Genomic DNA, 57,671 nt, shown 5'->3' with positions numbered 1-57,671 from the left:
GGAGACTCAAACTCTGCACCATACGTCAACTATTTTACTAGCATGAATGACGATGGAACATTTAAATTTGGTGTATCTAAAGAAGACCTTGTGAATACTTCTGATGACCCTTATAAAGAAAACTATGGTGTACAGTTCAGAATTTACCCTGAAGATTACTCTTTTGCAGGTAATCTTGAAACTCAAGGTAAATATTATTACTTTGTTAAAAAAGGTAACGAGTATGTAGTCAATCGATTTGCACGTCTTGATACACCAGGATCAACAACATTAAATGGGGTTGACCCAGCGTTCCTTACTGATAAGACATTGGTCGCTAAAGGTGATAATTTTAAATCAACATTATCTGTTAAATATCCTAAAAACCTTGTTGGAGCAAAGTTCTATGTAGATGAGCTTCCATTTGCAGCCGTTCAGGATATTGACTTTAGTGATGAATACAAAGCATTCTTAACATCAAAAGGAATTACAACTGATAAAAATTGGATTCATAAAGATACTGATATTAATGATGACTATATTTTCAGTTTCAATTTACCAGAAAATGTTCAAGCTCATGGAGTATTAAACGCTTCAGATACGATGAGTAATGGTGTTGCTCAAGAAATGCCTATCTTTACAATTAAATACAAAGTAACAAATGACGCTGGATTGGATACAATGTGGCTGCAAGGATCTGCTGTAATTCCGGAAATCACGACATACAGTGGTGGTAAACTTGGATCAGACCGAGTACCAACTTTCCTAGATAAACACCTATTCGTTAAAGGTGGGGCATATATTAGCGGAAGTATTAGACCAGAAGGCTTCCAAAATTATGCTACAGGGGGCGTATATGGTAGATCAACGCCTATAACGACAGATGGATCTGGTGTAGAGATTAAATTTGAGGATCCTAATAGTGGTGGAGTTACTTCTAAATTACAGAATGTTCAAGATACAACAATTAGTCCTTCGAGTACAAATCCAGGTATTAACCAGGTTGGCTTATTCGGAACTGACTTACCAATACAGGCTGGGACAAAACCGTACAACTTTACAATGAAAATGCCAGGTCATTTAACTTATTATGGCACATTAGGTGTAAACGCAGCAGGTCAGTATGGTTATGCAGCAGGAGGAAATTATTCGGTCCCTAATGCGATTATGCTAGCTGGTGACGTAAATGGCGATGATGTGATTGATATGAAGGACATTGAAGCAGAAAGCACCGCTTACAATGCTTATATTGCGACACCATCGACTTATACAAGGTCAGCGGACTTTAATTTTGATGGTTCAATTGATTATTCGGATTTTGAATATATCGTCAAAAACTTTGGCAAATACAATACAACTGCTCCAAATGCAACAGATTTAGCAGGAAAAATAGCAACAACTACTAGTAAAGATATTACTTTAACAGGATTTAGTAAGATACCAAGTGGTTCTGATTTAACAGCTTTTAACATGGTTGTAAAACCAGTACCATATATCAAAACAAGCGATAGTACTGCTTTTGTATATTACGGTAAAGTAAATCCGTTCCAATTGTTCTCCGTTAGTTATAAAACTCCAGAACTTACAACTGGGGCTACTACAATTACACAAATAGATGATACAGCTTGGAGAGCAGCATTAGACGGTGACGGAGGAAAAGTCTTAATTGATGGCGTTGACCGTAAAACAGCAACGAATACTTATAATGGTGTTTCCACAAAATCAATTTTTGAAAATGTTGTCTCAAACAAGGGACAATATGAATTTGATCCATCGTTATTTGCAAAATCGGGGATTCACACAGTCGTGTTTAAGGCTCCGGGTTATATGGATCGAGTAATGAAATTCAAAATGCAAGATGGTACAGGTAATAGCTTTACATTAACTGCACCAAATAATGTTAATACAATTGGAAAAGCATTAACGTTTAGCCGTGCAGATGGTACAGGTTCAACAGCAGCTCATTACCGCGATAGTTGGCAACCTAACATTACTTCAATCACATTGACTAATCCAAATGGTAATGTTGCTAAAGTTTATAAGGGAACTGAACTTGCTGGACTATTTAATCAGGTGACACCAGCAAATGCGACAACATTTAACTTTACAATTCCAGCAGGCGTTTTCTCATCACCATCAATTGTGAATCCAAGTGGAGGATTCACTGATTGGAAGATTGAAGTCGCAGCAGATAATTACGGAACGTATTCATTTTCACAAAGAATTAATGCGTTCGCAGCTCCAACATTAACAGCTGATCCAAATCGATACTTTAATGATAGTAATTTAAACCCGATTTCGATTGGAGTTGGCGCTACAAACGATACACAAGCATGGAGAGACGCAATTTCAGCTATTCAAGTTGGTAGCACTACGATTAATAAAGCAGACTTTGAAGCTAGTCATATTACAGTGGGTGCACCTGGAACGCCAATAAAGATTGATAAATCACTAATTACGGCACCAGGAAGCATTACTATAAGTGTTATAGCTACAAATTATACTACAATGTCAGTTGCTCAGCCTTTTTATAAACAAGGTGTAACACTTACAAGTCCTACAGGTACAATTTATGCAGGTAAAGACTTAGTAATGAAATTTAATCCAGGGACAGTTGCATCCGATTGGATCGCTGCAGTGAAGTCCGGTGGTACGATCAAATTTGGTAGTTCATCAACACCGTCGATTAAAACAAGTGTTGTCATCGATGAGACTGCGGGAACATTAACGATTCCGTATGATTTAGTAAGAACAAATGGTGGATCTGCAGTTTCAAGGAGTTTAATTATTTCAGCTCCAGGTTATGCAGATAATAATTCAAATGTAACTGTTACGCCTCAAACTGCACCTGCACTTACGCTTTCGGCACCTGCAGGAACACCACAGTTTGGTGATAGCATTTCTTACTCAATTACTGGTGATGATAATCCCTTATGGAGAAGTTCAATTTTACTTGCACCAACATCTGATCAATCAATTGATAATGGTGACGTTACTGTTCAAATGTCATCAGTTACATCAGTAAAACCTTATGTAACATCTACTGTAAAAAATGGTACTGGGACAGTAACAATTGACGGATATGCTACTCAGTCGAATACAGCTGCAGGTAATAAGAACGTTAAATTCGTATCGCCTTACTTTGCACCAATTACAATTGCACAACCATTTGTTCAAAGAACGGCTCCTACGCCTAATTTGACACCAAGTGGAGTTGGCAAGTCAGTCATTATGACTGTACCTAACAACGCTGAAAACATGAGATGGGCAAATGCTACAAAAACAGCAACAGGTGATATTTCTGTAGGCGGAGTTTCAGTTAAAGCGGATTCGACGATTTCTTCAGATGATAAGAATATTACGATTACACTTCCAGGTAGTGCATTCCCGGCAACTGGAAATAAAGAAATTAAGTTTACAGCATTCTGCTACCCAGATACGACAGTAACGCAAGTAGTTAAGAACAATCCGCCAGCGTTTGCTTCAAAAATTGCTTATATTCAAGAAGATACACCGATTACAATTAGTCATGGTCAAGATTCAGATTGGCTTGCGGCATCACCAGTTGTTTCATTAAATGGAAAAGTGGTTGATTCTAGTAAGTACACTCTTACTGCTAATGAATTGACATTTGCTGACAGATCTTTATTTAAGGATCTAGGTGATTATAAGTTTACAATTTCAGCGAATGGTTATGTTGACGCTTCATTTACAATTATCATTAGTGATGATTTATCACACTTGATTTCGGCAACAACAGACAGTAATGGAACAATCGATCCGAACGGCTTCGTTGCGGTAAAACATGGTAAGGATCAAACGTTTAAAATCACACCGAATACCGGTTTTGAGATTGGAAGCGTTAAAGTAGATGGACAAGAAGTAAAATTAACAAATAACGAGTTCACATTTACGAATGTAACGAAGAATCATTCAATTAATGTAACGTTCAAGCAAATCGTTCATATCATCACAGCAACAGCTGGAAGCCATGGAACAATTAGTCCAAATGGCAGAATTACAGCGAATTATGGAACAGATCAAGCGTTTTATATTACGCCTAACGAAGGCTATGAAGTTGCAACATTTAAAGTAGATGGCGAAGATGCTAAATTAATCAACAATACGTACACATTTACGAAAGTAACTACGGAACATTCAATTAGCGTAACATTTAAACAAATTGTACACACGATCAAAGCATCAACAGGAAGCAATGGCACAATCAGTCCTAACGGAAATGTTTCTGTGAATTATGGAGCGGCTCAAACATTCACAGTTACACCGAAAAAAGGCTACCAAGTGGCTACGTTTACTGTAGATGGTACAAACGCAAAATTATCAAACAATACGTACACATTTATGAATGTAACGAAGGATCATACAATCAGTGTAACGTTCAAGCAAATCCTACACTCAATTACAGCGTCTGCAGGAAGTAATGGATCAATTAGTCCGAATGGTAGACTTGCAGTTGGTGAAGGAACAGCTAAAACATTCAAAATCACACCGAAAACAGGATATGAGGTAGCTACATTTAAAGTTGACGGAGTGAATACAAAACTAACAAACAACACATACACTTTCAATAACGTGACGAAAGATCATACAATTAGTGTAACGTTCAAGAAGAAAGTCCATACTATTAAAGTCACTTCAGGTGAGCACGGAACGATTAGCCCAATCGGAAAAGTTTCAATAACTGATGGATCAAGCAAAACGTTCAAAATTACACCGAAGAAAGGTTATGTAATTTCTTCATTAAAAGTAGACGGTGTTAAAGTAAAAGTAACGAATAACACGTATACGATTAAAAATGTAACAAAAGACCATTCAATCTACGTAACATTTAAGAAAAAATAAGAGTATAATTTGAAAAAAATTTTCAAGTGAAGAACAAAAAAGGCTCTTTTGAGTCGAATAAGGCTGTCGGGACCTTCTCGGCAGTCTATTTTTTTATACAGTTTAATTCATAATCGGCACGAAATTAAACTGAATTTAAGGTTCATTAAATGATTCTGAAATAATAAGCAACACATTTATGGGATAATTGAAACCGTATGCAAGTCATATGATGGATATGCGATACTATTTATATACTCGAGGAAATAAACTGTAGGACTTTAGAATTTATTTTTGTAAGATAAGACCTTAATAATAGATATTTAACTTTTGTACATTCTTTAAATAGTTTATAATTATCAGATAAAGATAAAAAAATTTTTTTTAGCAAATAGTAATAGAAATATACTATTAATGCGATATAATTAAATAGTGATATACTATAATTAAAATTCCAATTAAATGTGTTATACTATTACTAAAATATGATTCAGACAGAATAGGTATGTTCCTAGGTGGTGCCTTGCTTTTTGTGACACCTAAGCAGGAAAACCTACTTTTTTGCAAATAAAGGGGAAAAGGAAGGTTATTATGAGCAACAGACAAACTAGAACAGACATTATCTTAATTGGTGCCGGAGTCATGAGCGCGACTTTGGGATCATTACTAAAAGAATTAGCACCGGAATGGGAAATCAAAGTATTTGAGAAATTAGACAAAGCAGGCGAAGAAAGCTCTAATGAATGGAATAATGCGGGTACGGGACATGCTGCATTATGTGAACTTAACTATACATCTGAGAAAGCAGACGGATCTGTAGATATTAGTAAGGCAATAAATATAAATGAACAGTTTCAACTATCAAGACAGTTTTGGTCTTATCTTGTAAATAGCAATTTGATTCGTAATCCACAAGACTTCATCATGCCAATCCCTCATATGAGTTTAGTACAAGGTGAAGAAAATGTGGAATTTTTAAAGAAACGATTTGAAGCGCTTTCTAAAAATCCTTTATTTAAAGGGATGGAATACTCAGAAGACGCTGGAAAGCTAAAAGAATGGATCCCGCTAATCATGGAAGGACGCACATCTAATGAAGCAATAGCGGCAACAAAAATAGACTCTGGAACAGACGTTAACTTTGGAGCTTTAACACGTATGATGTTTGAGCACTTAGAAAGCAATAATGTTGAGATCAATTATAAACATAGTGTTGAGGACATTAAACGTACTAGCGATGACTCTTGGGGTGTAAAAGTTCAAAATCTTAACACTGGTAAAACAGAATACCACACTGCAAAATTCGTTTTTATCGGAAGTGGAGGAGCAAGTCTACCTTTACTACAAAAAACTGGTATTCCTGAGTCAAAACATATCGGAGGATTCCCAGTTAGTGGACTTTTCTTAGTATGTAACAACCCAGAAATTGCTGAACAACACCATGCAAAAGTCTATGGTAAAGCCAAAGTTGGTGCTCCACCGATGTCTGTACCACATCTTGATACAAGATATATTGATAATAAAAAGTCATTATTATTTGGACCGTTTGCTGGGTTCTCACCAAAGTTCTTAAAGACTGGTTCAAATTTAGATTTAATTAGTTCTGTTAAACCGAATAATGTGATGACGATGCTAGCAGCTGGCGTTAAAGAAATGGCATTAACGAAGTATTTAATTCAACAAGTATTACTATCAAATGAAAAGCGCATCGAAGAATTACGTGAGTTTATTCCGAACGCTAAGAGCGAAGATTGGGATATCGTAGTTGCTGGTCAACGTGTACAAGTTATTAAAGACACAGCGGCTGGAAAAGGCACGCTCCAATTTGGTACTGAAGTTGTTAGTGCACAAGATGGAACAATTGCTGCATTGCTTGGAGCTTCACCTGGTGCTTCAACTGCTGTTCATGTAATGCTTGAAGTATTAGAAAAATGCTTCCCGCAGCATATGATGGAGTGGGTACCTAAAATTAAAGAAATGATTCCTTCATTCGGTATTTCACTAGCAGACAACCAAGAGCTTTTTGAAGAAATTCAGGCTTCAACATCAAAAACGCTTGGACTAATCCAAAAAGAATTAGTTTATAGCTAATTGTTAAAACAACTAGGAACCTCTGATCGACTTTGATTAGAGGTTCTTTTTTTGGTTATTTCAGAAGCCTATTAGTAGAAAAATGATGAAATATGTCGATTTAAATTTTCGGAAAATTTCTAAAAAAGGGTTCAGGATTTAAAAAAGAGGTGATATACTACATACAACTGGTAATGACATCATTACTAATAAGTTGTTTTGAAGGATAACAGGGGGTGTTAGAAATTTTATGTGAGGGGCAAACAAAATATTTGTAAGCCTTTACATAACAACTGGTAATAACATCATGACAACGTTTGTATTCCAAGGGACGTCTTTTGAAAGAAATTTTTAGTTTAAAAGGCTACTAAATTTTTAAGAAAGAGAAGGGGAACGGGATGAAAAAATGGCTTATTATGCTTTTAACTTTAGCTTTAGGACTACTAGGTTTAGCTGGATGTGGCAGTGATAGTACATCTGGAGATGCGAAGGATGGAAAAGTTGAAATTACTTATGGATTTTGGGATAAAAAACAAGTACCTGCAATTAATGAAATTATAAAATTATTTCAAGAGAAAAATCCTGATATTAAAGTAAAAACTGAACTTACACCATATGCACAATACTTTCAAAAGCTAGAAACAGCAGCAACTGGCGGAGCATTACCTGATGTTTTATGGATGAATGGGCCGCATGTGGTTCAATATGCGGAAGGTAAAGTAATTGTTCCACTTAGCGACTTAGCTTCAAAAGATAACTACAGCTTGGATAATTATCCTAAGTCACTAATCAATCTTTACACTGTTGATGGTAGCCTATATGGGATCCCAAAAGATTTTGATACAACGGGATTATGGTATAACAAAAAGATTTTTGACGAAGCAGGCGTTCCATATCCAGACGATACTTGGGACTGGAATAAATTAAAAGAGGTTGCCAAGAAGCTTACGAATAAAGATAAAGGAATTTATGGATTTGCTGCCTTAATGGGTAACCAAGGTGGATACTATGATTTCATTTGGCAAAATGGTGGACATATTATTTCTGATGACGGCAAGTCTGTCGGATTTAATCAACCTGAGGCAATTGAAGCACTTAAATATAATATTAGTTTCATTAAAGATGGTTTATCTCCAACTCAAGCTCAAATGACAGAAACAGCACCATCGGAGTTATTCTCTTCTGGAAAGATTGCAATGATGTTTGATGGTCCATGGATGGTACCAGAATATAAGAAAAACCCTGATCTAAATGTAGCTGTTGTACCTAAAGGAAAACAGCGCGCAGTTTCTATACATGGTTTAGCTAACGTGATTGCAGCAAACACGAAGCATAAAGATGCTGCTTGGAAATTTGTTCAATTCTTAGGCTCTAAAGAAGCAGCAGAAGTATACGCAAAAACAGGCACAGTAATTCCTGCTTATAATGGTACGCAAGAAGCTTGGTTAAAGGCTGTACCGACAATGAATCTTCAAGCGTTTATTGATGGAGTGAACTATTCAGTTCCATTACCAAGTGTAAAAAACACAGGAGAAATCTGGCAGTATGAAACAGATATCTTGAAAAAGGCTTGGAGTAATGAAGAGAGTGTTGAAGATGCTGCGAAAGAGTTAACAAAAAAAGCAGACGAGGCTCTATCTAAGAACTAGAAAAAATGAAGAGAAGAAGCTCTAGTCATACGAAACTTACTTCTTCTCTTTATTTCCTTAAAAGGAGTGAATACAGTGAAGGAAATGCCTCTACAAGTTGAAGTTGAAATGAAATCAAAAAGTAAGTTAAGGGCACCTAACTTAACAAAGACAAAGAAACGTTCAGACTATTTTTGGGCTTATTTAATGATCGCTCCTACGATGATTGGTTTAGCAATTTTCTACTTATGGCCAATCATTCAAACGGTTTACTTTAGCTTTACTGAGTGGGGAGCATTTGGGCAATATGAGTGGACTGGATTAGCTAATTATAAACAAATGCTACATGATTTTAACCTGTTACAGTCCTTTAAGAATACGGGAATCTATATTCTATTTACAGTACCAATCGGTATTTTCTTATCGATTCTAATAGCCGTTCTCTTGAACCAAAAAATTAAAGGAAAATCTGTTTATCGCACATTGTATTTTTTACCTGTTATTACGATGCCAGCAGCAATCGCTATGGTTTGGAGATGGCTATATAATTCCGACTATGGACTTTTAAATTATCTCTTATCCATCTTTGGAATTAAAGGTCCGCACTGGGTCAGTGATCCAAAGATTGCATTATATTCTATAATTGTTGTAGCAATTTGGAGCGGACTTGGCTATAACATGGTTATTTTTCTTTCTGGACTCCAAGGAATTCCAAAAACATATTACGAAGCAGCGGAGATTGATGGTGCTGGGCCAATCAGGGTCTTCTTTAAAATAACACTACCGTTACTTTCCCCAGTTATATTCTTCGTAACAATCATGTCCTTTATTGGGGCATTCCAAGTGTTTGATTTAATTTTTATGATGATTGGAAAAAGCAGTACAGCTTTGGAAAGTACTCAATCAATTGTGTACTTATTTTACCAGCATGCATTCGTGTTAAATGATAAAGGCTATGCGGCCGCAATCGCAGTTTTATTATTAATTATTATTTTATTCATTACAGCGATTCAAATGGTTTTACAAAAGAAATGGGTTCATTATGATTGAAGGAGGAGTAACCATTGGAAAAAACGAGACAACTTGTTTCTAGTAAAACAATTCTAATCCATTTAATTCTAATTATCGGCTCATTGGCGATGGTCTTCCCTTTCATATGGATGATCCTTACTTCATTAAAAACTTATGCTGAGTCGATTCATGTTCCACCTGTTTTCATTCCAAAGAATTTTCAATGGGTGAATTATAAAGATGTATTTGATTTACTACCATTTTTTAAATTCATGTTTAACACACTAATTATCACTGTCATTCGTACTGGTGGACAATTACTTTTATGTTCTTTAGCTGCTTACGCTTTTGCAAGAATTGAATTTCCAGGGAGAAATTTTCTTTTCTTAATCGCTTTATCGGTTTTAATGGTACCAGGACAGGTGTTTTTATTACCACAATATATGATCATGGTTAAATTAGGATGGTTAAATACATTACAAGCAGTAATAGTTCCAGGTTTATTTAGCGCTTTTGGTACATTTTTACTACGTCAATTCTTTATGGGCTTACCTAAGGAATTGGAAGAAGCAGCTAGACTAGACGGTTGTAATCATTTTCAAATTTATTGGAGAATTATGCTTCCTTTAGCTAAGCCAGGTTTAGTTGCTTTAGGTATTTTTACGACACTGTGGAGCTGGAATGAATTAATGTGGCCTATGATTGTTAATAGCTCTCCAGATACAATGACATTATCAGTCGGTTTATCTTCTTTACAAGGTCAATACTTAACGAATTATCCAGTTTTAATGGCAGGATCATTTTTAGCAATTTTACCTATGCTTATTTTATTTATGATTTTGCAAAAACAGTTTATTGAAGGAATTGCAGTTACAGGAAGTAAATAAAAACTTTAAGAGGGTTGGAGGAAACTAATTATGAAAGCAGCGTTAATAGGTGCAGGAAGTAGAGGATTTTATGCATATGGGTCATATGCCCTACAGTATCCACACGAAGTTCAATTTATTGCTGTAGCTGAACCTAATAAAGAAAAAAGAGAAAAATTTGCTGAAGCACATAATATTCCTGAGAACATGAGATTCGAGGATTGGACTGAGCTGTTAGAAAAAGAACAATTATGTGAAGCTCTTTTAATTTGTAGTCCAGACCGTGACCATTACAAGCCAGTCATGAAAGCAATTGAAAAAGGATATAGTATTTTGTTAGAAAAACCAATGTCACCAAAACCAATTGAGACATTGGAAATAGCTGAAGCAGCAAAAAAACATAATACATTATTAACAGTTTGCCATGTTATGAGATATGCACCATTTTATCAAGCATTAAAGGAAGTAGTTGAGCGAAAGGTGATTGGAGACATCGTTTCGATCCAATGGAATGAGAATGTTGGATACTTCCACCAAGCCCACAGTTTTGTACGTGGTAATTGGAGAAATTCAGCTGAATCTAGCTCGATGCTTTTACAAAAAAGCTGTCATGATATGGATATGCTTGCATGGTTAATTGGAACAGAGTGTAAGAGTGTTTCTTCATACGGAAGCTTAACTTACTTTAAAAAGGAAAATGCGCCAGAAGGTTCAACATACCGTTGTTTGGATGGTTGCAAGGTTGAAAAAGAATGCGCGTACTCTGCGGCAAAATGGTATTTACATGATCGAGATGTTTGGCCAGCAAACGTTATTTCGGCAAATTCTAGTCTTGAAAGTAGATTAAAAGCCATCCAAGACGGTCCATACGGACGTTGTGTATATCATTGTGATAATGATGTTGTAGACCATCAAGTAGTTAATTTATTATTTGAAAATGATGTAACAGTTGCATTCACAATGACTGCTTTTACAAATGAAACCTTCCGTAACTTTAAAATTATGGGAACAAAAGGCGAAATTATTGGAAATGATACTAAAAATGAAATCGAAATTAACTATTTTTCAGGTAAAAAAGAATTAATCAGACCTTCGACAGTCGATGGTGGTCATATGGGGGCTGATACAAGTATCATGGCTGATTTCATACAATGCGTAAAGGACAAAGATCATGGAAGCTTAACTTCTGCCATCGTATCAGCTAAAAGCCATATGATCGCTTATGCTGCAGAGGAGTCAAGAGTTTCTGGAACAATGATTTCTTTAAAAGAATATATGCAAAATATAAAAATGACAAAAGAGGAAGTTTTGTAGAAAAATCTATTGCGACATATGTGGTAACTTTTTCAATATTATGTATAATATATGTATATTTAACTGGTTATGACAAAGATACCACCTAAAGGAGCTAATCATGGTTGAAAAAGATTCACGACTTCCTCTTTATTATCAATTAATGGATATTTTATTAGAAAAAATCGAATCAGGTGAGTTGGCAGAAAATGACCAGCTACCATCTGAACGAGAATTATGTGATACGTATCAAGTTAGCCGCACAACTGTAAGACAGACAATGCAGGAGCTTGAAAAACAAGGTTATATTTATAAACTTCATGGCAAGGGGACATTTGTTTCGCAAAGGACGTATAACCAAAGTCTTGTAAAATTTTATAGTTTTACAGAGGAAATGAAAAAAGCAGGGAAGACTCCTACTACAGCTGTCGTTTCTTTTGAAAAAGTCAACTGTAGTAGTAAAGTTGCAAAGGTCATGAATATACCGGTCGAAGAAGAAGTATTTAAGATCGTTCGGTTAAGGCTTGCAGACGAGGAACCAATGTTATATGAAACCTCTTATCTACCAGTACAGGATTTTAAAAATCTTTCAAGTGAAGAATTGCAACATACGCCAATGTATGAAATCTTTCGAACTCAGTACAATGTGAACATTTCTAGTGCTTTAGAAAGCTTTATGGCAGTAAGTGCAAATAAAGTAGAATCCGATATGTTGAAGATGAGTGAGGGTGCACCATGCCTAAAGCTAAAGCGAATTACTTATGATCAAAACAAAGTAATTGAGTATACGATTTCGATTGCTAGAGGAGATAAATTCACTTACACGGTAGAGTTAAAATAGATACTTGAGTATCTATTTTTAACTCTACTGGTAATGATGACATTAACAGTATGGTAGGAGGAAAAAGGATGGAGCTTTTAAAAGCAAGTGAATATGAAAGAATGAATGTTGGTGCAAGTAACACAGCAAAAGAAATTGCCCAGCAACCTAGATTATGGAATGAAACAAAAGAACTCATTTTATTTAATAGAGATAAAATTTTTTCTTTTTTAAAGAGTATTGAAAATAAACACGATCAATTTCGCATTATTTTAACCGGTGCCGGAACATCTGCATTTGTCGGTGACACCGTTCTTCCTTATTTAAAACAAATTGTTAACAGCAAAAAAACAATAGTTGAAAGTATTGCTACAACAAATATTGTTTCCAATCCCTATTCTTATTTAGATAAGAGCCTTCCAACAATTATGATTTCCTTTGCACGTTCGGGAAATAGCCCAGAAAGTTTAGCAGCTATTAACTTAGGTGAACAAGTTATTGACGATTTTTATGGCATTATTTTTACTTGTAATCAAGATGGACTGTTAGCCCAAAAGAAGAAAAATGATAAAAATCACTTAGTTATTTATATGCCGGAGGAAGCGAATGATCAAGCTTTCGCGATGACGAGCAGCTTTACGACTATGCTCCTTTCATCGATTCTACTTTTCAATCTCGATCAGATTCATACATGGGAGAATACGCTTGATGAATTGATTCGCACAGGTCATTCAATTATTAGCGATAGTGAAGAAAGTATTAAACAACTAGCTAATTCATCCTTTCAAAAAGTTGTCTATTTAGGATCGGGAGTATTTGAAGGATTAGCGAGAGAAGCATCTTTAAAATTATTAGAGTTAACTGGAGGGTCAATCCCGATTACCTTTGATACTTCATTAGGTTTTAGACATGGACCTAAGTCAATTTTGGATAAGGATACAGTCGTCATTATCTTTCTATCTAGCAACCCATATACAAGGCAATATGATGTAGACATTTTAGAAGAAATCTATAAGGAAACAAATCGTGGAAAAGTCATAGCAATTTCATCGTCATCGGATCATGTAGCCGAATCCTATAGTGACATTTTCTATAATGTAGGACTCCCAAAAATTAATGAAGATATTCTTCTTACCTTCCCATTTATTTTATATGCGCAAACTTTTGCTATGTACAAATCTATTAATCTCGGTTTTTCACCAGATAATCCATCTCCATTAGGAGTAGTAAACAGAGTTGTTAAAGGTGTAAAAATTCATGCCTATGCGAATGAACTAAAAAATGGAGGAGATTTTTCATGATAACTTCAAGAAGTACGATTCTCTCAGATGCCCAGTCTAAAGGCTATGCTGTACCGGCATTCAATATTCATAACCTGGAAACGATGAAAACCGTTTTAGAAACAGCACAAGAGCTAAGGTCACCGGTTATGATTGCAGCGACTCCTAGTACGGTTAGTTATATGGGACAGGAATTTTTTATTAATATGATGGAGGCTGCAAAAAAAAGCTATGATATTCCAATTTGCTTTCATTTAGACCATCATGAAAAAGTGGGAGATATTAAAGTTTTAATAGAAAGTGGAGTTCCTTCAGTTATGATTGATGCATCGCATCATAATTTTGAGGAAAATATTCGAATCGTACGTGAGGTAGTAGATTATGCTTCATCATTTGGAGTCGCAGTGGAGGCAGAGCTAGGGCGTCTTAGCGGGATAGAAGATGACTTAGAAATAGATGAAAAGGACCAAATTTATACGAATCCAGCACAGGCTAAGGAGTTTGTTTTTAGAACAGGCATTGATTCATTAGCCGTTGCTATTGGTACTGCACATGGTCTATATAAAGGTGAGCCTAAATTAGATATTGAACGTCTAGGTGCAATACAAAGAGAAGTCGATATTCCTTTAGTTCTTCACGGGGCATCAGGTTTATCTGATGAATTAGTACAAACAACGATAAAAAATGGAATTTGCAAAGTTAATATCGCTACTGAATTAAAGATGGCGTTTGTGAAAGGATTGCGTCAATATTTGAATGAACATCCGGATGCCAATGATCCTAGATATTATTTTAAATATGCTGTGCAAGAAATGAAAATAGTAGTAGCTGATAAGATTAAAATGTGCGGTAGCATGAATCGAGGATAGGAAAATGATTGCTACGATAACAATAAATCCAGCAATTGATATTCGTTATAATCTTCCTGCCTTTCAGTTGGATGAAGTAAACCGTGTTCAATCCGTAGATAAAACTGCTGGCGGAAAAGGACTAAATGTTTCACGCGTCTTGTGTCAGCTAGAGGCTACAGTCACTTGTACCGGATTTTTGGGTGGGAAAAGTGGCGAGTGGATCGCCGAACAGCTTTCAATTTTGAGTTTAGAAAATCAATTTGTAAACATAAAAGGTGAGACAAGATTTTGTCTAGCAATTGAATCAAAAGAAGGGCATACGGAAATTCTTGAACAAGGACCTGAAATATTGGAGAATGAAAGAGAAGAATTTTTGAAAAATTTCGATATTATTTTGGATTCGAATCAATATATAGTAGCTTCTGGTAGTTTACCAACTGGAATTGAATCTAACTTCTATAGGCAACTAATAGAAAAAACAAATCAAAAAGGCAAATACTTTCTATTAGATTCAAGTGGAGAGTCATTAGCAAATGGCATTAAAGGGAAACCATTTTTAATAAAGCCAAATAAAGAAGAGTTATGCAAGTTAATAGGGTTAAATGACGTTTCGCTAGAGGATATGATTAATTACAGTTTAGACATTTGCCGAAAGGGTACTAATTACGTCTTACTTTCTCTAGGAAAAGAAGGTGCCCTTTTAATAAGCAAAAACAAAATACTAAAAGCTATCATTCCCACTTTGACAAATGTTCATCAAGTTGGATCGGGTGATAGCATGCTTGCTGGCTTTACTTTTGCACATTCTAAAGGTTATCTAATTGAAGATGTTTTCAAGTGGTCATGTGCTTGCGGAATGTCAAATGCTGCATCAGAGCAGACCGGTTCGATTGAATTATCACAAGTTCAGGATTTCTTTAATCAAATAAAGGTGGAGGAATTAGTAGGGGGGAAGGAATGGAATATGTAGTTTGCTTTGATATTGGGGGTACATTCATCAAATATGGATTAATAAATCGTAATGGTCAATTAGCTTTCAAAGATAAAGTACCGACTCCTATAAGTAATATAAAAAGGCTGCTTCCTGATCTTTTAGCCGAGAAAATAAAAAGTCTCCAAAATGACTTTTCAATTGTAGGGATTGGAATCTCATCATGCGGACTCGTTAATCATGAAACTGGTGAAATTTTATTCTCTAATAATATACCTGGCTACTCAGGAATGAAGCTAGCTGAAATACTTTCCGATTTATTTAATTTACCGGTTAGTGTCGAGAATGATGTAAAGAGTGCTTGCTTAGGAGAAATGTGGAAGGGTGCCATTCAAGGGAAACAGAATGTAGTGTTTTTAACATTAGGAACCGGAATTGGAAGTACGATTATCGTAGATGGGAAGATTGTGAGTGGTACACGTCATTTAGCTGGAGAATTAGGTCATACTGTAATCGTTAGCGGTGGCCGTTCTTGCGGGTGTGGTCGTAGGGGCTGTTTTGAACGATATGCCGCTACATCAGCCTTCGTAAACGACTTTATTGAGGAAAAAAAGAAAGAAGGCATAACTGTAGAGAATATCTCAGGAGAAGAAATACTAGCTTTAGTGGAGGAAGGGGACTCGGTTGCATCAACCGTTTATCAAAAATTTATATGCCACATTAGTGTGGGTTTATCAAATATTGTCCATCTTCTAAACCCGGAAGCCATTATAATCGGTGGAGGAATTGTTGAGCAAGGAGACAAGTTTATACAAGACATTAACTCTGAGATTAAAAAAGAAATCATGCCGATTTATAATCAAGATACCATCGTATATGCTTCAATTCTTGGAAACGATGCTGGATTGTATGGAGCATGTTATACGACTTTAAAAAAATTAAACTACTTAAAGGTATAATAGAACGAGTTGACAGGCAACATTCTACATAGTGTTGCCTTTTGGTCTTACTTAACGTAATGACATGGGGGGAGCTAAGTGAAGGCAATCAAGGTTGGAAAAATTTATACACCTGAGAAAGTATTTGATAACGGATATATAGTAATTGAAAATGGAAAGATTAGTAAAGTTACCGAGAACAGACCTTCTTGTGAGATTTTAGATTTTTCAAGCTTCGAGGCTATTCCTGGCATGATTGATCTACATATTCACGGACTTGCAGGACATGACACGATGGATTGTAGTGTCCATGCTTTGCAAGAAGTGTCTTTGTCACTTGCACGCCATGGCGTTACAAGCTTTTTACCGACTACACTGACAGATGATTTTGAAAAAGTTAAAAAAGCAGTCGTGAATGTAAGTGAAGTAATAGGTCATACAGACGGTGCAGAAATAATTGGCTCTTATGTTGAGGGTCCGTATATTACGAGCGAGCACCGCGGTGCGCATCCTGTAAAGTATATGCGTGAGCTAAATATGGATGAGCTAACTGAGCTAATAAAAATTTCAAAACGTACAATTAAAGTCATTACAATTGCTCCAGAAAAGGAACATGCCCAAGAAGCTATTAAATATTTAACGGAAAATGGTATTCATGTATCAATGGGGCATACAAATGCAGATTACGATACTACAAATAATGCTATCGAAAATGGAGCGATGATCTCAGTTCATACGTTTAACGGTATGAGGGGATTTAATCACCGTGATCCGGGATGTCTAGGTGCCGTTTTAACAAATGATCATTGCTATTGTGAATGTATAGCTGACTTACAGCATGTCCATCCTGGAGCAATCAAACTCCTATACAAAACAAAAGGGAAAGATCGGATCATTTTAATAAGCGATTCAATGGCAGCTGCAGATTTACCAGATGGAGATTATACGCTTGGCTCATTAGAAGTTATAGTGGAAAATAAAATTGCCAGAACGGTGGAAACCGGTTCATTAGCAGGTAGTACAACTAATTTAATGGAATGTTTAAGAAATATTAAAAAGGTACTAGAGTTACCTTTAGAAGATCTTTTGCCAATGGTTAGCCTAAACCAAGCAAAACTACTTAAAATTGACACCGAGGTCGGAAGCATAGAGCCAGGAAAAAAAGCAAATATCGTTTTAATTGATCGCAAATTCAACGTTAAAGCGACGATCGTAAACGGAAATTTTGTCTATGAAAATGATGAACAAGAATGAAAAGAAAAAGTGGATTTGAATAAAGTTTTGAAGAAGTAGTAAATTAAAGGATGTATTGAAGAAGTTAATATAAAAATTAATTGACCTTACTATAAGTGGACATAACGTCATTTTTAGAGGGTCTTTTTAGTGAATATGGGCAATGTAACTGATTAGTTGAGACGAAATAATGATGATTTTAAATGAGGAGTATTGCTTAAAGTAAAAAAACGTGGTAGATTAATACAGTATATATAATTAAATTTAAGGTGTAGATCATATTTTCCCTATCTTAATTTTACTATACAAATCCTCTTAAGTCAACCCCCATTTTTATCTTTTAAAAGGAGCGTATGATATGAATACCGAACTTCAAAAAGAACAAGAAAGAGTAAATGATGTATTAGAAGTTATTACTGATCGAATCAGCAGTGTAACAGACGAAACAACTCAACGTAAAAACGAAGTAATTAACGTTCGTAAAAACTTTTGGGATGAAGTTAAAATTAATACAGATAGTTTTGATGACTATCTAGAAACAATTATTAGTTTAAGACAACAGGCACAATACTTAGCAATTGGTCAAATTAACCATAAGCAAGCTTCCAATCGCTTATCTGCTCTACGCCGAATGAAAGACGTACCGTACTTTGGTCGAATTGATTTCAAAGAAGATGGTGTTCCTGAAACGGAAAAAGTTTATGTCGGCGTTTCAACCTTAATGGATGATACTGGTGAAAATATTTTAATATACGATTGGAGAGCACCAGTTTCGAGTGTTTATTATGATTATCCACCAGGTCCGGCTGAATATGATACACCAGGTGGTAAAATAAGTGGCGTATTAGACCAAAAATGGCAGTACATTATTCGTAATGGTGTCATTGAATCAATGTTTGATACTAGTCTTACAATAGGGGACGAAATTTTGCAGCATGTGCTTGGCAAAGGAACAAACAAGCATATGAGAAGTATAGTAGCCAGTATTCAAAAAGAGCAAAATCAGATTATACGTTATGACAAAGGTCGATTGCTAATTGTTCAAGGTGCAGCGGGCAGTGGAAAGACATCTGCAGCTTTACAGAGGATTGCTTATTTACTTTATAAATATAGAAATTGGATAAAGGCCGATCAAATAATTTTATTTTCACCTAATGCAATGTTTAATAATTATGTATCAAGAGTTTTGCCAGAACTAGGCGAAGAAAACATGCAACAAGTCACATTCCAAGAATACTTAGTGCATAGGCTCAGCGATGCTTTCCAAGTTGAGGATAATTATGAACAATTAGAATACGTTTTAACAGCTATGGATGATCCTTCTTATAAGACAAGAACTGCGAGTATTCGATTTAAAGCTTCAACTCATTTTTTTGAGACTATTAAAGCATATAGACAATCTTTAGAATCGTCTGGAATGGTTTTTCGAGGGTTTAAATTCAGAGGAAAATCAGTCGTTACAGCTAAGCAAATTTCTGAAAGATTTTATAGCACCGATACGACTTTTAAATTTAACAACAGACTTGAGAAATTAACTGAGTGGTTAAACAAAATAATAAATGATACAGAAAAAGCTGAATTGAAAAAAACATGGGTACAAGATGAAATTGAATTGCTTAGTAAAGATGATTATCAAAAAGCATATAAATTTTTACAGAAAAAGCGTGGCTCCACAGAGGACTCATTTGATGATTATGAACAAGAAACTAGGATCTTAAGTAAAATGATTGTACGTAAAAAGCTAAAGCCACTTCGTGAGTGGGTTAAAGCATTACGTTTCATTGACATAAAGGGAGTTTATAAACAGTTATTTTCTGAACCAGCTCAAATTGAGCAATGGATTAAAGGGGATACGCCAAAAGAGTGGGAAGATATTTGTCAGTTAACATTAAAGATGTTAGATGAAGGTAAATTGCTTTATGAAGATGCTACACCGTATTTACTTTTGAAAGAATTGATTCAAGGTTTTCAATCGAATGTTTCAATTAAATTTGTGCTTGTAGATGAAGCGCAAGATTATTCTCCGTTTCAATTCGAGTTTTTGAAGCGCTTGTTCCCAGCAGCAAAAATGACAGTACTTGGTGACTTCAATCAAGCTATTTTTGCACATGCCAGCGAAATGGGAGATTTCAATGTGCTGAAAGATTTATACGGGCCGGATGAAACGAATGTCATAAATCTGACTCGTAGTTATAGATCAACCGAACCGATTGTAGAGTTTACTCGAAAACTCATACCAGCAGGAAATCTAATTAATGCATTTGAACGTTCTGGTGAAAAGCCAGTATTAACACAGCTATCAAATCGAGAGGATCTGCACAGTCAAATTGCTTCTAAAATTGAGGAATTAAAAAACAGTGACTTTAATACAATCGCAGTTATTTGTAAATCGACTGAAGAAAGCATAGATGCATATGAAGCGTTAAAAGAAATAGAAGGAATTAAGCTTGTGAAGAGAAACTCAGTTGAATATGAACAAGGTGTAGTCATTATTCCTGCATATTTGGCAAAAGGAATTGAATTCGATGCCGTTATAATATATGATGCATCGGCTCAAGTTTATGGAGATGAGAGTCTGAGAAGATTATTCTACACTGCATGTACAAGAGCAATGCATCAATTACATTTATATAGCTTAGGTGAAGCGACCACTTTTTTAAGTGGGGTTTCTTCTGATTTACTACTAAATCAAACGATTGTACATGATTAACTAAAATAGGGCTACCCCATCAGTCAGGCTATTTGACAGATGGGTGCTCCTTTTTTAATTGAACAGTTATACCCCTAAATCTCATCCTTATTTGCAATTGTCCTACACACACTAACAGCCCAGCTAAAGACCCACAACTAAAATTTTCTACCACCTTTACTTTTAATTGAATCGATTTTAAATCGACTCTATTTTAGGACTTCTTTATTAAAATTCAAAAACACTCTTAAAGAAACTTTTACATTATAGTTCATACTTAATTCACAATTTATGGATATATTCATTGTGTAATCAGTCAAAAACAATCAAAAAATCGTAAAGTAAGAATTTGAGAAGGAGGAACTACATTGGAATTTATAAACAAAAAAATAATTACCCCAAATAATGGAGATTTGGCAGTAGAAGCACGCGGATTAGTTAAAACATTTGGTGAAAATCGTGCAGTCGACGGAGTAGATTTAAATGTTCGTGCAGGTAGTATTTATGGTGTATTAGGACCAAATGGAGCAGGAAAAACAACAACGATTAGAATGCTAGCTACGTTACTTCGACAGGACGCAGGTACTGCACAAATATTTGGATATGATGTATTAAAAGAGGCTCAAATTGTACGTCAATTAATTGGAGTTACTGGTCAGTATGCATCAGTTGATGAGTCTTTAAGTGCAACGGAGAATCTTATTATTTTCTCAAGATTATTAGGCTTAGGAAGAGCGGAGGCACGTAAGAAAGCAGATGATTTATTAGAGGAGTTTGATTTAACGGAAGCTGCAAAACGTCCACTGAAAAATTTCTCAGGTGGGATGCGCCGTAGACTAGACTTGGCAGCAAGTTTAATTGCTCAGCCACCACTTATCTTCTTAGATGAACCAACAACTGGATTGGATCCTCGTACACGTAATCAAATGTGGGACACAATTCGTCGTTTAGTGAAAAGCGGTTCAACGGTGTTACTTACTACACAGTACCTTCAAGAAGCGGATGAACTAGCAGACCGAGTTGCTGTTATTGACCGTGGTCATGTAGTAGCAGAAGGTACCGTTGATGAATTGAAAGCTTCAGTTGGAACTTCTTCATTGCAATTAAAAATCCAAGATGTTAGGGATATTCAAGAAGCACGTCAAACTGTAGAGCGAGTTCTAAAAGTAAAGTCAAATGTAAAACCAGAAGAAGGAAAGCTTACGGCTCCTATGGCGGACGCTGACCTAGTAACTGATCTGCTAATTGCTTTACGTGATGCCGGTATCCAATTAGTAGAAATGAGCGTACAAAAGCCTACGCTTGATGAAGTATTCCTTACTATTACTGGAAATGGATTAGAAAATGATGGTTCAAAGGAGTTTGATAAATCAAAGGAAATGGAGGGAGTTAGAGCATGAGTACTTCAACTGCGTATCGTGAGCTAAAAAATAGAACGAGTTTCAAGCAAACTGTAAAAAACTCGTTTACAATGGCCTATCGTGGAGTTCTAAAGATAAAGCGTACACCTGAACAACTGTTTGATGTTACACTACAACCAATTATTTTCACACTGATGTTTACTTATATATTTGGCGGAGCAATCTCAGGAGATGTTAAGAGCTACTTGCCAGTAATCATACCAGGGATTTTAGTGCAGACTGTAATTACTACATCAATCGTTACGGGTGTACAATTGCGGGAAGATATGGACAAAGGCGTATTCGACCGATTTAAGTCACTTCCAATAGCACGTATTGCCCCACTAGCAGGAGCTCTATTAGCAGATACTATTCGTTATACGATTGCAACTGTACTTACTTTTAGTATGGGATATATTATGGGCTATCGTCCAGAAGGCGGATTAGGTTACGTAGCATTAGCCGGACTTCTTGTCATTGTATGCTCTTGGGCAATTAGCTGGATTTTTGCCTTTTTTGGAGTAATTGCACGTACGGCTTCAAGTGTACAAGGGATATCAATGCTTGCACTATTCCCATTAACTTTCCTTTCAAATGCTTTTGTACCAGTAGATACAATGCCAAATTGGCTTCAGTGGTTTGTAAAAATAAACCCAGTTTCTCATCTAATAACTGCAGTAAGAAATCTTACGAACGCAGGAACTGCTGGATCAGATTTAGTGATTTCTCTGATTGGTGCTGCTGCAATCGTAGCAATATTTGCACCGTTAACTGTAAAAGCATATATGCGTAGAACATAAGAGAAGGTGTTCCGATTAGGTGTTTCCAAATGGAACACCTCTTTTTGTATAGTAAGAAAGTAAAAATTGGTAGCAGTGAAGAAAAATCGACTTAGATTCCAAATTTAGGTATAAGTGTAATTGCTTATCTGACTAAGGTTTGTTAAACATCGAGTTTTCTTTATCATTTCTACTTGAAAATATTGAAAAGCTTGTGTAACATAATTTAGGTACAAATAGATAAATAACTCATATAATCATGGGGATATGGCCCATAAGTTTCTACCGGACGACCACTATAATCGACCGACTATGAGTGAAAGCGCATCTAGGGTTCCGCATACTTGTCTATGACATATGGCTGGTCCGAGCGATGTGGGCACATTAGTGCTACACCATTAGGGATAAAAACCCAGAAGGACAGGTTTCACTTGAGAGAAACAGACTCAAGTGGAGCCTGTCTTTTTTTGTTTTATAAAAGAGTAAGAGTTGTACGCCAATAAATATAAATAGGTTTAGCAAGGAAAAGGGAGAGAATCAGATTGTTAAGTAAACAAAAAGCATTTACATTAGGTTTTCAGCACGTAATGGCCATGTACGCAGGTGCAGTCGTTGTACCGCTTATTATTGGTGGAGCACTTAAACTGAGCCCTGCTCAGATTGCTTATCTGATTGCAGCCGATTTATTTACTTGCGGAATCGCAACAATCCTACAAAGTATGGGGACAAAATACTTTGGTAGCAAATTACCAGTTGTTTTAGGTTGTACCTTTACTGCAGTAGGACCTATTATAGCTATTGCATCTACTTCAAACTTACCAACAGCTTATGGGGCAATTATTATTTCTGGGATATTTGTTATAGTAGCTGCGCCTTTTTACGGAAAGCTTTTAAAGTTTTTCCCTACAATAGTAACAGGATCAGTTGTAACGATTATTGGACTTTCTCTTATACCAGTAGCTATGAATAATGCAGCGGGCGGTCAAGGAAGTGCAGACTTTGGTCAAAAACACAATTTATTATTAGCACTTCTTACACTTGTAGTCATTTTAGTCATTAATCGATGGGCTAAAGGATTTTTACGCACAATTTCAGTACTTGTTGGTTTAGTAGTTGGAACAATCGCAGGATACGCAATGGGGATTGTTCATTTTTCGAGCGTATCGGAGGCATCATGGTTTAGTATTGCTCAGCCATTTTACTTTGGAGCTCCAAAAATCAGTTTTACAGCCGTTATTACAATGATTATTGTGTGCATTGTTAGTATGGTGGAATCGACTGGAGTATATCTTGCAGTTGGGAAAGCGACTAACCAAAAAGTAAAACAGGATCAGATCGTAAATGGCTTACGCTCAGAAGGACTTGCGATTATGCTCGGTGGAATTTTTAATGCATTTCCATACACGGCTTTTTCTCAAAACGTTGGCCTAATCTCACTTACAAAAGTTAAGTCTCGCGAAGTGATCTATGCCGCGGGAAGTATCATGGTAATTTTAGGATTATTACCTAAACTAGCAGCATTAACGACAGTTATTCCAAATGCCGTTCTTGGTGGAGCAATGATTGTTATGTTTGGTTCTGTAGCAGCTGCTGGAATATCAATTCTTTCAGAAGTTGATCTAGGAAAAGGCGATAACTTACTAATCGCAGCTTGTAGCATAGCAGTTGGATTAGGTTCGGCAACGCTACCTCAAATGTTTGATCAACTACCGGACTTCTTAAAAATGTTAATGCAAAACGGCATCGTAACCGGTTCATTAACGGCAATTATTTTAAATCTATTCTTAACAAAACGAGATATAGTAGTAGAAGTGCAAGCTACGAAAAAAATATCATAATTCATCTAAAAAGACCCCTAAACTAAACAGTTTTGGGTCAGTCTGAAAATCAAATTTTGTGGACGATGTCTATACTACTAAGACCCCAAACGAAACAAGTTTGGGGTCTTTTGAACTTTCATTTCAATTAAATCATCATTATTTCTTATAAATTATTATATTTATTGCTAATAATTTTTGATTTTAAATAATGAAATATCGTGTAAGAACTGACGACGATCCTAGCTGTGCTACCGTAAATACTTCTATGGAGTGACGAAATTTCTATATTATATTGAATCCGTTTTGAATAATGATCCCAGCATCCGAGGAAGACGACCGTTAAAAAGCCAATTTGTGGAGAGAATATTGGCTCATCAAAAATCCCCGTAAACAAAATAATGGGCAATCCAAGTATAAAGCTGTTCACTAAACTCTTCTTATTAAGTTTAAAAAAGAATAAATGAATGCATTTTGCAATATTTACACTAGCAAGTATTAGGAAAGCTAGCCCACCTAATGTTCCATATTCTGCAAACATACCAAGTAATATATTATGGGCATGTGGTGTGTATTGATTATATTGCATGAAATATTCTTGACCAAAGCCGATTGGCGTCACACCAAAGAATGGGTGGTTTTCCCAAATGCTATATGAGTTTTTCCAAATATCTACTCTTTTTTGGCTTGCCTGAATAACAGAATCTGCTCTTGGCATTATATAAATCAAAAATTTATAAAAGATAAGGCCAATGAAAGAGCAAGTAAAGAAAAGTACTCGATTTAGTCTGAAGATAAATAGCAAGTAAATTGAAAGCATCGTTGCAAAGCCGGCTCTAGAGCCAGTTAGAAAAACTCCGTAACTAAGTAAGAGCTGAATTGGAAGTTGCCAAGCTAAACAATTGTAATGTTTCTTTCGAATGCTAGCGAGTAAGCTACCGAATAGAAAAGAAATAGCAATTAATAAAATATACACATTAAAATTTGGATTGTAAGCACAACCAATCAGACGGTTAAAATGTATTGGTCTAGCATCCCAAAATAATACAGTACCTAATAAATAGTCAATGGCCTTAGGAAATACTAACCATTTGGATATCCATCCTATTACACAACTATAAACGCCCCCGAAGATTATGATTAAACGAAACCTTTGAAATAATTGACTTCTTTCCGACCCTAAAATCCTACAATATAAGCCCCAGTAGCCAAGAATTAGGATACTGACTAGTAAATATAAACCATTTCTACCTAAAAGAGCAGCACCAAGTGTAGAAATAAGAAGGCATAAGAAAAAATACGAACTAATTGAATAAATGAAACGCTTATTAATAAACCAATGAGTATAAAGTGTTTGTAGCCCAATCACCAGTAGTAACAACATACCTAATGGAGGTAAGAGAAAACAAAAAAGTATGCTTTTCTCTAATATAGACAAACTTTTGTAAACATGTATAAACTTTTTCATTGTGTACCTCTTTTGTTAAGTGACATAAATATCCTTAATCATTGGGAGGATGATGTTTTTTAGTGGCTTGTTTTTATTTGTGAAGTGAATGTATTTATAAATTGGATGTGATTAAAATTACAATCATATTTAAAATACTTAGGTTTAAAATACCACATTAGTTTATTAATTATGTTTTGAAAATGTAAATTGAATTTAAACTTTTATGTTCAGCCTAATAAATGTAAAACGATTAAATTTATGCATCTTTTTAATAAAAATTAACAGAATAAATTTTGGTAAATGTGTATTTTATGTTAACAAAACGTGAACATAAAATAAGAAAATTTTCCCTTATAAATATTTAATGTTGAAATTTTATTTCAAAGATAGTTATAATAAGTATGAAATTAAATTTACTTTCAAATAATTACTTGAGGTGAAATACACATGCTTGAGAATTTAACAACTGAATCAAGAAATGAAAAAACAATGAATTTAGATGAAATGTCTATAGAAGAATTTTTAACAGTAATGAACGAAGAAGATGCAAAAGTTGCCGCTGCTGTTCGAAATGAAATTCCTAATATCTCAAAAGCTGTTGAAAAAATTGTAACGGCTTTCAAGAGTGGTGGTCGTTTAATTTATATTGGTGCAGGTACAAGTGGCCGTATCGGATTATTAGACGCGGTAGAGTGTCCTCCTACATTTGGAACAAGTCCAGAAGAGGTAGTTGGATTGATTGCAGGTGGAGAAAAAGCTTTTATAAAAGCCGTTGAAGGTGCTGAGGATAGCGAAGAACTTGCCATCCAAGATTTAAAGGATATTAAGCTAAGTAAAAATGACATAGTCGTAGGAATCGCAGCAAGTGGTCGTACACCTTACGTGATCGGAGGTTTAAAATACGCTAAAGAAATTGGTGCAGCTACTGTGGCAGTTAGCTGTAATAAAGATTCAAAGATTGGTCAAGAAGCAGAAACTGCAATTGAAGTAGTGAATGGACCTGAAGTATTAACTGGTTCAACAAGATTAAAAGCAGGTACTTCTCAAAAGTTAATTTGCAACATGTTATCGACAGCATCAATGGTTGGTATTGGAAAAGTATACGGTAATTTAATGGTAGATGTTCAATCTACAAATGAGAAGCTGGTTGAGCGTTCAAAACGAATTGTAATGGAAGCAACATCTTGTACGTATGAAATTGCCGAAGAATTTTTAACGAAGTCAAATCAAAGTCCTAAAGTAGCAATTGTAATGATTCTTACTGGATTCACTTATGAACAAGCAATTGAACAATTGAAAAAGTCAGAAGGATTTGTCCGAAAAGCGATACAAAAATAAATCTTTTGGGGGATAAAAAGATGGATAAATATCAAAGAATGGCTTCTGAAATAGCAGACGCTATTGGTGGTACTGATAATGTAGTTTCGTATACGAACTGTATGACAAGACTTCGTGTCAATGTTGCAGATCGTAGTTTGATCAATGAAGAACAAGTTAAAAAGATTAACGGAGTTCTAGGAACTGTTGATGATGAGACTTATCAAATCATTTTAGGACCTGGTACGGTAACAAAAGTAGCTGAACAGTTTGGTCTTTTAGACAACAATTCAACAGGAAAGACTAAAGCTACTTCATCAGAAGCCTTAAAAGATAAGGGCTCAGATATGAAAGCCGATTTAAAAAAGAAAAATAACACTCCATTTAAAAATTTCTTACGTAAAGTCGGTAATATCTTTATTCCACTAATCCCAGCATTCGTTGGGGCAGGTTTAATTGCAGGTATTGCATCGATTTTATCAAACAATATAACTGCACATAATTTGGATGCAGGAACTTGGTCACAATATGTAACAGTATTAAATGTAATTAAAAATGCAATTTTTTCATATTTAGTAATTTACGTAGGTATTAATGCTGCGAAGGAATTTGGAGCTACACCATCCCTTGGGGGAGTAATTGGTGGTGTAACACTTTTAACGGGTATGGTTCCTGAACAACCAATTAAAAACATCTTTAATGGTGATCCATTGGCTCCAGGTCAAGGTGGTATTATTGGTGTTTTACTAGCAGTGTATTTATTATCAGTTTTAGAAAAACAATTACGCAAAATTGTTCCAGACTCTTTAGATATTATCATTACACCTATGATTGCTTTACTAGTAGTAGGTTTGCTTACAATTTTCTTCATCATGCCATTTGCAGGATTTATTTCTGACAACTTAATTGGCGCAATTAACTGGATTATTGCAAAAGGCGGTATTTTTGCAGGATTTATACTAGGTATGGGATTCTTACCATTAGTAATGTTAGGCTTACATCAAGTTTTAACACCAATTCATATCGAGTTAATCAATACAACTGGTGCTACAGAATTATTACCAATACTTGCAATGGCAGGTGCTGGTCAAGTTGGGGCAGCTTTAGCACTATGGTTACGTTGTAAAAAGAATAAATCTTTATCAAATATGATTAAAGGTGCTCTCCCGGTAGGTATTTTAGGTATTGGTGAACCATTAATTTACGGTGTTACTCTACCTCTTGGTCGACCTTTTATTACTGCTTGTATCGGTGGTGGTATTGGCGGAGCTGTAATTGGAATGTTTGGTAACGTTGGAGCAATTGCAATTGGTCCTTCAGGTGTGGCATTAGTTCCACTAATTGCACACGGAATGTGGCTTAAATATTTAATTGGATTACTTGCAGGTTACGCAGGTGGATTCGTCCTTACGTATTTATTTGGAACTCCAAAAGACGCAATGGCTGAACAAGAATAAATAACATAAATATAACCCGAATAACTAGACATAAAGTCTATTATTCGGGTTTTTTATTTAGTTTATATTGGAATCGATATACTGAACGATTTTTTCACAAATTTCATGAGTGAATAAGGAATCGTCTATTGAAGGATCTGGTGTTTTATTCTGTTCTATACAGTCAAGAAAGTGATCTACGATTTGATAAAAACCGCGCTTAAATAGAGTTGGCTCCCAATCACCAAATTTAGTAAAACTAATTTCTCCATTATGATAACGAGTAGTCTCGACTAAACCACTTACAACAAATTTACTTTCAGGTGTCATATATTCAATAATTTCTTCCGTGACACCATTGTTCCTGTTCATTATTCCAATAGCTGTGCAACCATCACCAATTAGCTGGATGACTAGATGTTCAAGTAAGCCATCTTTTTTTAAGAAGTTTATGTTTAAATCAACCACTTTAGTCGACATTAAAAACCTTAGCGTATCTATCACATGAATAAAATCTTCTACAACAAACCTCCTAGAATAGCCAGGAAAGTTAAATCTATTTTTTTGCATGATAATTAAGTTGGCTTTTCCATGTAAAGAGAGCTCTTTTACTCTAGGGATAAAACGTCTATTAAATCCAACCATAGCTATTTTTCCACTTTCTTCAGCTAACCTTACAATTTCTTTTGTTTCATGAAAATTTACCGATATAGGTTTATCAATATAGACATTAATGCCATTTAATAATAATTTTTTAGTTACTTCGAAATGGGCATCAGTGGCCGTACTTACGAATGCCGCATCAATATTCTTCTTTAGTAGTTCTTCAACTGAATTAGCGGTTTCTACAATTCGATATTTTTGGGATAGACTGTCTAATGTTTCTTGATTTCTCGTACAAAGCACTAATTCTATATTTTCTTTCTCTGAAAGAACAGGTAAATAAGCTTTTTTAGCGATATCACCTAAACCGATTATGCCGATTCTCATATAAAAACACCTCATTGCATTTTATAAATTGAAAAATAATAGTCCATAAAATAGATATATGTATGTAATTTTACTAAAAAATAGGTAAATCTGTTAAGTATTGTACTATATTAAATTTTTTTGAAAAGTTTTCTAAAAACTATTTATTTACTGCAGCTTTTCTCTTAATACCTACTGCGCTCGTTTTTTACAATATAGGCGTTTTTAATATTCAGACTAATACTAAATATAGTATGATAACTTTAAGGAAAGCCCTTACAACAATTTATTACTGAAAAGGTGATTACAATCGTCAACATTAGACTACGGTTGAAAAAACTAAATACTTTACGCAATCAAATATTGGCCGTTTTCTTGATTGTTATGATGATTGTTTTATCCATTGTATCAATTATGGTGTATAACCAAGTTGGAACTTTGATGAAAGATACAACAAAGAAACAAATCAAAGAAACGGCTGTTGAAGCAAACGGAAGAATGGAAACCTTGTATAAACAGATTGATACGTTATCAAATCAATTAATGACAAATGAGACAGTTCAACAAATATTACTCGGCTTGAAGAATGGAGAGAGTGTTGATTTTAATAAAAGACAGTCATTAATTAGAGTAATAAATAACTCTTTAGCTTACTCAAATGGGATCTCCTCATTTGAGTTATATTCTTCAGATGGAAAACGTATTTATCCTTTTGGCGAAAAGGACATATCTAGTGTGATTGATGAAAAGTGGGTAAAAGAAGCGGAAGCAGAAAAAGGAAGATTAGTGTGGGTAGGTAAAGATCCTAAAAATAGTAATTACTCTTATGCAATTAGAAGGGTTAGCTTAATGGATCGATGGTTTTCAAATGGCGGCTATTTAGTAGTTAGGATATTAAATAGTTATTTTCAAGTTGAAGAAAGCAATTTAGCCCCTGGAGAGAAGGATTATATGATGCTTCTTGATAGGGATTTAACACCAATAACAGACAATTACGGTATTAATATTCAAAAGTTTTTACTAGACGGATATGAAACGATAGAAGTAAATAAAAAGCAATATATGATTGTTAAACAGCCATCTACAAAAACGGGCTGGACACTTGTCATCTTAAAGCCTACAAGCTTTTTAAATGAACGGGTAACGCCAGTAAGAAAAGCCACTCTTTTCTCTGGAGCCATTGGATTCATTATCTTTGTAGTATCTTCAATTATACTAGCGACAATGATCACTAGACCGATTAAAAAACTGACGAATACAATGAAAAATGCAAAGATGGACGAGCTAAAAATTAACAAGGAAAGCCCAGCTTCATTAGAAATTATTGAGCTAAATAGGACTTATAACCAAATGGTTGAAAATACGAATCATTTAATTCAAGTCGTTTATGAAAAAGAATTACTTCGTAGCCAAACTGAGTTGAAAGCTTTGCAGGCTCAAATAGATCCACATTTTCTTTATAATACGTTAAATGCGCTTTATTGGTCTTTGGATGAAAAGGGTGAGGATGATTTAGCGGAAATAGTCATCGCAATGTCAGGGCTATTCCGCTATACAATTGGAAATGAGAATAGTAGCGAATGGGTGACGATTCAAGCTGCCTTAGAACAAATTGAACGTTATTTACAAATCATGAAAATGAGATTAGGAGAACGATTATCATGGGAGATTTCAGTTGAGCCTGATCTATTAAACATTAATATACCGAAGCTCCTAATTCAGCCATTAGTTGAAAATGCAATTATGCACGGAATAGAAAGTAATCGAGAACAAGGGATTATTTTAGTAGGGATTAAAAAGATAAATCATTCAGCTAATATTTTAGTTACAGTGAAGGATAATGGTCCAGGAATTGATAAAGAGACACTAAGAGACCTTAATTTAGCAATTAAAAACAATAATGTGTCATCCTTTAAAGGCATGGGAATGGCGCTCACTAATATTAATAAAAGAATTAAATTATATTACGAGGGGTATGAATTAAACGGTCTTCGTTTAGAAAGCGAGATTGGCAAAGGTACAACTGTATTATTCGAGGTTCCAGACAAAGGTGGGGAATAATAGTGGATGCAAAAACAATACTAATTGTCGATGATGAACAAACAACAAGGCAAGGTCTGAAAAAAACACTAGAGAAATGGTCAAATGGAAGGTTTGAAATTCTTAGTGCCGCTAATGGTCAAGAGACATTTGAACAAATGAGCAAGACAAAAATTCATCTACTAGTCACAGATATTTGTATGCCTGAGATGAATGGGTTAGATCTATTAAAAAGTCTTAAGGATAAAGGGTATAAATTTGTTTCTATTATTATTTCAGGTCACCCGGATTTTGAATATGCCCAGGAGGCAATCCGACTAGGGGTTGTAAACTATTTACTAAAACCGGTAAGTAAACAAAAGTTAATTGAGGCTATTGAACAAGCGCTAGAAAAAGAAGCGAGCATTGAACGCATTGAATATATAGAAAAAGTCGCTGATAAAAAATTATTAAAAGTAGAGCAAGTGAGTAGCCAGTCTAATACAATTAAGGAAGCAAAAAAATTTATTAATAAAAATATAAGCAACCAGATTTCATTAAAAGAAGTCGCGGAAGCAGTGCATTTAAACGCAAGTTATTTTAGTGTGTTGTTTAAAGAGCAAGTTGGACTGACGTTTAGTGAGTATTTGACTCGAAAGCGACTACAAATTGCAAAAAATCGTCTGTTGACGACAGATTTACAAATTGAAGTAATTGCCCTAGAAGTGGGCTATCAGACAGCTAAATATTTCATCAAAATCTTTAAGGATTACGAGGGAATAACGCCTAGTAAATATAGAAAAGTCTCTGAGCTTGATGAATCTTTAATCCAAAAATAGTGGAATTTTATCCAATCGTGGTTACCTTACCGCGATTTTTTTTTAATGCTAGAATTTATTTGTAAGGAAAATTCAAAAAATGGAGGTTTGACATGTTTAAGAAAGCGTATTCATTAATGTTAGCACTAGTTCTTATATTGATGGTTGCTTTAACTGGTTGTGGTAGTTCTGATAATGCCTCTACTGAAAGCGGTTCCAAAAAAGTAATTAAGTTTATGCATCTTTGGCCAGCTGGAAGTTCTAAGCAACAAAACCTAATTGTTTCAGACATTATTAAACAATACGAAGCCGAACACAAGGATGTAAAAATTGAAGTAGAAGTTCTTGAAAATGAGCAATACAAAAACAAGATTAAAGTTCTTTCTTCCTCTAATGAATTACCTGATGTTGGATTTACTTGGGCAGCAGGATATATGACTCCATTTGTAAAAGGTGGACTTTTCGCAGATTTAGATGACGTGTTAAATAGCGGATTAAAAGATTCTTTCGTATCTGGTACAACAGAAGCATATGCAATTGACGGTAAAACTTATGGTCTACCACTTGAATTAAACATTGCTCCAATTTATTACAATAAAGCAATCTTTAAAAAGTACAATCTTCAAGTACCACAAACATATAGCGAGTTCCAAAATGTTGTTAAAACATTAGCTGGAAAAGGTGTTGCTCCAATCGCATTAGGAAATAAGGATCGTTGGACAGGTTCACTTTGGTATATGTACTTAGCAGATCGAATTGGTGGATCTGAAGTATTAAACAAAGCAATTAATCGTACAGGAACTTTTGAAGACCCTGCGCTTGTAACAGCAGCAAAAGAGGTTCAAAACTTAGTAAAAGAAAATGCATTTAATAAAGGATTTAATGGTTTATCTAATGATGAAGGAAAATCTGAATTCTTAAATGGAAATGCAGCAATGTATCTTATGGGAACATGGGAACTACCAAACTTTACAACGAATGAAGAAATTCCAAAAGATTTCCGTGACAATGTAGGCTTCTTTAAATTCCCTACATATGAAGGTGGAAAAGGAAATATAAATAGCTGGGTTGGCGGGCCTGGAGTAGGACTATTTGTAGCAGAACATTCAAAGGTAAAAGCAGAAGCGAAAGACTTTGTTAAATTCTTTGTTCAAAAATGGGGAGAGCAATCTGTTGAAAAAGCAGGCGTAATTCCGGCAACAAAAGTTGATACTTCAAAAGTAAATTTACCACCATTATATATTGATGTTTTAAATCAATTAAACCAAGCTAGTAACTTAACACTATTTGCAGACGTACAAATGAGTGCATCTGTAGCTGAAACTCACTTAAATTTAATTCAGTCTTTATTTGGAAATGAAGTGAAACCAAAAGATTTTGCTAAACAACAAGAACAAGCTTTAAAAGCAGAAGATAAGTAATTTCTGACTTTATGAAAAAGGGCATATAGGTTTTAATCTCATATGCCCTTTTATTACTAACTAAAGAGGAAGGAGTTGAAACGAAATGAATAAAACAATGTCGAATAAAAAAATAATTGCGCTGTATATTACACCAGCTCTTTTTCTAATTCTTGCTTTGATTTACGTTCCAATTGTACAAACAGGATACTTTGGCTTAATGAAATGGAATGGAATCGGGAAAAAGGAATTCATAGGCTTAGAGAATTACTCCCACCTATTACATGATCCTCTATTTTGGAAAAGTGCTTTCCACTCCTTTTTATTAGCCGTATTTTCGGCAGTCAGTTTAATTGGTTACTTGTTCATCTCATTTATACTTGCTGGAAAAATTAAAGGTGCAGACCTTCTTAGAAAAATTTATCTTATACCAATGCTACTTGCCTCGGTTGCAATTGCACAGCTTTGGCTTAAAATTTATCACCCAACTAATGGGATATTAAATAGCATACTTGTTTCTCTTGGAGTTCATAATCCTCCTGCCTGGTTAGCAGAAACTAACCTAGCATTATACGCGATTATTATCCCGATTATTTGGCAATATGCTGGTTTTTATATTCTGATTTACTATGCAGCTCTTAAAAATATTCCTGAATCGCTAATTGAGGCGGCAAGGATTGACGGAGCGACACCATTACAAATTGCAATAAGAATAAAACTACCATTAATTATGAATGTTGTTAAAGTGACGATTGTTCTTGCGGTAGTTGGATCACTTAAGTATTTCGACTTAATTTATGTTATGACAGGCGGAGGACCAAATGGTTCTAGTGAAGTAATGGCTTCCTATATGTATCAAAAAGCTTTTAAAGGCTTTGACTTTGGATATGCAAGCGCAATTGGCTTTTTCTTATTAATTATTTGTTTAGTTGTCACTTGGGTTATTCGAAAATTTACTGAATCTAATAATGATATTTACTAAAAAGAAAGGGGGATTATAGGTGGATACGGTAAGAGCTTCAGGATCTCAGGCTATTGTAACGGAGAAGAACACAGACCGTAGTATAAATAGAATGTTAGGGAAAATTGCTTATGGGCTCATGTACCTTTTCCTTATAGTCGTAGCGATTTTTCAAATTTTTCCGATCATCTGGCTATTTCTTTTTTCATTAAAAAATAATCAAGAAGTTTTTAATATGTCTCCTTTTTCTTTACCTGAAAGCCCAAAATGGGAGAATTATACAAAAGTTTGGACTGAAGGAAACATAAGTCAGTACTTCTTTAACAGTGTGACCTATACAATTGCTGCTGTTATCTTAACGGTTGTACTAGCAAGTATGGTTACCTTTGCAATAACAAGAATGAATTGGAAGGCAAGTAAGTGGGTATTAGGAATATTTATGGTAGGTTTAATGATTCCAGTCCATTCAACGCTTATTCCATTATTTAATACGTTTACGAAAATTAATTTAATTGATAATCCACTTTCGGTAATACTTGCATACACAGCTTTTAATCTACCAATTACGATTATGATCTTAATTGGATTTTATGAGGCTTTACCTAGGGAAGTGGAAGAAGCTGCAATTATGGATGGGGCTTCGATTAACCATATCTTCTTTAGGATTACGTTACCAATGACGTCTCCGGTAATTGCTACGGCTGCAATTATCAACATGATTTACAACTGGAATGAGTTTGTTTTCGTTAATACATTTATTAGCTCAGATAAATTTAAAACATTAACAGTAGGTATTCAAAACTTTATTGGCCAGTATACAACTGACTGGGGAGCAATCGGAGCTACGTTAGTGATCAGTATTTTACCAATTTTAATTGCTTTCTTTATTTTAAGTAATCGAATCGTTGAAGGAATTGCGTCAGGGTCAGTAAAAGGATAATCACGGTAGATAAAGGTATTAATGTTTTCGTAAAGGAGAGTGATTAGATGATACTCGGAAAAACAATGGGGAAACTGTTTACGGTATGTGAATGGATTATGAAATTAGCGTACGTCAATCTACTATGGTTTCTCTTTTCAATCGCAGGACTAATTATATTCGGTTTTTTCCCTGCTACAGTAGCCCTTTTTACTATTGTTCGTAAATGGATTTTAAAAGAAACGGATTTGCCGATTTGGAGAACATTTCTCGCTGTATTTCTTAAGGAATTTAAAAACGCTAACAAACTTGGATCGGTTTTCATTTTCAGCGGAATATTCCTAGCTTTTGATGTGTTTTACATTCGAACGGTAGAAGGGCTGTTCCAGTTTATACTAATCGTTCCTTTATTAATCATTACAGCTGTTTACTTAATGATTTTACTTTATATTTTCCCAATCTATGTACATTACGATTTCAAACTGAAGGAATATATAAAAAACGCATTCTTTTTAAGTATCTTTCATTTTCATATTACATTGCTAATGCTAATTAGCTTAGTAGCCATTTTATTTTTACTGCTGTACGAACCAGGATTAACTCCATTCTTTAGTGCTGTATCAATTGCGTGGATTTTCATGTTTTGTGGAATGTACAGCTTCAATCGGTTAGACGTAAGAAAAAGCAAGATTAGTAATGTCTAGAATTTAGAAATGACAGAACGGGGAATAAAGATGAGTACTTATGCTGAAGAAATCTCTTTTTTAGACGAACCAGCGATTAAAGCGGGTAATAGTGAATTGGAGATTATTATTATTCCTGGGTGGGGTTCGAACTTGATTTCCATGGTCCATAAAGGTTCAAATACAGAGCTTTTAAGAGTTCCGACCTCTACTAAGGAATATGTAAACAATCCAGTTCTGTTTGGTACTCCAATTTTATTCCCGCCTAATCGAATTGATCGAGGTAAGTTTAGCTTTAATGACAGGACTTACCAATTTGAAATTAATGAATTAGATAAACAGAATCACATCCATGGCTTTGTTCACACAAGGAAATGGGAGGTAGTAAGTATTGAAGTTAATGATCATACAGTAAAAGTTGTTACTGAGTTTGATTCAAGTAAACATGATGATGTTATGGCTCAATTTCCACATCACTTTATGATCAGGATGAACTATATATTAAATGATAATTTATTTGCTAAAAAAGCAGAAATTATAAATAAAAGTAATGAGCCTTTACCGTTAGGATTTGGATACCATACTAGCTTTTTATTCCCTGAAGAAACGTCAATTCTCAAACTTCCAGTTAAGAAACGTTGGAAACTAAATGATCGATTCTTACCAACGGGGGAACTAGAAGATATTGAATACAAAGATGAGTTAAGTGAAGGAATGAGCTTGTATGGACTAGAGTTGGATGATGTTTTTCTATCTAGTCCAAATGCTAGTGGACTCCAAACAGCACAAATAATGAATCAATCAACGGGAATTGAGATTAACTACACCGTTGATCAAAGTTTTAAACACTGGGTCGTTTATAACAAGGATGGGAGAAGCGGTTTTTTATGCCCTGAGCCTTATACGTGGGTAACCAACGCTCCAAACCTTAAAGTAAATGAGGAATTGACTGGCATACAAAGGATTGAGCCAGATGATATGAAAGTATTGCGCACATGGATTGTTATTTCACATAAGTCATAGAATTTAAAACTACTATTTTAGGAGGAATTAAACATGAGTTACTTTACTAATATTAATAAAATTAAATTCGAAGGTCCTAAATCAAAAAATCCTTTTTCATTTAAATATTATGATCCTCAAAGAATCATCAATGGTCAAACAATGGAGGATTTACTAAGATTTTCAGTTGCATACTGGCACACATTTACTGCAGACGGTTCAGATCCATTTGGAGCAGGAACAATGCAACGCCCTTGGAATCACTTAGCAGGATTAGATCTTGCTAAAGCCCGTGTGGAAGCTTCATTTGAATTTTATGAAAAGCTAGATGTTCCATTCTTCTGCTTCCACGATTCAGATGTTGCACCTGAGGGAAATACATTAAGTGAAACTTATAAAAACCTAGATGTAATTGTAGAAATGATTAAAGAATATATGAAAACAAGTAAAACAAAATTGCTTTGGAATACAGCAAATATGTTTACTCATCCTCGCTATGTAAATGGTGCTGCTACGTCTAACAATGCAGATGTATTTGCATATTCAGCAGCAAAAGTAAAAAAAGGATTAGAAGTTGCGAAAGAACTTGGAGCAATCAACTATGTATTCTGGGGTGGACGTGAGGGCTATGACACACTTATGAATACTGATATGAAACTTGAGCAAGACAACCTAGCGCGATTCTTCCACATGGCTGTAGATTACGCAAAAGAAATTGGATTCGATGGCCAGTTCCTAATCGAACCAAAACCAAAAGAGCCAACAAAACATCAGTATGATTTTGATGTAGCAACTGGACTAGCTTTCTTACAAGCTAATGGTTTAGAGAAGCAATTTAAATTCAATATTGAAGCGAACCACGCAACACTTGCGGGGCATACATTTGAGCATGAATTACGTGTTGCTCGAATTAATGGAATGCTTGGTTCAGTCGATGCCAATCAAGGAGATAAATTAATTGGTTGGGATACGGATGAATTCCCTACAGATCTATATTCGACTACACTAGCGATGTATGAAATCATAAAAAATGGCGGTTTAGGAAAAGGCGGATTAAACTTTGATGCGAAAGTAAGAAGGGGCTCATTTGATGTAGAGGATTTATTCCATGCCCATATTGCTGGAATGGATAGTTTTGCAATTGGCGCATTAGTAGCAAGTAAATTAATTGAAGATAAAGTATTTGAAAACTTTATTGAAGATCGCTATAGCAGCTTTACTTATGGAATCGGCAAGGAAATCGTAGATAATAAAGCAAATTTCCGTACACTTGAAGCATATGCGTTAAATTTAGGTGAAATCCAAAATAAATCTGGTCGTGAAGAGCGTCTAAAAGCAGTATTAAACCAATATTTATTAGAAGCGATTTCTGAATTCGCAACGGTTTAAATGACCATAAAATGTGCTGGGAATTTCACTATTTCCAGCACATTTTTCTCATACGGTGGGATTAAAAATGATAAGGGATGATTGTTATGAAATATGTAGTAGGTATTGATTTAGGTACAAGTGCTGTAAAGATTTTATTAGTTAATCAGTATGGCGAGGTTTGCCAAGAAGTGTCTCGTTCCTATCCATTAATTCAAGAGAAATCTGGATATAGCGAACAAAATCCTGAAGAGTGGGTTGAAAAAACAATCGATGGACTTACCGAATTAGTTAGAGATTTTAATGGACATCCGAATGATATAGAAGGGATTAGCTTCTCTGGTCAGATGCATGGTCTAGTGTTGTTGAATAAAGAAAAAAACTGCCTTCGCAATGCGATTTTATGGAATGATACAAGAACGACTAAGCAATGTGAATATATCAATGAAATCGTAGGCGAAGAACGCCTACTTGGAATAACGAAAAATCCAGCTCTTGAAGGATTTACTTTACCAAAGCTTCTTTGGATAAAAGAATTTGAACCAGAGATTTTTGAACAAGCATCAGTATTCTTGTTACCTAAAGATTATCTTCGCTATCGTCTTACTGGTGAAATTCATACTGAATACTCAGATGCAGCGGGAACATTACTGTTAAACGTAAAGGAAAAGCAGTGGAGTGAAGAATTATGTACTAAATTTGATATTCCTTTACATCTTTGCCCGCCAATTGTTGAGTCACATAGTTGCGTAGGAACAGTTACAGAAGAGGTTTCTAAACTGACAGGACTTAGTCGCGAAGTAAAAGTATTTGCAGGTGGAGCAGATAATGCTTGTGGCGCAATTGGCTCAGGAATTTTAAAAGAGGGTAATACGCTATGTAGTATTGGTACTTCAGGGGTTGTCCTTTCTTATGAAGAGCACGGCGACCACGACTTTAAAGGTAAGGTTCATTATTTTAACCATGGTAAGGAAGATGCTTTCTATTCAATGGGTGTAACGCTTGCAGCGGGATTTTCTTTAAGTTGGTTTAAGGATACGTTTGCAGAGCATGAGAATTTTGAACAATTACTAGAAAGTGTAGATCAAGTTTCAATTGGTTCAAATGGTTTACTGTTTACGCCATATTTGGTTGGTGAAAGAACGCCGCATGCGGATTCAGTTATAAGAGCTAGCTTTATTGGAATGGACGCATCACATAAGAGAAATGACTTTGCAAGGGCTGTCATGGAGGGAATTACTTTTTCATTAAATGAGTCAATTGAGATTTTCCGACATAACGGTAAAAAGATTGATTCAATTATTTCGATTGGTGGCGGTGCAAAGAATCCTGTATGGCTTCAGATGCAAGCAGATATTTTTAATGCAACGATTATTAAACTTTCGAGTGAACAAGGACCTGGAATGGGAGCGGCAATGCTTGCTGCGTATGGTTGCGGTTGGTTTGAATCATTAGAGGCTTGTGCAGAAGATTTTATTAAACCAATTACTTCATATAAACCAATTGAAGAAAACGTTAAAAATTATGAGAAGCTTTATTTAATTTATAAACAGGTTTATACAAAAACGAGGGAACTAAATGTGATGCTTTCGGAATTTAGAAAGTAGTACAAAGAGCTAAAAGGAGGGGGTCTACTTGAATTACCGGGAGCTTGGTAATACAGATTTAAAGATTAGTGAGGTAAGCTTTGGTACTTGGGCTATTGGTGGAGCGTGGGGAAAAACAGATGATAATGAAGCATTAAAGTCATTGCAACACGCGATAGATCAAGGTGTGAATTTTTTTGATACTGCGGATGTTTATGGTGATGGACATAGTGAGGAGCTACTAGCTAAAGCAACAAAAGGGCTAGAAGATAAAATATATATTGGAACAAAGTTTTGTCGAAAAGGTGACATCTTTGCACCAGAAAATTACACATATGAAGCGGTTAAATCCTATTGTGAAGATAGTCTGAAACGATTAAATCGTGATGTGATTGACTTATATCAAGTTCATTGTCCAGCTACTGAAATATTAAAGGATGGACAAGTGTTTGATGTGCTAGATCGTTTACAAAGTGAAGGGAAAATCCGTCATTATGGGGTAAGTGTAGAGACGGTTGAAGAAGGGTTGATTTGTTTAGAGAACCCAAATGTGAAAAGCCTACAGATTATCTTTAATATTTTTCGTCAAAAACCATTAGCGGACCTACTTCCTGAAGCTTATAAAAAAGGAGTAGGAATTCTTGTAAGATTACCATTGGCTAGTGGGCTATTATCTAGTAAATACACGGTTGATCATATTTTTGAAGAAGATGACCACAGAAACTTTAACGAAAATGGAGCTGCCTTTAATATTGGAGAAACATTTGCAGGATTGGGATTTAAAAAGGGCGTAGAGTTGGCGAATCGAATTAACTGGATTACTGAAGGTAGGTCAACTATGGCTAGTGCAGCACTTAGATGGATTTTAGATCAAAAGGAAATTACATGCGTCATTCCTGGATTTAGAAACCAACACCAAGTGAATGAAAACTTAGAAGCAATGAATATCCAGTCTTTTTCGAAAGCTGAATTGGATCAGTTAGAGCTGTTCTATCAAAAAAATGTTTCTGAGTTTATTAAAGGAGCTTACTAAAAAATAAAGATTCATATGGAGGAGTTTAAAATGGCTAAAATCAGCAATCCAATTTTACCAGGATTTAATCCGGATCCAAGTATTTGTCGAGTTGGGGAAGATTATTACATCGCAGTATCAACATTTGAATGGTTTCCCGGAGTTGGAATTTACCATTCAAAGGATTTAAAAAATTGGCGCTTAGCATCAAGACCTTTAAACCGTTTAAGTCAATTGAACATGATGGGTAATCCTGATTCAGGCGGTATTTGGGCTCCCGCATTATCATATCGAGACGGACAGTTTTGGCTAATTTACACTGATGTAAAAGTAGTCGAAGGTCAATGGAAGGATTGCCATAATTACCTTGCAACATGTGACACGGTTGATGGAGAATGGTCAGATCCAGTTTACTTAAATAGTACAGGTTTTGACCCATCCCTATTCCATGATGAGGATGGAAAGAAGTATTTAGTCAACATGGTTTGGGATCACCGTATAAGCAATCATAGCTTCTATGGTATTTCACTACAAGAGTACAGCGTAGAAGAAAGGAAACTGATTGGAAAAGCAGAGGTAATTTTTAAAGGAACAGATATTAAACTGACGGAAGCACCACATTTATATAAAATAAATGATTACTACTACTTATTAACAGCAGAAGGCGGCACGAAATACGATCACCAAGCGACGATTGCCAGATCAAAACAATTAAGGGGTCCGTATGAAGTACACCCAGAAAACCCGTTGATTTCGTCATTCCATGCTCCAAGAACTCCACTTCAAAAAGCAGGACATGCATCAATTGTTCAAACACATACTGATGAATGGTTTCTTGTCCATCTAACAGGAAGACCATTACCAAGAGAAGGTCAACCGTTGTTAGATCCTAGGGGCTTTTGTCCATTAGGAAGAGAAACGGCAATTCAAAGGCTTGAGTGGAAAAACGATTGGCCTTATGTTGTGGGGGGAAATAGTCCTTCACTTGAAATAGAAGGTCCAAAAATTGGTGAAATAAAATGGGAAAGCGATTATCCAGAGAAGGATGACTTTAACTCAGAAGAATTAAACCCTCACTTTCAAAACTTGAGAATTCCATTAGGTGAGAAAATCGTTTCGCTAAAAGACAATCCAGGACATCTTCGACTTTATGGAAGAGAATCACTTACATCTAAATTTACCCAGTCATTTATAGCAAGACGTTGGCAGGATTTTAATTTTACAGCAGAAACAAAGGTGGCATTTAATCCTAGTACATTCCATCAATCTGCTGGTTTAGTCAATTACTATAACACTCAAAATTGGACTTCATGTCAAATTACTTGGAATGAAGAGAAGGGCAGAATTCTAGAATTAGTAACATGTGATAATTTTACATTCGATCAGCCTCTTCAAGGAAACGAAATTATTATTCCGGAACATATTGAATATGTGTACCTTCGAGTAGATGTGAAAACGAATGTTTACCAGTACTCTTACTCAATTGATGGACAAGAGTGGACAGCAATACCTGTGACACATTATTCCTATAAACTATCTGATGATTATATTCAAGGCGGAGGATTCTTTACGGGTGCGTTTGTTGGAATGCAGTGTCAGGATACGACTGGGCAAGGGCTTCATGCTGATTTTGATTATTTTATTTATAAAAAATAATAAAGAGAGTGTCTCGAAGATTTTTAACGAATCTTTGGGACACTCTCCTCATACTTTTCAGATACTTCGTATAAAAATAGTAGAGATTTACTTAATATTTAATTCTTACTGCCTCATCTTCCAAATGCATTAAGTGTAGTTGTTTTGAAAGATAAAGTTTTAGTTCTTCATCATCATATAGTAATGCCTTCGATTGGGCTTCGCGTAGAAACACCAATTTTGCTTCAACTGAGGAAGTTTCAAAAAAGTGAACTACTTCGTCAGTATCTAATGATAGATCATTATCATCAAACTTAAATAACTTTTGAATTCTTGGTTCTTCCGTTATCGTTGCAGACTTATTTGTGATCCCTAAGCTATCCTCGGTCGGTAATAAGATTTCACTTTCTCGCTCATTTTTGACTTCGTTTAAATAGCTTTCGATTGAGTTAATTGATTCAAGGGAAAATCTTTGTTGAAGAGCCTTTCTTGCTTTGGCATCGTAGCCTTCAATTGTTTGAGTTGCAGCTATTTCAGGGACACTGTGAAATGTATCCTCATCAGAAGTAACATCAACCACCTCTACAGCACCTGGTGCATAGCAAAGTAGCCTTAAGAAATCACGTAAGTTTCTAGCAACGATTTGTACTGGATCATCAGAGTCCATTGGAGAAACACGTACAATATATGCATTTTCTAAATCATTAACTTGGCCAAAATCAGTTAAAAAGCCAAAATGAACTCCATCTGAACCAGTATTTGCAAATTGGATTACATCTAATGGGGTATTTAAATAACGAGTATCGATTTTTTCATATGAGAAAAATAGTCCACCTAATTCTCCAAATTGTGTTATTCCTTCACTTTGTAATTCACTTTGTAAGTTAATAGCGTTAACTAGTGTTTTTGGAATCTCGTATTTTCCGTAATTCAACTTAACTTGATCCATTTCAGTGTTCTCCTTCGTGGTCTGATTACCTGTCATAAATAGTAGAAAAGCGATTAAAAGAGTTAAAAAAATTTTTCTTAGCACATTTAAACCATCCAATAAGTTAGTATTAAATAATAAAGATTTATTCTAATAATTCATTAATTAAATTATAACTTTTTATATTTGAAGGTTAAATAAAAAAAGTTCAACCAATTAAATTGGTTGAACTTTTGTTTAATTCCCGACTAACTTTTTCTTAAAATTTACATCCGTATTTTCGTTAACTACCGGTTCTTCTGCTGCTATTGATCGTTTAATAAAGAACGAAAGAATCAGCGCTACTGCTATAACGAAAACTGTCACATAAAATGAGAAATTAATACCTTCAAGCATTGCTTTCATCGTGATTTCTTGTTTGATTTGAGCAATCATATCAGGTGTTGGTTTACTTGTTACATGCTTCATTGCTTCAGTAGATAATTCTTTAGCTTTCGATGCTGTACGATTTGACATAACTGTAATTAATAAAGCAGTTCCAATAGCACCAGATACTTGCTGTAATGTATTGTTCATAGCAGTTCCGTGTGGATAGAATCGTTTAGGTAACTGATTTAAACCATTTGTTGATACTGGCATCATTACCATTGACATACCGAACATACGTAATGCATATAAAACAATAATTTGAGTGTGGGTTGTATCCAGTGTTAATTTACTTAGTAAATAAGTAGTAATCGTCATAATGATTAAACCGGTCATCGCAAGAATTCTTCCACCGATTTTATCAAATAGTTTACCTGTGACTGGTGACATAATTGCCATTAATAGAGCACCAGGTAATAGCATTAATCCCGCATCAAACGGTTTAATGCCACGAAGTGTCTGAGTGTAAATTGGTAAAAGCATCATTGCTGAGAACATAGCCATTGTAACAACGATTGAAATCGCCGAAGATAAGGCGAACATAGGGTAACGATAAACTCTAAAGTTTAACATTGGTGTATCAAGTTTTAATTGACGAGTGATAAATAGTACTAATGAAAGAACCCCTACAATTAAAGCAACATAAGCTTTTGGGCTTTCCCATCCATCAGTTCCAGCAGAACTAAATCCGTACAATAATCCACCAAATCCTAAACTTGATAAAAGAACTGAAAGAAGATCGATCTTACTATTTGATTTCTCTTTTTTGTCTTTTAGTAAGAAAAATCCAATAATTAAAATTGTTATTGCAATTGGTGATACTACATGGAAAAGCATTCTCCAATCATAGTGTTCAATAATCCAACCAGATAAAGTTGGTCCAATTGCTGGTGCACCCATCATTACTAAACCGAAGAAGCCCATTGCAGTTCCACGTTTTTCAACAGGAAAGCTAGTTAACATTACATTCATTAATAATGGCATTAAAATAGCCGAACCTGAAGCTTGAATCATACGGCCAGTTAATAATAAAGGAAAGATATGTGCAAAACCTGCGGTAAAAGTACCGATATTGAATAAAAGTAGTGCTGTTATAAACAAATGTCTAACAGAATACTTTTGGATTAAAAAAGCCGTAGTTGGAATTAAGATCCCATTAACTAACATATATCCAGTAGATAACCACTGAACTGTTGATGGCTCAACGTCCAAATCCTTCATGATCGAAGGCAAGGCAATATTTAATAATGTATTGTTTAAGAACGCAATAAACGCCCCAATCATCAGGATTGTAATAATCCCGTATGGTGGGCGTACCGATTTACTCATGGAATGGTCCATGATTCCCCCTCCTTTGTACAACTAGTTCATTTTTTTGAACTGTGTTTCCATCTTCTATATAACATAATATGATATACCATTCATTCATTAGATGCAATTATAATAACCATTAGAAATCTTTAATAATCTAATAAGATATTTACTAGTTTTAATTGCTAAAATAATGTACTATGTTTTTTAAGCAGTAATTAACTAGAACCAAGGTGATTATATGAATGATCGTAAACAGCATGTCGTAAAAATAGCCCATGAATTGTTTATAGAAAAGGGATTCCAATCGACGTCTATCCAAGACATACTAGATTATAGCGGTATATCTAAAGGTACATTTTATAATTATTTTTCATCTAAAAGTGATTTAGTAGTCGCATTATTTAATACGATTTATAAAAAACTTGAACAAGAAAGAAATGAGTTATTAATCGGTCAGAGTCCTTCTGATATTGAAATTTTCATTAAGCAAGTAACTTTATTAATGGAAGCAAATAGAGATAATAAATTGATTTCTCTGTTTGAAGAAGTAATTTATATAAATGACCTAGATATCAAGCAATTCATTAGAGAAGGTAATTTCAAAACATTAAATTGGGTGTATACACGATTTTTAGACATTTTTGGTAGTGAAAAAAAAGTTTTCTTATTAGATAGTGCCATTATGTTTTTAGGTATTATTCACCATAATGTGAGATACTATGACCTTGCCAAGGATATCAATACTAGTATGGATCAAGTTGTCCGTTATAGTGTTAAACGTATAATTAAGATCGTTAAAGATGTTGAGGAATCTGGAGAACAATTATTTAATTTGGAGCTTTTAGATAGATGGTTACCAGTAAGAAAGACTGAAGAAAATCTTCAACAAAAGCTTTGTAGTATTATTTGCATTATGAAAAAGTCTGTGCTAAATAGCGATGAACAACAAAAATACAATGAACTACTAGACTTTTTGCAAAATGAGTTGTTGCAGTCAAAAACGCCACGTAAGTATTTAATTGAAAGTGCTCTAGTATCTTTAAACGAAGGAAAAATGTTATTAGGGGAACAAGAATTACAAAGGCTGAACGAACTGATTGACATTAATTTTATTCAAAAAGTTAAGTAGTCAATTTAATATGAATGAAAACCATCTTGGCTTTTAAATGCTAAGGTGGTTTTTTTATGTAAGTTAACAATCGTTACAAGTTGTATTTTCACTTGAACTTCCCTAATTAGGAAAGTTCAATATAACTTTCGTCTACTTTTTTGTAGAATATTTAGCTTAAAATCAGTAAAAATGTCGTTTTTATACTTTTTTTACCATTAATTTACAAAAAATTCTGAATTGGTGATATACTTTCAGTTATAAATGGAGAAGGAGGTTCTTGTTTGTGAAATCTTTAAAATCAATCGTAGTTTGGGGATTAATTTCGATACTTGGGGCTTTCTGTTTTTCTGTCTTAGCTTTAAAAAGAGGGGAGACAATTAATGCGATTTGGCTCCTCACAGCAGCTGTTTGTACATATGCAGTAGCTTATCGGTTTTATAGTAAGTTTATTGCAGAAAAAGTGTTTAAACTTGATGAAGACCGTAAAACACCTGCAGAAATTAACAACGATGGGAAAGATTTTGTACCGACGAACAAGTGGGTATTATTTGGTCATCATTTTGCAGCTATTGCTGGGGCTGGACCACTAGTTGGACCAATTTTAGCTGCGCAAATGGGCTATTTACCTGGTACGATTTGGATTATTGTAGGAGTTGTATTTGCAGGGGCAGTACAGGATTTTGTTATTTTAGCAGCTTCGACGCGTAGAAATGGTAAATCGCTCGGAGAAATGATTAAAGAAGAGATTGGCCCAATAACCGGGGTCATTGCATTAATAGGTATTTTAGGCATTATGGTTATTCTATTGGCTGTATTAGCACTAGTAGTTGTAAAAGCTCTTGCGGGAAGTCCGTGGGGAATGTTTACAATTGCAGCAACTATTCCAATCGCACTTTTCATGGGTATTTATATGCGATACATCCGTCCAGGTCGAGTAGGGGAAGGATCATTTATTGGTGTGATTTTACTACTACTTTCTTTAGTTGCTGGACAATATGTTGCAGAAAGTCCAACGCTGGCAGCGATGTTTACATTCAAAGGTGAAACAATTGCGCTTATGTTAATTGGCTACGGATTTATAGCATCGGTTTTACCAGTATGGCTTTTATTAGCTCCACGTGATTATTTAAGTACGTTTTTGAAAGTTGGTACGATTTTAGCTTTAGCGGTTGGAATTATTTTTGTGGCACCAGATTTACAAATGCCAGCTGTTACAAAATTTATTGATGGCTCAGGTCCTGTATTCGCCGGAAATCTATTTCCATTTTTATTTATAACAATTGCATGTGGTTCTGTTTCTGGATTCCACGCATTAGTTGCATCTGGCACTACACCAAAAATGATGGAGCGTGAAACGCATGCCCGTGCTATTGGGTACGGTGCTATGTTAACAGAATCATTCGTTGCAGTAATGGCAATGATTGCGGCGTGTTTATTAACGCCAGGAGCATACTTTGCGATCAATAGTCCACCTGCGATTATTGGAACAGACGTGAATCAAGTGGCTCAAGTAGTTTCGAGTTGGGGATTTACCATAACGTCTCACGAATTATCTACGCTAGCAAAAGATGTTGGAGAGCAAACAATCCTTTCGCGTACTGGTGGTGCGCCAACTTTAGCAATTGGTATGGCGGCACTCTTTTCTAAAGTAATCGGTGGAAAAGCATTAATGGCTTTTTGGTATCATTTCGCTATTCTATTTGAAGCACTATTTATCTTAACAACAATTGATGCGGGTACTCGTATTGGACGATATATGACGCAGGATATCCTAGGTAATGTATACAAGCCATTTGGCAAAACAGATTCCCTTCCGGCTAATCTAATTGCAACCGCTATTTGTGTGTTCGGATGGGGTTATTTCCTTTACCAAGGAGTTATTGACCCACTTGGTGGAATCAATACTTTATGGCCTTTATTCGGTATTGCGAATCAAATGCTTGCGGCAATTGCATTATTACTCGGCACAACGATCTTGTTGAAAATGGGGAAAAAAGCTTATGCATGGATTACGCTAGTGCCGACTATTTGGATATTAGTAGTTACAATGACTGCAGGGTGGCAAAAGATATTTCATCCAGTACCAAAAATAGGATTCTTAGCGCATGCTAAAATTTTTAAAGATGTAGATGCTGGTACAATTCTCGCTCCGGCAACTAGTCATGCACAAATGAATCAAATTATTTTAAATGACTATATAGATGCAACGATTTGTGGATTATTTATGCTCATCGTACTCCTAGTTTTAATTGCTTCGATACGAAATTGGATCAATATATTGTCTAATAAACCAATAAAATCACATGAAACTCCTTATATAAAACGAGAAGAAAGCGATCCTAAAAATTATGCATTATAAAATAAAGGAGTTCAAAAAATATTATAAACAGTTCATTAGTCTACTTGTTGGCGTACCAAGCTATGAGAAATACGTAGAACATATGAAAACTCACCATCCTAATCAACCAGTTCAAACGAGAAAAGAGTTCTTTATCGAAGCACAAGAATCCCGCTTTAATTCGAAAGGTGGAAAAGTAACTCGTTGCTGCTAAAGAAAAAAGCTCAGTCAGAAAATCTGACTGAGCTTTTTAGTGTATACTCAATTATTTATGATCTCTACGATATAAATCCAGCGTTTTGTACCCTGCACCTAATACCACTTTCATTTCTTCCCGCCTTTTTTCTTTTGTTGCTTCTTGCTTAGCGCTATATATATGGCGAGCCCAATCTTTTCGATATCCAGGAGTGAGAGATTGATAGATCGTAAGCAGTTCAGGCGTTTCCTCTAAATCCTTTTCAACGTTTGGTATGAGGTCAATATAATCATCTACACATTGACTAGCTTTTGAATTGTTTGTAGCCTTTGTTTTCGAATCGTCCTTTAATCCAACTACTGTAAAAACGTCATCCAGTCCTACCATTCGAGCAAACTTAATTGTGCTTGAACCGACGTAGCCACTCTCGTCTGCACCTAATCCTTCAAATAAATCGTCGCGATGAATATAAGTAGGATAAACTTTATTGCCTTTTTTAGGATAGGCTACAAAAATATAACCGTTTTTATTTAAGTAGTTATTATCTATAATCTTTGTCATGAGCTCTTTAAGTGAGTCCATATTAAGTACGAAAGCAAATATTAGATCGTAAGGAGAATTCAATAGATCTGTTTCAAAATGGGGTAAATCTGTAAAATAATTTGTATTACTAGGTTGAAATAAAACTGTCGCTTTTTTATATTTTGTTAAGTTTAGCTTTTCAACGATTGTTTTTGTCATTTTGATTCACCTTTAAAGTAGTTTTTATATAGCTATTATAATTCAAAAGAAATAAAAAAATAATAGAAGCTCAAATCGAACTTCTATTATTTAGTAGGTATTTTCTTATTTTTAAAGAGCTTCTTTAATTACTTTTTTATAATAAAGAACGGATAATATACCAAATACAGAGTATAAAACGGCATATAAAACCATGACAATGATCATTGGTGTCCAAACTTCAGCACCAAATAAGAACCATCCAGACTGGACAGCGAAATAGCTATGAACTAGTCCAATTACGAGTGGAATACCGAAATTAAACAACTGTTTAGATCGAATTCCTCTTAATAAATCACTATGAGAAAAACCAAGCTTACGTAAAATTGTGTAATTAGGCTTTTCATCAACACTCTCATCCATTTGTTTAAAATATAAAATACATCCAGATGTCATTAAGAATGTTAATCCTAAAAATCCGACGATGAACATAATAAGCCCCATATTTGCTTTCTGACTATTAACGATTTCAAGTCGAGAATCATTAGGATAATTTTTATCCAATTGATGATCCATATAGATGCCATTTGCCTTTTTGATTAAATTCTCATCACTTATATTAATACCGTTATATTCAGTAGATTTTTTTTGAATAGATGAATCGAGATTCTGTTTTATACTTTTATAAACTTGATCATCTACAATAACTGTAGGAAATCCTCCGTTTGTAAAGTATGAAGGGATAATTTTATCACGTTTTAAACCTAAATAGTTTAGCTTAAATGTTTTCTTTGTACTAGATATTTCAAGATTCCCCGAATCCTTCAATGTCATAAATTTTTGAAGCATATCATCATAACCGGTAAATAGTGCTTCATTTGGAGCAAGATTCACTTTAGCCGCTTTTTCGTTTACGACCGCTAGTGGGAACTTATCTGCATCCTTCATCATTCCATCTAACTGTTTATCTAGTATATTCTTTATATTTGCATTAACTTGAAGAACTTCGATGTGTTTTTCTGTATATTTAATGCCACTTTTATCAAGAGCGGATGTGAAAGTTTGTAAATCCTTCTGATTGCCTAAGAAAAAATCAGCAGGGACATGGCTCTCCGCCGTTTTTTCAGCAGAATAGTAAGATATATAACTTAAAGATAATAAGCCAATAGCAAGACCTGATACGGTTGTAATAATCGTTAGTAATAAAGCATTAGACTTCATTCTAAACATAATTGAAGATAATGATAGGACATCGTTTATATTTAAATAGCCATTTTTCTTTTTGCGAATAATATTTAAAATAAAACGAACTGAACTTTTATACACTAAATAAGTTCCAATAATAACTGACGCTAAAATATAGATCATTGCTGAAAATAGCTCAGTCATCGTAGTAAAATCACCATCAAATAGTTTTGATGATAAAAAATAACCTGAGATGATTAATAAAATACCTAAAACTCCAATAGAAATCTCAAATACAGACATTTTTTTAAGTTTTCCTTCAGTCGATGAGACCACTCGGAATAACGATAAAATCGTTTGTCTTTTAATAAAAACGTAATTCATTAACATAATGAATGCATAAATCACAACAAACACAATTATTGTCTGAACTAATGCTTGTGTTGAAAAATGCAAACTAGCAATTGCTTTAACCCCTGTGATTTTATATAAAATCATAATGATTAGTCTTGAAATTGAAAAACCTAGTAAGATCCCAATAACCAATGAACTAAAATAAAGAATAAAGTTTTCAACTGTTAGAATTCGAAAAATCCTGTCTTTCGTCATTCCAATTAATTGAAACAAACCAATTTCTTTACTTCTTCTTTTAATAAAAATCATATTTGCATATAAAAGGAAAATCGACACAATTGCAACAAGTAAAATCGACGCTGAGCGAATTGCGGCTCCACCTTTAATTGAACCCTTTGTGGCGTCCATGGATGGATCGTACTGTAGCGTAACAAACGAGAAGTATAAGGCAGCACTAAAAACTAAAGCGAAAATATAAAGATAATAGTTCTTTATATTCTTTTTTAAATTTCGGAAAATCAAGTGATTAATGCTCATGGTGAACACCACCTAATACACCTTGAGTTTTCATGATATCTTTAAAGAAATTCTGTCTTGTTTCATCGCCTTTGTGAAGTTGTGAATAAATTTGTCCATCTTTAATAAAGATAACTCGATTACAAAAGCTTGCTGCTACTGGATCATGTGTAACCATTATAATTGTGGCATTTCTTTTTTCATTTAGTTCGCTTAATTTATTTAATAAATCTGATGCAGACTTTGAATCTAAAGCACCTGTTGGCTCATCCGCGAAAATGATACTAGGTTCATGAATAAATGCTCTAGCAGCCGAAGTACGTTGTTTTTGGCCCCCAGAGATTTCATTCGGATACTTATCTTTTAATTCAAAAATACCAAGCTCTTTAGCAATTACATCAAATTTTTGATTTGCCTCACTAGGCGACGTTTTAGTAATTGATAAAGGAAGAAGAATATTTTCTTTTACAGTTAATGTGTCTAGTAAATTGTATTCTTGGAAGATAAAGCCCAAATAGTTTTTACGAAATTCTGCTAATTGCTTTTCTTTCATATCCGTAATATCTTTGCCTTCAATTGCAATCGTGCCAGTATTAATCTTATCAATCGACGAAAGAACATTTAATAAAGTTGTTTTACCCGATCCAGATGCACCCATAATACTAACAAATTCACCTTTTTCGATGTTTATATCGATGCCACTTAAAACTTCCTGTTTATTAAATTTATTTCCGTAACTTTTATGAATTTTCTTTGCTTCTAAAATATTCATTTTCGTACACCCCTTTATTTTCATTTGATAAAGTAAGTATAAAAGGTTCCTTCTATTGTTTCCTTTGATTAACCGAACAATAAACAAAAGCATGTGACAATTTTGTCACATGCTTGTTATTTTTACAAATTCATTCCGTTTCGGGAAAATTAACGTGAAAATTGAGCCTTTATCTAGTTCTGATTTTACTTGAAACGTAATATGTAGGGACAGTGCAGCCTTTTGTGCTAAATATAAGCCCATGCCTGTTGAGGCGTTATCTTGATGTTGGGTGGTAGAAGTAAAGCCTTTTTCGAAAATGCGCGGTAAATCTTTTGAGTGTATGCCGCGACCAAAGTCCTCAATTTCAAGAATAACTTGCCCATTTCTTTGTTTACTTGTAATTCGAATGTCAGAGGAGGTACTATATTTTACTGCATTTGTTAAAAGCTGTCTTATGATATACGAAAGCCATTTTGCATCACTATAAACTTCTAATTCCTCAAGTTCAATATCAAAACCGATTCCTTTATGTATGCACCATGACTGTAATGTCTTAATTTCTGGAAATAGCACATCTTCAAGCTGAATTTTTTCGATATAAAGATCGTTTTCAATAAAAGGTATTCTTTTTTGATGGAGCTGCTGATCTAGTAATAAGTGGATACGCAACCATTCGAATGTTAAGTTTGATTTTAACTTTTCATCCTTCATTCGATCAATCATTAAGTTCATTGCAGTTAAAGGTGTTTTCACTTCATGAATCCAAGATAGGAGATCGTCCTTTTCTTCTTCTAAATGGGTTTGATTTTGAACCGCTACTTTTTTTAATAAGATTGTTTGATTCGTTAAACTGTTTTCAACTATTTCTTCAAACGGACTATTAGAATCTACAATTCCTGTCAAATCAAGATCATCTTCACGATCGATCAAACTCTTATAGAATCTAGTTTCTTTTGGATACCGAACGACTAAAAAAATAATAAACAATAATAGAGATAAAAAAACAATATAAAGCAGTGAAGTTAATGGTATTGAAGAATCAATAAATGAAACAAATAAAATGAATACCTGTGATAGTAGAAAAAAAAGAATCCAACTAATTCGCTCAATTAGAAAGGTTTTAATCATCAGAATTCCTCTTCTAGAGCAACGTAACCTTGCCCTACTTTTGTTTCAATAAATTGTCCTAATCCTATTTCATCAAGTCTTTTTCGTAGACGATTTACATTTACTGTTAGGGTATTATCACTAATAAAACGCTTATCTTCCCAAAGTCCATTTATTAATTCCTCGCGACTAACAATTTTGTTCTTTTGTTCAATTAACAGTTTTAAAATATAAATCTCATTTTTTGTGAGTTCAATTGCTCCACTTTCATTTGAAACAGTATTTTTTTCATAGTCGACGGTGGCACCACACCAAGTTTTAAGTGCGATTTTCTCAGTATTATAGTTATAAACTCGACGTAAAGTAGCTTGAATCTTGGCGATAAGAACGTCAAAATGGAACGGCTTTTGGACAAAGTCATCTGCGCCAAGCTGCATCGACATGACCATATCCGAAGGGTGGTCTCTTGAAGATAAAAAGATAATTGGGACATTTGAATGGGAACGAATCATACGACACCAATGAAAACCATCGTATTTTGGAAGTTGGATATCAATGATGACTAAGTCTGGTTTAATCTCAGTAAATTCTTGAATTACTTTACTAAAGTCTGTGATCCCAAATACCTCATAGGACCATCCAGTAAGGCGATCTTCAATTTCAGAGAATAGAGAAGAATCATCCTCAATGAGTAATAATTTAAACAAATCTATTCACCACTCTTTTTATTTCTTTTTCATCATTGTAAATTATAATCATATTGTGCGCCACAAACGAAAAATTTTACTAAAATGATAGTGAAAAAGTAATAGTAGGAAAGTACGACAAAAATACCCTAATCATATTGAAAAGGGTTTAAAGTTTATTTTCGATAAATTACAGTTCAAACACAAATGAGTAAATTAAATTCGAGGAAACCACAATTCCCAAAGAGGTTGATAAGTTGGCCAAAGTTGAGTTGTTACTTTATCAAAACCACGATAATGACGTATATAACCAGCCAGATAAGCAAATGAAGAGGCATGCAGACCAGAGAAATGAGGTGCACCAATACAGACAAGCCAGTCAACCAATGCCTGCTCTTCTAAGCTTAAATCATTTAACTGTTTTAGTAGACTGGGCTGGTTTTTCAAAACTTCTAGTTTGTTTAAAATAAATAAGTTAGGTAGTTTATCACCAAATATCTGAGCAATTTTATTAAATTTTTCCTCTTTAATACCTGCTGCAATGTAGACTGCTGATAAGTTTGGTGTATTAATCATATCGATAGCTTGTAATAGTTGATTTTCGATATAACCTTCAAAATCTGTTGTGGAATCTGAATGGAAATTCACTAATTCATCTTCAATTCTTAAATGAATTGCCTTCCAATTGGAATATGATGACATTGAGTCAATTATGGCATTTGAGATCGTTAATACTTTTTTAGCAAATGGGAAATGATTTGCTATAAAAGCTCCATTTTCTTTGTTCTCTTCTGAAGTCATAATTCGATTTAAAAATCGACTACAGAAAACAATATCCTGCTTAGTACTATCAATATTTTCTGGTAGATTAACTAAAATATTTTTTTTTGATAATAATTGAGTAAGCTCTTTTAAATCAACAAAGGCGTCAAAACTGATCTTAGAAAAATTAATGTCGAAATCAATGATATCACTTGAATTTCTTGTTTGAAAATCATTTATAATAATGCCGACTTTATTCCCTTGTTTAGAAAAGTATAATGACTCACCAATTACTCTAAAAAAAGCCATTAGCTGGTTACATAATCCTTCATTATTTTCTGGACTATACTTAAAATACAGAATTAGTGACACATCCAATCTATAAATATTTCTACAAAGACAAGTTCAACTTGTTTTTACTACAATATGTACACACTGTGGTGATGGTTCCTCATATAAGTTTTATCAAATAAAACAGTTTTTTCTTGAAGTTATAACCTCTTTACAAAATTAAATTAGTGGTATAATATCAAAAAAACCGACCGGACGGTATGTCGGTTGGAATGGAAAGGTAGAGAATATGGTAAATACAAGAGAGCACATCATCAATACGGCTTTAACACTGTTTTTGCAGAAAAGCTTTAAAGAGGTAACGATGAGTGAATTAGTTAAGCAGAGTGGAATGTCTAAAGGGGCATTTTATCATTATTTTGATAGCAAAGAAGGGCTATTTCGTGAAGTAGTGAACACGGCTGCTGAAATTAGTCATATTAATTTTGACCAAATCCAACAGACAACATTAAAGCAATTTTATGAAAATTATTTGTCATTAATTCAGGAGACTAAGTCGGAATCCACATTTATGAGAATTATCGGTAATTCTCCAACAAATCGCTTAAAATTCACAACATTGTTAACCGAGGCTAACAGACTATTCCCTGAATTTACGGATGTCCTTCTCCAATTGCATGAAAATGAGTTAAATGGGTGGATTAAGGTTGTTGAGCAAGCGATTGAGAGTGGGGAAATTCGAACAAAAATGCCCGCTCAACATATTGCGGAAATTTTCGTAAATATATCCAATGGAATAACGAAGAGAAGTAGATTGTACAATAGTCAAATTGAAATTGCTTCGAGAACAAAAGTTTTGTGGGATAGTTTTTATGAGGAGTTAAGAACTTAACAAGGGTTGAATATAAAACAAAGATAATTAGAGGATGTGCTTATTATGCAAATTAAATGGTTTGGTCAATCTGCCTTTTTGGTAACTACAGAGGCTGGGAAAAAGATTTTAATCGATCCATTTGATCGCTTCCTTGGATATAAAATGCCTAAGCCCATCGAAACGGATATTGTTGCAGTCACTCACGATCATGGAGACCACAATAAAATTCATGTTGCAACTGGAAATTATGAACTTGTCAATGAAGCAAAAGAGTACAATTGCAGTGACGTACAGATAAGTGGATTCAAGACATACCACGATAAAGTAAATGGCAAAAAGAGGGGAGAAAATATATTATTCAGGTTTAAAGTGGACGGTTTGACGGTCTGCCATTGTGGAGACTTAGGTCATCTTTTGACGGAGGACCTTATTAAAGACATTGGTAAGGTGGACGTTCTTATGATCCCAGTAGGCGGCAAAATGACGTTAAATGGTGAAGAGGCCGCAAAAGTGGTGCAACAGCTAAATCCCACAATTACCATTCCCATGCATTACCGAACTAAGGCACTATCAATCATAGGGATGTTGCTATTCGAAAAAGCAGATAAATTCATTAAAGCTACAGGTCAGAGATCAACTGAAGTAGGAATATTAGACATTAATTCAGAGAACTTATCGCAATATTCTGGTGTTGTCACTATGCAATATTAGTAAACTATTATATTAGAAATAAACTAGTATTTTAATGCTAGCTTGTTAAAATTTTAAAAATATAGCCTCCGTGTATAGAACACGGAGGCTACAAGTGTTAGGTCATCATGAAAATGACAAGTCTCAATTCTTAACGATTATCAATCTTTTCAGGATATAAATCGTGATTCATCATACGATGTTCAGCCATCTTTTCGTATTTTGTACCTGGACGGCCATAGTTACAATATGGATCGATTGAAATACCGCCACGTGGAGTGAATTTACCCCAAACTTCAATATAACGAGGATCCATTAATTTGATTAAATCATCCATAATGATATTCATGCAATCTTCATGGAAGTCTCCGTGATTACGGAAGCTAAAGAAGTAAAGCTTTAATGATTTACTTTCAA

At 34.7% G+C, this 57,671-nt stretch carries 45 protein-coding genes and 1 riboswitch (2 of these 46 cut by a window edge); of the genes, 34 read left to right on the top strand and 11 right to left on the bottom strand.

The window, feature by feature from the left end; all coding sequences use genetic code 11:
* The 16 genes from CN692_RS10320 to CN692_RS10245 form a co-directional block, all read left to right on the top strand.
* A protein-coding gene (locus CN692_RS10320) for a S8 family serine peptidase (protein WP_098119062.1) crosses the window boundary here: on the top strand, positions 1-4,842 show its 3' portion. The gene continues 3,408 nt to the left of window position 1, outside the view; 4,842 of the gene's 8,250 nt are visible here — the last part of the coding sequence; its start codon lies off the left edge, out of view; its stop codon occupies positions 4,840-4,842.
* A 570-nt stretch (positions 4,843-5,412) separates the two neighbouring features.
* Positions 5,413-6,912, top strand: a complete 1,500-nt coding sequence (locus tag CN692_RS10315) for a malate:quinone oxidoreductase (protein ID WP_098119061.1) — start codon at positions 5,413-5,415, stop codon at positions 6,910-6,912.
* A gap of 377 nt (positions 6,913-7,289) precedes the next feature.
* Positions 7,290-8,540, top strand: a complete 1,251-nt coding sequence (locus CN692_RS10310) for an ABC transporter substrate-binding protein (protein WP_098119060.1) — start codon at positions 7,290-7,292, stop codon at positions 8,538-8,540.
* 108 nt (positions 8,541-8,648) lie between these two features.
* The gene (locus CN692_RS10305) at positions 8,649-9,569 is read left to right on the top strand and encodes a carbohydrate ABC transporter permease (RefSeq protein WP_179874411.1); all 921 of its coding nucleotides are present in this window, start codon (positions 8,649-8,651) and stop codon (positions 9,567-9,569) included.
* Between the two features lie 89 nt (positions 9,570-9,658).
* Positions 9,659-10,417, top strand: a complete 759-nt coding sequence (locus CN692_RS10300; protein ID WP_179865581.1) for a carbohydrate ABC transporter permease — start codon at positions 9,659-9,661, stop codon at positions 10,415-10,417.
* Positions 10,418-10,444: 27 nt separating this feature from the next.
* The gene (locus CN692_RS10295) at positions 10,445-11,710 is read left to right on the top strand and encodes a Gfo/Idh/MocA family protein (RefSeq protein WP_098119057.1); all 1,266 of its coding nucleotides are present in this window, start codon (positions 10,445-10,447) and stop codon (positions 11,708-11,710) included.
* Positions 11,711-11,810: 100 nt separating this feature from the next.
* Complete coding sequence (locus CN692_RS10290; protein ID WP_098119056.1) at positions 11,811-12,530, top strand: GntR family transcriptional regulator; 720 nt, start codon at positions 11,811-11,813, stop codon at positions 12,528-12,530.
* 68 nt (positions 12,531-12,598) lie between these two features.
* Positions 12,599-13,810: an SIS domain-containing protein gene (locus tag CN692_RS10285; RefSeq protein ID WP_098119055.1), complete on the top strand. Its 1,212-nt coding sequence runs from the start codon at positions 12,599-12,601 to the stop codon at positions 13,808-13,810.
* Positions 13,807-14,658, top strand: a complete 852-nt coding sequence (gene gatY, locus CN692_RS10280; protein ID WP_098119054.1) for a tagatose-bisphosphate aldolase subunit GatY — start codon at positions 13,807-13,809, stop codon at positions 14,656-14,658. The genes CN692_RS10285 and gatY overlap by 4 nt, the downstream gene beginning before the upstream one ends.
* Positions 14,659-14,662: 4 nt before the next feature.
* Positions 14,663-15,610 carry a 1-phosphofructokinase gene (gene pfkB, locus CN692_RS10275; RefSeq protein WP_098119053.1) on the top strand — a complete coding sequence of 316 codons (948 nt, stop codon included), beginning with the start codon at positions 14,663-14,665 and terminating at the stop codon, positions 15,608-15,610.
* Positions 15,598-16,530: an ROK family protein gene (locus tag CN692_RS10270; RefSeq protein WP_098119052.1), complete on the top strand. Its 933-nt coding sequence runs from the start codon at positions 15,598-15,600 to the stop codon at positions 16,528-16,530. The genes pfkB and CN692_RS10270 overlap by 13 nt, the downstream gene beginning before the upstream one ends.
* 78 nt (positions 16,531-16,608) lie before the next feature.
* A complete protein-coding gene (gene nagA / locus CN692_RS10265; protein ID WP_098119051.1) occupies positions 16,609-17,763 on the top strand; it encodes an N-acetylglucosamine-6-phosphate deacetylase in 1,155 nt (384 codons plus the stop codon).
* Between the two features lie 337 nt (positions 17,764-18,100).
* Positions 18,101-20,452: an RNA polymerase recycling motor HelD gene (gene helD / locus CN692_RS10260; protein ID WP_098119050.1), complete on the top strand. Its 2,352-nt coding sequence runs from the start codon at positions 18,101-18,103 to the stop codon at positions 20,450-20,452.
* 347 nt (positions 20,453-20,799) lie between these two features.
* Complete coding sequence (locus CN692_RS10255) at positions 20,800-21,831, top strand: ATP-binding cassette domain-containing protein (protein WP_098119049.1); 1,032 nt, start codon at positions 20,800-20,802, stop codon at positions 21,829-21,831.
* Positions 21,828-22,631: an ABC transporter permease gene (locus CN692_RS10250; RefSeq protein WP_098119048.1), complete on the top strand. Its 804-nt coding sequence runs from the start codon at positions 21,828-21,830 to the stop codon at positions 22,629-22,631. The genes CN692_RS10255 and CN692_RS10250 overlap by 4 nt, the downstream gene beginning before the upstream one ends.
* Positions 22,632-22,839: 208 nt before the next feature.
* Positions 22,840-22,943: riboswitch (purine riboswitch) on the top strand.
* A 209-nt stretch (positions 22,944-23,152) separates the two neighbouring features.
* Complete coding sequence (locus tag CN692_RS10245) at positions 23,153-24,448, top strand: nucleobase:cation symporter-2 family protein (protein ID WP_098119047.1); 1,296 nt, start codon at positions 23,153-23,155, stop codon at positions 24,446-24,448.
* Positions 24,449-24,593: 145 nt separating this feature from the next.
* On the opposite strand, the gene CN692_RS10240 is transcribed toward CN692_RS10245, so the two are convergent.
* Positions 24,594-25,895, bottom strand: coding sequence for an O-antigen ligase family protein (locus CN692_RS10240; protein ID WP_098119046.1), 1,302 nt, complete (start codon positions 25,893-25,895; stop codon positions 24,594-24,596).
* Between the two features lie 429 nt (positions 25,896-26,324).
* Here CN692_RS10240 and murQ point away from each other — a divergent pair, with 429 nt between their 5' ends.
* Together murQ and CN692_RS10230 are read left to right on the top strand one after the other, a co-directional pair.
* Entirely contained in the window at positions 26,325-27,215 is an 891-nt protein-coding gene (gene murQ / locus CN692_RS10235; protein WP_098119045.1) for an N-acetylmuramic acid 6-phosphate etherase, read from the top strand.
* Between the two features lie 20 nt (positions 27,216-27,235).
* On the top strand, positions 27,236-28,651 hold the full coding sequence (locus CN692_RS10230) for a PTS transporter subunit EIIC (protein WP_098119044.1): 1,416 nt from the start codon (positions 27,236-27,238) through the stop codon (positions 28,649-28,651).
* 57 nt (positions 28,652-28,708) lie between these two features.
* Here the strand turns inward: CN692_RS10230 and CN692_RS10225 are convergent, their stop codons facing one another.
* Complete coding sequence (locus CN692_RS10225) at positions 28,709-29,620, bottom strand: Gfo/Idh/MocA family protein (protein WP_098119043.1); 912 nt, start codon at positions 29,618-29,620, stop codon at positions 28,709-28,711.
* Positions 29,621-30,040: 420 nt separating this feature from the next.
* Between CN692_RS10225 and CN692_RS10220 the strand changes: the two genes are divergently transcribed.
* The 11 genes from CN692_RS10220 to CN692_RS10170 all read left to right on the top strand — a co-directional run bounded on the left by CN692_RS10220 (position 30,041) and on the right by CN692_RS10170 (position 43,023).
* Positions 30,041-31,660, top strand: a complete 1,620-nt coding sequence (locus tag CN692_RS10220) for a sensor histidine kinase (RefSeq protein WP_257144002.1) — start codon at positions 30,041-30,043, stop codon at positions 31,658-31,660.
* A 2-nt stretch (positions 31,661-31,662) separates the two neighbouring features.
* Positions 31,663-32,457 (top strand): response regulator transcription factor, encoded by a 795-nt coding sequence (locus tag CN692_RS10215; protein WP_098119042.1) that lies wholly within the window; start codon positions 31,663-31,665, stop codon positions 32,455-32,457.
* A 92-nt stretch (positions 32,458-32,549) separates the two neighbouring features.
* A complete protein-coding gene (locus CN692_RS10210; protein WP_098119041.1) occupies positions 32,550-33,857 on the top strand; it encodes an extracellular solute-binding protein in 1,308 nt (435 codons plus the stop codon).
* Positions 33,858-33,942: 85 nt separating this feature from the next.
* Positions 33,943-34,818: a carbohydrate ABC transporter permease gene (locus tag CN692_RS10205; protein ID WP_098119040.1), complete on the top strand. Its 876-nt coding sequence runs from the start codon at positions 33,943-33,945 to the stop codon at positions 34,816-34,818.
* Between the two features lie 91 nt (positions 34,819-34,909).
* Positions 34,910-35,737: a carbohydrate ABC transporter permease gene (locus CN692_RS10200; protein WP_098119121.1), complete on the top strand. Its 828-nt coding sequence runs from the start codon at positions 34,910-34,912 to the stop codon at positions 35,735-35,737.
* 47 nt (positions 35,738-35,784) lie between these two features.
* Positions 35,785-36,420, top strand: coding sequence for a YesL family protein (locus CN692_RS10195; RefSeq protein ID WP_098119039.1), 636 nt, complete (start codon positions 35,785-35,787; stop codon positions 36,418-36,420).
* A 30-nt stretch (positions 36,421-36,450) separates the two neighbouring features.
* Positions 36,451-37,422, top strand: coding sequence for an aldose 1-epimerase (locus tag CN692_RS10190; RefSeq protein ID WP_098119038.1), 972 nt, complete (start codon positions 36,451-36,453; stop codon positions 37,420-37,422).
* A gap of 33 nt (positions 37,423-37,455) precedes the next feature.
* Positions 37,456-38,790, top strand: a complete 1,335-nt coding sequence (xylA, locus tag CN692_RS10185; protein ID WP_098119037.1) for a xylose isomerase — start codon at positions 37,456-37,458, stop codon at positions 38,788-38,790.
* An 86-nt stretch (positions 38,791-38,876) separates the two neighbouring features.
* Positions 38,877-40,376: a xylulokinase gene (gene xylB / locus CN692_RS10180; protein ID WP_098119036.1), complete on the top strand. Its 1,500-nt coding sequence runs from the start codon at positions 38,877-38,879 to the stop codon at positions 40,374-40,376.
* A gap of 28 nt (positions 40,377-40,404) precedes the next feature.
* Positions 40,405-41,388 (top strand): aldo/keto reductase, encoded by a 984-nt coding sequence (locus CN692_RS10175; protein WP_098119035.1) that lies wholly within the window; start codon positions 40,405-40,407, stop codon positions 41,386-41,388.
* Between the two features lie 30 nt (positions 41,389-41,418).
* Positions 41,419-43,023 (top strand): glycoside hydrolase family 43 protein, encoded by a 1,605-nt coding sequence (locus CN692_RS10170; protein ID WP_098119034.1) that lies wholly within the window; start codon positions 41,419-41,421, stop codon positions 43,021-43,023.
* A 91-nt stretch (positions 43,024-43,114) separates the two neighbouring features.
* Here the strand turns inward: CN692_RS10170 and CN692_RS10165 are convergent, their stop codons facing one another.
* Both CN692_RS10165 and CN692_RS10160 read right to left on the bottom strand, forming a co-directional pair.
* Positions 43,115-43,951 carry a hypothetical protein gene (locus CN692_RS10165; RefSeq protein WP_098119033.1) on the bottom strand — a complete coding sequence of 279 codons (837 nt, stop codon included), beginning with the start codon at positions 43,949-43,951 and terminating at the stop codon, positions 43,115-43,117.
* Positions 43,952-44,167: 216 nt separating this feature from the next.
* Complete coding sequence (locus tag CN692_RS10160) at positions 44,168-45,697, bottom strand: MDR family MFS transporter (RefSeq protein ID WP_098119032.1); 1,530 nt, start codon at positions 45,695-45,697, stop codon at positions 44,168-44,170.
* Positions 45,698-45,908: 211 nt separating this feature from the next.
* Here CN692_RS10160 and CN692_RS10155 point away from each other — a divergent pair, with 211 nt between their 5' ends.
* The 3 genes from CN692_RS10155 to CN692_RS10145 all read left to right on the top strand — a co-directional run bounded on the left by CN692_RS10155 (position 45,909) and on the right by CN692_RS10145 (position 49,333).
* Positions 45,909-46,799 carry a TetR/AcrR family transcriptional regulator gene (locus tag CN692_RS10155; RefSeq protein WP_098119031.1) on the top strand — a complete coding sequence of 297 codons (891 nt, stop codon included), beginning with the start codon at positions 45,909-45,911 and terminating at the stop codon, positions 46,797-46,799.
* Between the two features lie 265 nt (positions 46,800-47,064).
* A complete protein-coding gene (locus tag CN692_RS10150) occupies positions 47,065-49,140 on the top strand; it encodes a carbon starvation CstA family protein (protein ID WP_098119030.1) in 2,076 nt (691 codons plus the stop codon).
* The gene (locus CN692_RS10145) at positions 49,130-49,333 is read left to right on the top strand and encodes a YbdD/YjiX family protein (RefSeq protein ID WP_098119029.1); all 204 of its coding nucleotides are present in this window, start codon (positions 49,130-49,132) and stop codon (positions 49,331-49,333) included. Before CN692_RS10150 ends, CN692_RS10145 begins: the two co-directional genes overlap by 11 nt.
* Before the next feature lie 51 nt (positions 49,334-49,384).
* On the opposite strand, the gene CN692_RS10140 is transcribed toward CN692_RS10145, so the two are convergent.
* The 6 genes from CN692_RS10140 to CN692_RS10115 all read right to left on the bottom strand — a co-directional run bounded on the left by CN692_RS10140 (position 49,385) and on the right by CN692_RS10115 (position 55,708).
* Entirely contained in the window at positions 49,385-50,056 is a 672-nt protein-coding gene (locus CN692_RS10140; RefSeq protein WP_098119028.1) for a YdeI/OmpD-associated family protein, read from the bottom strand.
* Between the two features lie 111 nt (positions 50,057-50,167).
* On the bottom strand, positions 50,168-52,111 hold the full coding sequence (locus CN692_RS10135) for an ABC transporter permease (protein WP_098119027.1): 1,944 nt from the start codon (positions 52,109-52,111) through the stop codon (positions 50,168-50,170).
* A complete protein-coding gene (locus tag CN692_RS10130; RefSeq protein WP_098119026.1) occupies positions 52,101-52,862 on the bottom strand; it encodes an ABC transporter ATP-binding protein in 762 nt (253 codons plus the stop codon). Before CN692_RS10130 ends, CN692_RS10135 begins: the two co-directional genes overlap by 11 nt.
* 105 nt (positions 52,863-52,967) lie before the next feature.
* Positions 52,968-53,972 (bottom strand): sensor histidine kinase, encoded by a 1,005-nt coding sequence (locus tag CN692_RS10125; protein WP_098119025.1) that lies wholly within the window; start codon positions 53,970-53,972, stop codon positions 52,968-52,970.
* Positions 53,972-54,658 (bottom strand): response regulator transcription factor, encoded by a 687-nt coding sequence (locus tag CN692_RS10120; RefSeq protein WP_098119024.1) that lies wholly within the window; start codon positions 54,656-54,658, stop codon positions 53,972-53,974. Before CN692_RS10120 ends, CN692_RS10125 begins: the two co-directional genes overlap by 1 nt.
* 195 nt (positions 54,659-54,853) lie before the next feature.
* Entirely contained in the window at positions 54,854-55,708 is an 855-nt protein-coding gene (locus CN692_RS10115) for an O-fucosyltransferase family protein (protein ID WP_098119023.1), read from the bottom strand.
* Between the two features lie 271 nt (positions 55,709-55,979).
* On the opposite strand from CN692_RS10115, the gene CN692_RS10110 reads away from it, so the two are divergent.
* Together CN692_RS10110 and CN692_RS10105 are read left to right on the top strand one after the other, a co-directional pair.
* Positions 55,980-56,582, top strand: coding sequence for a TetR/AcrR family transcriptional regulator (locus CN692_RS10110; RefSeq protein WP_098119022.1), 603 nt, complete (start codon positions 55,980-55,982; stop codon positions 56,580-56,582).
* 45 nt (positions 56,583-56,627) lie between these two features.
* The gene (locus CN692_RS10105) at positions 56,628-57,275 is read left to right on the top strand and encodes an MBL fold metallo-hydrolase (RefSeq protein WP_098119021.1); all 648 of its coding nucleotides are present in this window, start codon (positions 56,628-56,630) and stop codon (positions 57,273-57,275) included.
* 130 nt (positions 57,276-57,405) lie between these two features.
* Here CN692_RS10105 and queF read toward each other — a convergent pair whose 3' ends face one another.
* On the bottom strand, positions 57,406-57,671 hold the 3' portion of the coding sequence (gene queF / locus CN692_RS10100) for a preQ(1) synthase (RefSeq protein ID WP_025568326.1). It continues 232 nt past the right edge of the window; only the last 266 of its 498 coding nucleotides appear in the window; the start codon falls outside the window, past its right edge — the gene reads right to left on this strand; it ends in the stop codon at positions 57,406-57,408.

The organism is Bacillus sp. AFS002410, assembly GCF_002556365.1.
In the GTDB taxonomy this organism is placed as follows: Bacteria; Bacillota; Bacilli; order Bacillales; family Bacillaceae_G; genus Gottfriedia.
Note: the sequence above shows the minus strand (reverse complement) of the source record. Positions and strands in the feature narration are given on the sequence as shown.

What these genes read in the sequence shown, in the direction of transcription:
- murQ (WP_098119045.1), top strand. Translation starts at nt 26,325, where the DNA reads ATGCTTGAGAATTTAACAACTGAATCAAGAAATGAAAAAACAATGAAT.
- CN692_RS10300 (WP_179865581.1), top strand. Translation starts at nt 9,659, where the DNA reads ATGGTCTTCCCTTTCATATGGATGATCCTTACTTCATTAAAAACTTAT.
- CN692_RS10210 (WP_098119041.1), top strand. Translation starts at nt 32,550, where the DNA reads ATGTTTAAGAAAGCGTATTCATTAATGTTAGCACTAGTTCTTATATTG.
- CN692_RS10135 (WP_098119027.1), bottom strand. Translation starts at nt 52,111, where the DNA reads ATGAGCATTAATCACTTGATTTTCCGAAATTTAAAAAAGAATATAAAG.
- gatY (WP_098119054.1), top strand. Translation starts at nt 13,807, where the DNA reads ATGATAACTTCAAGAAGTACGATTCTCTCAGATGCCCAGTCTAAAGGC.
- CN692_RS10225 (WP_098119043.1), bottom strand. Translation starts at nt 29,620, where the DNA reads ATGAGAATCGGCATAATCGGTTTAGGTGATATCGCTAAAAAAGCTTAT.
- CN692_RS10270 (WP_098119052.1), top strand. Translation starts at nt 15,598, where the DNA reads ATGGAATATGTAGTTTGCTTTGATATTGGGGGTACATTCATCAAATAT.
- helD (WP_098119050.1), top strand. Translation starts at nt 18,101, where the DNA reads ATGAATACCGAACTTCAAAAAGAACAAGAAAGAGTAAATGATGTATTA.
- CN692_RS10305 (WP_179874411.1), top strand. Translation starts at nt 8,649, where the DNA reads ATGAAATCAAAAAGTAAGTTAAGGGCACCTAACTTAACAAAGACAAAG.
- CN692_RS10155 (WP_098119031.1), top strand. Translation starts at nt 45,909, where the DNA reads ATGAATGATCGTAAACAGCATGTCGTAAAAATAGCCCATGAATTGTTT.
- xylA (WP_098119037.1), top strand. Translation starts at nt 37,456, where the DNA reads ATGAGTTACTTTACTAATATTAATAAAATTAAATTCGAAGGTCCTAAA.
- CN692_RS10110 (WP_098119022.1), top strand. Translation starts at nt 55,980, where the DNA reads ATGGTAAATACAAGAGAGCACATCATCAATACGGCTTTAACACTGTTT.
- CN692_RS10200 (WP_098119121.1), top strand. Translation starts at nt 34,910, where the DNA reads ATGTTAGGGAAAATTGCTTATGGGCTCATGTACCTTTTCCTTATAGTC.
- CN692_RS10170 (WP_098119034.1), top strand. Translation starts at nt 41,419, where the DNA reads ATGGCTAAAATCAGCAATCCAATTTTACCAGGATTTAATCCGGATCCA.
- CN692_RS10230 (WP_098119044.1), top strand. Translation starts at nt 27,236, where the DNA reads ATGGATAAATATCAAAGAATGGCTTCTGAAATAGCAGACGCTATTGGT.
- CN692_RS10130 (WP_098119026.1), bottom strand. Translation starts at nt 52,862, where the DNA reads ATGAATATTTTAGAAGCAAAGAAAATTCATAAAAGTTACGGAAATAAA.
- CN692_RS10145 (WP_098119029.1), top strand. Translation starts at nt 49,130, where the DNA reads ATGCATTATAAAATAAAGGAGTTCAAAAAATATTATAAACAGTTCATT.
- CN692_RS10140 (WP_098119028.1), bottom strand. Translation starts at nt 50,056, where the DNA reads ATGACAAAAACAATCGTTGAAAAGCTAAACTTAACAAAATATAAAAAA.
- CN692_RS10240 (WP_098119046.1), bottom strand. Translation starts at nt 25,895, where the DNA reads ATGAAAAAGTTTATACATGTTTACAAAAGTTTGTCTATATTAGAGAAA.
- CN692_RS10250 (WP_098119048.1), top strand. Translation starts at nt 21,828, where the DNA reads ATGAGTACTTCAACTGCGTATCGTGAGCTAAAAAATAGAACGAGTTTC.
- CN692_RS10310 (WP_098119060.1), top strand. Translation starts at nt 7,290, where the DNA reads ATGAAAAAATGGCTTATTATGCTTTTAACTTTAGCTTTAGGACTACTA.
- CN692_RS10195 (WP_098119039.1), top strand. Translation starts at nt 35,785, where the DNA reads ATGATACTCGGAAAAACAATGGGGAAACTGTTTACGGTATGTGAATGG.
- CN692_RS10285 (WP_098119055.1), top strand. Translation starts at nt 12,599, where the DNA reads ATGGAGCTTTTAAAAGCAAGTGAATATGAAAGAATGAATGTTGGTGCA.
- CN692_RS10115 (WP_098119023.1), bottom strand. Translation starts at nt 55,708, where the DNA reads ATGGCTTTTTTTAGAGTAATTGGTGAGTCATTATACTTTTCTAAACAA.
- CN692_RS10290 (WP_098119056.1), top strand. Translation starts at nt 11,811, where the DNA reads ATGGTTGAAAAAGATTCACGACTTCCTCTTTATTATCAATTAATGGAT.
- CN692_RS10105 (WP_098119021.1), top strand. Translation starts at nt 56,628, where the DNA reads ATGCAAATTAAATGGTTTGGTCAATCTGCCTTTTTGGTAACTACAGAG.
- CN692_RS10125 (WP_098119025.1), bottom strand. Translation starts at nt 53,972, where the DNA reads ATGATTAAAACCTTTCTAATTGAGCGAATTAGTTGGATTCTTTTTTTT.
- CN692_RS10315 (WP_098119061.1), top strand. Translation starts at nt 5,413, where the DNA reads ATGAGCAACAGACAAACTAGAACAGACATTATCTTAATTGGTGCCGGA.
- CN692_RS10190 (WP_098119038.1), top strand. Translation starts at nt 36,451, where the DNA reads ATGAGTACTTATGCTGAAGAAATCTCTTTTTTAGACGAACCAGCGATT.
- CN692_RS10160 (WP_098119032.1), bottom strand. Translation starts at nt 45,697, where the DNA reads ATGGACCATTCCATGAGTAAATCGGTACGCCCACCATACGGGATTATT.
- xylB (WP_098119036.1), top strand. Translation starts at nt 38,877, where the DNA reads ATGAAATATGTAGTAGGTATTGATTTAGGTACAAGTGCTGTAAAGATT.
- CN692_RS10205 (WP_098119040.1), top strand. Translation starts at nt 33,943, where the DNA reads ATGAATAAAACAATGTCGAATAAAAAAATAATTGCGCTGTATATTACA.
- pfkB (WP_098119053.1), top strand. Translation starts at nt 14,663, where the DNA reads ATGATTGCTACGATAACAATAAATCCAGCAATTGATATTCGTTATAAT.
- CN692_RS10220 (WP_257144002.1), top strand. Translation starts at nt 30,041, where the DNA reads ATGAAAGATACAACAAAGAAACAAATCAAAGAAACGGCTGTTGAAGCA.
- CN692_RS10165 (WP_098119033.1), bottom strand. Translation starts at nt 43,951, where the DNA reads ATGGATCAAGTTAAGTTGAATTACGGAAAATACGAGATTCCAAAAACA.